This is a genomic window from Rhodospirillaceae bacterium (assembly GCA_018660465.1).
Taxonomy (GTDB): Bacteria; Pseudomonadota; Alphaproteobacteria; order Rhodospirillales; family JABJKH01; genus JABJKH01.
On record JABJKH010000018.1, the window covers coordinates 1 to 57,671 of the forward strand.

A 57,671-nucleotide genomic window follows, 5' to 3' on the forward strand; every position below is an offset into this window, starting at 1 on the left:
CCGGCGATAGAAAGATCGGTGTCGCCGCCCGCTGCCCGGTCCAGCTCTACCTCAAGCGCGAAGTCGATCTTTTCGCCTTTCAAGTCGACCTCGAGATCACCCTTCACCCCGATATCGATGACCCGTTGGTTGTCCGCATTCCGCTGACCCTTGATCGCCAGTTTGCCGTCCTTGAAAGTTCCAGCACCCGGCAGCCCAGGCAACGCCAAAGTCTGTAGCGGTACGTGTAGGTCCAGGTTGTCGAGAAGGACGTCGCGGATTTCCTGAGCGTTTCCGGTGGCATCGCGGAACACTACCGGGTTCAATGTGCCCCTAAGCGGCAGGTTCGAGGTATCGGTGCCAACTTGGCTCAGCAGAGTAGCAATGCTGCCCGAGGCCTCAAGGTTCATGCGGGCAAAAAGATTGAGACCTCCCTTGAAATCCAGTGTTTCCGCCGTCGCCTGCAACGCCGAAGCCACCTCCGTCTGTAGACCAGATGTCCGTACGCCGTTCCTCGCTTCACCCGTGGGAACCCAGACAAGCGCCGTGGACTTGAAGGTCGCGGCGTCGAACGCCGTTTGGCCCAGCTGCGGCAGGAAGGTCGAGAACTTAAACTCGGACGGCAGGGCAGCGAGGTGAATTTTTGACTGTGGCGTCGGCTTGAAGAGGATGACCTTGGCCTGCGTATCCTTGATTGTCGCCTGGGCCTCGACGAAGCCGTTGGTGATGGTGGCGCCGTCGAGCTGAATGTCGTCGACTCCCGGCACGTTCGCGGAACCGATAACCTCAGCCACCGTGACCTGAGTTTGAAGCGAGACGCTCGGCACGAACTTGCCCGCTGAATCCGGCACCAGGGCGACCGAGAGGTCGATATCCTTATTCCTGAACGTGGTCTTGGCCTTTAGCGACGTGGTCCATTTGCCGGCCACGCTAGTGGCAGCAATTGACATATTCGTCAATTGCACCGGGATGAAAGACGGCAGGTTGAGCCGGCCCGAAGTGGTGCCGGAAAGGGCGATGTTGGTCTGGGAGTTCTGGGGATTTTGGGAATTCTGGGAATTCTGGGAATTCTGACCGCCAGTGCGGGTGAAGTCGATCTCACCCTGGAAGTTGACCGTCTGATTGGCGAGCCTCAACGCCAACGCGGCCAAGATGTCGGTCTCGACGACGCGGGACCCGTCGTTACCCGCTGCGCTATGGAACCGAAGGGCTGCGCCCTCGGCGAACACGAGGTCAGCGGGTAAACCCTGAGGCTTCAGAGCCGGGAGCGGTATTCTGAGATTGAGCTTATTTAGGATCGTAGCCCTGAGCGCCGACGCATTGTCGTTGGTAGCCACTTGAAAGATGGCGGGATCGAGCGCTCCGCTGATCGGTAAGCTCGCGTCCTGGACGGCAACGAGCGAGAGCAGGGCAGCGGTCTGCGTGGCCTCGGAGCCGTCGATGCGGCCGAAAAGGGTAATGCCGCTGGTGACCGTGGGGTTCCTTGCGCCCGAGGCTGCGAGGGCGTCCCCAACTGCCTTTGGCAACGAGCGCGAGGACAGTTGCGCCGGATCGCTTCCGGCCGGGGCGACGATTAACACCGGTGAGGGAAGCGCGATTTCATCGAGAACCGTCCCGTCGATCCCCGGCACGAAGTCGGCGAAATTGAAGGCAGTCGGGAGGACCGCCGCGTAAGTCTGGTCGTTGAAGTTGAAACCGACGAGTTGGGCCGAAACGCCCTTCACCGTGACAGTCGCCGTGGTTACGTCCTTGATGGTCTGGACGCCGGTGACGGCAAGACCGCCGAGGCCCTGGATCGAACCGAGGACTTCGAACGTGGTTCCCGCCGTCGGCGGGCCGTCTTGCGGCGCCTGTGCCAGTTCGACGAAACCGGCACCAGCCGAATCCGCTGACCAAACTCCTAGGACAATCAGCCCCGCGACCACAAAAGTTGAAACTTTCACCGAGAAGGATCGCTTGAGCGCTCCGCACCCGGTCATTGTCACCGCCTCCCCTGTTACAAACACGTGTTATTCACGCATTATGCTATAACTATTGCGCATTTTGGGGTTTGCGTCCAAAGTTATTTAGAAAGCAAGAATCAGCAACTTGGGTAGTGGTATGCGCCTCAAAATTGGCCAGAAGATTTTCGGCATCGCCTTAGTGGTTCTGATATTTATGGTTACTGTCGCCGTCTATTCCATTCGGCTCACCGCCAATATTTCCGACGAATTGGACACTATTGCAGGGAAGCACATGCCCGTGACCGAGGCGGTGACCCGGGTCAACGTTCGTACGTTGGAGCAAGGTGTGTTGCTGCAACGTTTGTTCGTCCTGGTTGAAGACGACTCGCCGAATAAATCGGTAGCTCGCAACCGGAAACGTTTCGATAATTTGGGGGCTAAAATCGCCGGAGAATTCGAAAAGGCGCGGCAACTGCTTCGCGCCGATGCGCGGGTTGCCACGTTGAAAAAATCGTTGATCGCGATTGAGACCGCCCACAAGACTTTTACGGACCATGGCGAAAAGCTCGTGGCGGCGCGGGTGGCCGGTGACTTGCACTTGTTCGACACTTTGGCGCCTATTCTCAATTCGCATCAAGACGCGGTCAACGCCGAAATCGCCAAGCTGCGACGCCATATCGAGGGACTGACAAACGCCGCCGTACTGAGGGCCGACCGGGACGAGAAGACCCTGCTGACCACCAATATCATCCTGACCGCCTTTGCTGCCCTGCTTGGATTCGGTTTTGCCCTTATTGTCACACGGGTGATCGTCCGCGCCGTACGCAACCTAGTCGCCGGAACGGAAGCCGTCGAGGGCGGCGACCTCGATACTGAGGTGCCAGTTACGTCCCGCGACGAAATCGGCCGGCTGACCAGCTCGTTCAACCACATGGTTGGCGAGTTGCGCCTGAAAGAGCGCATCAAGGAAACCTTCGGTAAGTACATGGACCCGAGGATCGTCACCAATCTTCTGGACCACCCAGAATTCGCCGAACCCGGTGGAGAGCGCCGCGAGATGACGGTGATGTTCATCGACCTCAAGGGCTTCACCTCGATCTCGGAGGCGTTGGCGCCGGACGACCTGATCAAGATGATGAACCGTTTCTTCGGCCACATGACTGACGCCATCTCCGAGAACAATGGCGTCGTCGACAAGTTCATGGGTGACGCCGTCATGGCCTTTTGGGGGCCGCCGTTCACGGCGGCGGATGAACACGCTACGTTGGCTTGCCGGGCCGCCGTTCAGGCCCTCGAACATCTGGAAATGTTTCGAAACGACGTAAAGCGGGAGTTGGGTTCCAAGGCGGAGTCTCTCGACATCGATCTCAGGATCGGCGTTTCAACCGGTGAGATGATCGTCGGTACGGTCGGTTCCCGGGTATCAATGAGCTTCACCATCATGGGTGATCCGGTGAACCTAGGCGCCAGGCTTGAGGGCGCCAACAAGGCCTACGGCACACGCGCTATGGTTTCGGAGCGTACCCGTGATTTGGCCGGCGACGGTGTTGCTCTGCGAGAACTCGACCTGATCAAAGTCAAGGGCAAGAACGAGCCTACGCGGGTTTACGAACTGCTGGCGGAATTGAACGGGCAACCGGGGCTGGATAGCTTCCATGTCGGACTCGAAGCCTATCGGAAGCAGAATTGGGACGCCGCTGATACAGCCTTTAGGGCGTGCTTGGACTCAAATTCGGATGATTCCGCCGCCGCCGTCTATCTAGACCGCGTCGCTCACCTCCGCGCGGAGCCGCCGCCCGCCGGTTGGGACGGCGTTTGGGTATTCGAGACCAAGTGATGCTCGAGTGATTTTGGGGTCATTATGAGTACATGACCTGTTGATCAGCAAGGCGGGTTAACATGAAGAAAACCCCAGCCCGAGAACTTGTCCCATTTCTTTCTTCCATGTGCGGCAGTGTTTTTACGCAAATACGCACGCATTTGATCTAGATTTTTGATGCCTTTATATTTAATCGCCGCAGCGGCGAAGGCAGCAACGATAGGCGATGCGAAAGATGTTCCGGACATTAACCTACCGCCACCTGGAACTGCAGTATAGATTTTGACGCCGGGGGCCGAAAATTCAACGTAGTCCCCGGCCGATGAAAACTTGGCTGTTTTATCAAACCTGTTGGACGCGGCGATCGCAATGACATGCCGAAACGCCGCTGGATAGGATTTCTTTCGAGTGAGGGGTCCGTTATTTCCAGCCGACGCAATCAAAATGATGCCGCGCTTGTGGGCACGCTCAATGGCCCTTTTCACCAGTCGATTGGCCGAGCCACCAATAGAAAAGTTGATGACCTTTAAGCGTTGCTTAAGCAACCAATTGACTGCCAGAAAGATGCCTTTCGCGCTGGCCCTTGATCGCCCTTTCTTGTCTTTTTGGAAAACATTGGTAGCGCTCAAATGCGCGTTCGGCAACATGTTGCCCCATGTCGGGCCGCCGACCAGCACGGATGCCACCGCTGTTCCATGCGCGATGGAAGAAATTTTTTGGCCTTTACGATGGAATGAACGGTAGGTGACATTACGCCCCTTGAAGGCCGGGTGCTTTGTGTCTAGACCGCCATCAACGGTTCCCATCCTGATGCCTTGTCCACAACCCGATTTTGGCGTCCCCCAATTTGCCGCCCGCCGGCTGAAATAGTCCGTTAACTTTCTGTACCGAGCGTGCAATCCAAAATGGTGATTAACGTCGGCGATCACGTTCGGATGAAACTTGTCATGCAGATGGCGAACCTGAAAAGGATGATGGCCGCTGTCGATCTTTAAATGATATAGTGTTGACTGCATTGCGTCCAAACGTACAACATCAACGATCGAGAAACCCAAGCTAGGGATGCTTGTCAGGTAGCCGGGCGGTGGGTCCAGTACTAGAAATTCGTTCTCATGATGCTCGTGGTCGTCTTCGTGCTGCTTCAGATTTTGGACTGATGGTAGCTCGGACTTTTCATCCACTTGTGCCGTCTGAGCACAGCCCATGAGATAAAGACCGGATAGGACCAAGACGAAGGCTGAGAGGTGGCTATTTTGTCCGAGGGCGCGCAACTGAGATCTCCCATCCTCATCGAATTTTGATGTTTAAACGAACGCACTTCCTATGATCATTTAATCGCCTATGAATATCAATATTTTAAATTCATGCCATCTGGCGCTTTGAAATTCAGTTCAGAACCGCCAATTTACTTTTCTCTATCTTTAAGTAGAAAGCCCCAGGCCAAGTAATTCATCCCCCATACAGCCCTACGCCACGGTCAAAGATCGAGAAAAATGCCTTTACGCCGGAATGAACGACCATGTGGCCAAACCCATTGGTCCCAATAATCTGTTCGAGACGTTGACCAGGAGGACTACACCGAATCATTACGTCCGCTTTTAGGGGGTAATGCATGTGTTGCATCGACCGGTTGAGGCGGCAACCCAAAGCGGACATTTTAGGGGGTCGGTTAGGGTTACGTACCGCAGAGGTCAAGACTTGAATTGTGGTAAGTTCGGTAAGGCATGGAATTTGTCTGGATCTATGCTTCCGATACTAAGCCGGATGGCACAGGTTAAGATTCATACGGCCTTAGTGCCTCCACTACGATGTCACGTGTTTCAACAAGAATGGCGACCGCGGCGGCGGCTTCCTCAAGCGCACGAGCTGCCGCGTCCTCGGTTTTATCATGTATCGATTTTTCCAGCGCCATCGTCGCCTTGTGTAAGGCAGTCGCGCCGAGGTTTCCCACGATCCCCTTCAATGTATGGGTCAACACGCGCGCTTCTTCCCAATCTTGATTGCCGAGCGCGCGGCCGATGATGTCGGTATCCGTGATATGTTCTTCAAGAAATTGCTCAAATAATTTTTGATACAATTTCCGACGGCCTCCAATTCTCTCAATCGCCGCCGCTAAATCGAGCCCGGGAATTTCTGGCAACGCTTTTACGTCGGTTTTATCGGTATTGGCCAACAACGGAACATTTTGTTCGCCCTCACTGCCGCCCTGTCCATCTATCAATTCAATTTTCGTTGGTGGTTCTCCCGGCATCCATTTTCTCAGCACCGCGTGTAGCTTCGGCAATTCGACTGGCTTAGATAGAAAATCGTCCATACCAACCTCAAAACAGTGGTCTGCCTCGGCCTTGAGCGCACTTGCCGTTATCGCGATGATGGGAAGACGCTTGCCGGTATCAACTTCACCACGACGGACTGTCTCCGTCAGACCAAAGCCGTCCAAATTTGGCATATGGCAGTCAGATAGGAGTGTCGCATAAGATTTGTTGCCGAGCGCCACTAGAGCCTCTTTTCCATCATTCACAACATCGGCAGCATATCCGAGATAATTCAATTGCCGGAGGAGAACTTCCTGGTTCGTAAGATTATCTTCGGCCAGCAAGATCAATTGTCCGGCGGCTTCTGCTTGTTCTACGCTGGGACCTTCCCCGACGCCTTCAAGCGTATCCACGTTGTCGTAATTTACCTCCGGGCTGGCGCGCCCCGCAGCAACCGCAATGGCTCTAATGAAGGCTGGACGCTTATTTGGACTGGTCTCAATGTAAACTGTATTGTCCAAACTCGTCTGTATATTCTGCTTCCTGGTCGGGTTGCCAACGACGAATGCCGTGTTCGAAATTTTTGGCTGCGACTGAATGTCCTTGATGATGTCGAATGCTTCCTCCAACGGCACACGAGGGCCCATAAAAACAACATCAACCGGAACCCCATTTTTGACCGCCACATTCAAGGCATTCGGCATTTCGTTTGGGTCTTTGTAAGCCGTAACTTTTGCCCCCCAATGCTCAAGGTAGGTGATAACGAGTTCATTATTTAAGACGCATATAATATTTAGGTCGCTGAGGTCATAACCATCACTCTTAATATTATGTTGGCTGGCTATTGGCAGGGTCAGGGTTATGCTGAATACGGAGCCTTCGCCAAAGACGCTCTCGACCACGATCTCACTGCCCATCAATTCCGTCAACCGCTGGCAAATCGTCAGACCGAGTCCGGTTCCTCCATACCGACGTGTGGTTGAGCTTTCCGCCTGGGTGAACGCCTTGAATAGGTTCGACATCCCCTCTTCGTTGAGGCCGATACCGCTGTCGATGATCTGAATTCGGATCGTCGCTTCGGCCTGGGCGCTATTATCTAGAAGGTCAGCACGAACCAACACGCCGCCTTCCTCTGTAAACTTGACTGCATTCCCTGCCAGGTTAAACAAAATTTGCCGGATCCGGAGTTGATCGCCCATGACGGCGTCTGGAATTTTTGGATCAACGTAGGTGCGAAGAAAAATATTCTTGCCCCTGGCCGTCGCCGATAGGGTCTCGGCAACACTATCAATCGCGTCACAAATCGATATCGGAATGGATTCAAGTTCCAGCTTGCCGGATTCAATTTTGGAAAAATCAAGAATGTCATTAATGATCGTAAGCAACGAATAGGCAGACCTGCGGACTGTATCCACCATTTCACCTTGATCATTCGTCAGCTTGGTCTGTTGCAAGAGATCAATCATACCGATGACACCATTCATAGGTGTGCGGATTTCGTGGCTCATGGTGGCGAGAAATTCAGCTTTAGCTTGATTTGCATTTTCGGCAGTGATCTTGGCTTGAGCAAGCGACTCTTCAAATCGCTTACGATCTGTGACATCAATAACAACCGATACCGAGCCCCCTTCGGCAGATGGTGCCTGGCGCAACTCGATGACTCCTTTCGGTGTGTTCACCTCAAACGTTGTCGCCGTCTTTTGCCGAAGTACGCCCATCCTTTTTTCCACAATTTCATCAAATTCCACCGGACCATAATCTCCGCGCTTGGCGATATATTGAACGACGCTAAGGATAGGTCGACCGATTTGAATCAGATCATCAGGAACGTCAACAAGTTCCTTATACCGATCATTAATTAGGCTATAGTTGAGGTCTTCATCTAGCTGAAATATGCCATCTGTCATATTGTCCAAGGCATTACGAAGGTGACCTTCCGTGCGTTTACGCTCGGTGATGTCAGTCGTGGTGACGACAAAGCCCCCTGTCGGAACCGGATTGCTCAGTATGTTAATAGCGCGCCCGTTTTCTCGAACCATATCCCGTTCCCAGACTTCCGTCATGCGTTTCGGGTCCCTAATAGATTTGAGCACCTTGTTCAGATTGCCCTTTTCGTCTTTCCTCAGGGTTGCGCCGACAATATTGTCGAACAATTCTCCTTCCCTAAACAATTCATCGGGCAGATCAAATTGCTCCTTATATCGATTGTTGTAGGTCACCAATTTCCAATCGGCGCCATACATGGTTATTCCCTGGCCTACGCTTTCCAAGGTCAAGTTGAGGAGCCGCGTCTGCTCGGCGAGGGCATTTTCAGCGAAATTGCGCTCTATAACAGCCGTCCGTAACGTCTGTAACGCCATACCTATAGTTCTGAATTCGTCGTGCCCAGTGGCCGGAATATCCGTTTCCGTATCGCCGTGAGCAAGGCCTTCCATAGCAGACGCAAAGTTATGAAGTCTGGAAAATACGGACAGACGCAGAAGCAACCAACCAAGTAAAATACTTGCCAATACAACTACGGCAATGATTCCGATGCCTTGATTTCGAAGCGATGCAATTGACCCTTTAAATTGTGAAACGTCCTGGGTTATGGTCGCCACGGCCCAGAGTCCTCCCATCGTATCGGTGATCTCGACACGCAAAGTTTCCAAGTTAACGGTTGCTGGTTTGGCACTACGCTTAGGTTGAAGCAGATTTGTTTTCAATTCCTTTTCAGGTGTTTCTAAGCTCTCAAATAAAAGATTGTCCCTTTGGTCAAAAAGCCTGAACATTCCGCCGAAAGCATCGCCCATACCAATCAATTCGGGCGTTGGGTCGGTGACAAACTCTATGAAGCCGAAAACCTGAAATCCCCCAATTGGCGCGATAATGCTGTGAACAGGCTGGCCTTTGGGAGTCCTCCATAAAAATGTCGTCTTTTGCCGTTTCTGACTCAGATTGCGCTGTTTCAGCCGGTCAAAGATTTTGCGGTGCATGGCCAAATTTTCGCCAGATCCCTTCTCCGCCATTGCGAAAACTTCCATACCTTTGGTGTAAACTACAACATTGCGGAGGCGGACACGACCTTCGGCCACCTCTATCGTTTGCATCATACGACTGGCGGCAATTCGGGCGGTACCAGGAAGATTCTCCTTAACGGCTGCAATTAGTGTTGATAGGCGTGCCCATTCGTCGGTAAAGGGAACAATCTTTTTTTCATATTGCTGGACGATCCTTTGCTTCACCAGAAAGGTTGCCATCGTCTTTGTTGATCTGTTCTGGGTATCAATTGCGAAACGCTGATAGGTATCGGAAACCCACACCAAAGTGCCGACCATTGCAAATGAAGACACCACAACGATTAACATCAATACTCGGCGCAAGGTCCACACGACCGAGCTACTCCGAGTAGGATTATCGGAGCGATCCGCTAACTTCATTTGATCCATCGCGTGCAGTCAATCATTACTTATATATGCCCTGTTACCGAATTGGCATTGGATAGTGAAGACCGCCGTGCTTCCATAAGGAATTCACACTACGTGGTAACTTCAAAGGAGAATTGAGACCGACATATCGTTCATAACTCTCAGCGTAGTTGCCGACCTGTTTAATTATTCGGTAAGCCCATTCATCATCAATGCCAAGTTTTTTACCCATACCGCCTTCAAGACCGAGCAGGCGACGGATAGTCGGACTTTTAGATTGCCTCATTTGGTCAACATTTTTTGAGGTCACACCGTTCTCCTCAGCCTCGAGCGTGGCATATAATGCCCACTTAACCAAATCTAGCCATTGATCGTCTCCATGACGGACAACGGGGCCAAGAGGCTCCTTGGAAATCACATCGGGTAAGATCATATGATCATCCGGATTTTTCAAAATTAAACGACGCGAGGCCAAAGCGGACTGGTCGGTCGTGAAGGCATCGCATTTACCCTGATCATAAGCTTCGGCAGCGTCAGAGGAGCCATCATATTTCTTAGCCCTGTAGGTCATATTATTCTCTCTGAAATAATCGCTGAGATTGAGTTCAGTCGTGGTCCCAACTGCAAGGCATACCGTCGCACCACCCAACTCTTTAGCACTCTTTAGACCTAGAGCCTTGCGCACCATAAAGCCCTGACCATCATAATAATTAACCCCGGCAAAATTGAGGTTGAGCGCTGTATCACGCGCCAAGGTCCATGTTGTATTGCGTGACAAAATATCTACTTTTCCCGTTTGCAGTGCGGTAAATCGATCCTTTTCCGTCAATGCAAAATATTTTATTTTCGTCGCGTCTCCAAGCACAGCGGCGGCTAAAGCTCGGCAAACATCGACATCCAACCCAGCCCATTTGCCTCCCTTATCGATGCTTGAAAAGCCGATAAGATTTTGGCTTACTCCGCAATGGAGAATTCCTTTTTTCTTCACCTCTTCCAATGTAGTCGCGTTGGCAGAGGTCACGAATAAAGATGTCGCAATCAGCGCTACTGTCGCAACAGACTTGATTATATTGTTACCCATGATCTCAAATATCTCCGAAGTTCGAATCAAAATATGCTCTCATAAACTTTTTATAGCACGTCTATTCCTATTATAGATTTCTGCAATGTTTCTAAGTTGAAATAATTATTAGGGTCCATAAAAAATTGCGTTGTCTGAGTGATCCTCCCCCACTGAGTTGGTCCACCCTTATAGTTAGTAAAGGAGGACCAAATAATGGGTATCAAGAGACATCGTCCGGAAGAGATCATTACAAAATTACGGCAGGTTGAGGTGCTTGTCGGCCAAGGAATGGCGCGTGTGGATGCGATCAGGAAAATTCAGATCACAGAGCAGAGCTTCTACCGTTAGCGTAAGCAGTACGGTGGAATGGGGACCGCTCAACTTAAAGAACTGAAGCGTCTTCAAAAGGAGAATGAGCGGTTAAGACGAGCCGTTTCTGATCTGACTTTGGATAAGTTGATCCTGACCGAGGCCACAAGGGGAAACTTCAAAGCCCCGCGCATCGTCGAGTTTGCATTGATCATGTGCGAAGTAAATTGAACCTATCGGAGCGTCGTATTTGTCGCGTACTTGGCCAGCACCGTTCCACGCAACGACGACGACCACGGGGCCGCGCGGATGAAGAATGCCTTGTGGCGGACATGATCGAACTGGTGCGACAGTATGGTCGATATGGATACCGTAGGATCGCAGCTTTGCTGAGAGATGCCGGTTGGCAGGTCAATGACAAACGTATTGAACGCCTGTGGCGGCGTGAGGGGCTGAAAGTCCCAATGAAACAACCAAAGAAAGGCCATCTCTGGTTGAATGACGGGTCATGCGTGAGATTGAGGCCGGAATACCGCGACCACGTCTGGTCCTATGATTTTGTCCATCACAGAACCGACGATGGAAAGGTCCTCAGGACGTTAAATATTCTTGATGAGCACAGCCATGAATGTCTGGCAATCCGGGTAAACCGCAAGCTCAACTCAACAGATGTCATAGATGTGCTGACTGACCTGTTCATCTTGCGTGGGGTGCCAGCTTTTATCAGGTCGGACAACGGACCTGAGTTCGTTGCCGAGACCGTACAGAACTGGATCAAAGCTGTGGGTGCAAAAACGGCCTACATCAAGCCAGGATCACGCTGGGAAAACGGATACTGTGAAAGCTTCAATGCCCAATTCAGAGACGAACTGCTTAACGGCGAGGTCTTTTATTCCTTGAAAGAAGCACAAATTATCATCGAACAATGGAGGAAACATTACAACACGAAGAGGCCGCATAGTGCATTAGGCTATCGCCCGCCGGCTCCCGAAACCATCATCCCGATGGACCAGGAACCGGTCATGCACTAACATTCAAGGTGGACCAATCAAAGGGGGCTGATCATGAGGATACTATTTTATTGCCAAAAAGCGTCTCTCTCAGCGCAATCCGGTGAAATATCCATTCTGAAATTTCTAACTTTGCCCAGTATAAATTGGCTAGCGGCAATGAGGTAGGCTGGTTTTCGACGTCTGTCCGAGGCCACCGAGCCTGAGATAGACGGAACTAACCCTAGCCCACTCAATCTTAAAACGGCAGCCATCTGATGGCATCACGAACTTCCGCTTATGGCTCCCTCGGCTAATAGCAGAAGTAAATTCCAGCGTCTGATTATGTCTGCTTTTCTGCGATAAGCAGAAGTCGAATTTTGGGATTTGATGTCCGCCAATCCGATTTGGGTATTACAAACTAGTCGAGACAAACAGCGATATCTGCTATCCTTTTCGTATGGAAAATTCCTCGAATGATAACGCTTGGAATAACGTCCGTAAGATCTGGTCATGTTGCGATGTCAAACTGCCGGAGCAGATAGATAATGACCACGCCCATTATCTATTTGACCTTAAGATCATTGCGGCCTTGGTCGTCACTGCTGATGAGGTTAATCGCGTTGATCGATCCCGCAAAACGAAACCAAAAGACATTGCCAACCTTTGCCGAACTTTAACGGCGGCGCTAGCTCAACTTGATGTTCCGACTCTGGCTCGTATGGCCAGCGCATCGGCCATGGATTATAGACAAATCCTCAACGAAACTGTCGCAAACCTGTACTTTCTGGAAACAATATTCGATCGCACAAATGAACCTTCCCTTCCTTGGAAGACAAAACACGAGCTTAATGATATGGCAGTTATTCGACTTGCCGAGGTTTTTGAGGGTCGAACCAATTCCAGCCCAAGCGTTACCCGCCATTGGGAACGTGCCGACCGAACCGGACAGTTCGTAGACTTCGTCCTAAAGTTCTACGAACACATGCTTCCCGATTTCGCATCAACGGTCAGTGGGCGATCAATCCAAGCAAGCCTTGAGAAGCGTGCCCTCTGGTCCCAGGACTAATTTACCCATTTCTATTAGCCGGCAATTAAATCGAGGCCAATTTTTCTAGGTTTTCACCTCCAAAATTGGCCTGGGATTACTTATCGCTCTACGTGACAGAATTAGAGTATGAGCACTCGTGTCCAACCAAATTCTGATCAACCTACCACAAGCCTGGAGGCAATTGTGCGACTCCTCGCACGACAAGTGGCAAGGGAATGTATTTCTACGTCCCTGTCATCGGCAGCATCTGTGACATTACCTGATAGCACTACCCCAATCCCCCCACCCAACAACAAAGGAGACCATCATGAGTGATGATGAAGTTGTGATGCCCGAGCATTCCCTGCCCACTCTGTTCACGCTCGAACAAACTGCTAAACATCTCCAGGCATCAACCAAAACGATCCGTCGTTGGATTGATGCCGGTGATTTGGTGGCACACCGTATCGGGCGACAGTTGAGAATCAGCGAACCTGACCTCCAAGCATTCATTCGAACACGGCGGAACTCATGAGTATTCATGGTCACTATTGTCCAGTTATGTCAGTTCTTTATAAAGTAATAATGAATATATATGTAAGTAACAGGGGATCTTTTAGTCATAGTTACTTTAATTATATTTAGTATTTGTCCATTTATGCCTTTCATTACCCACTATTGTCCAAGTATACTCAACATTATGGAGTTAGAGATGACTGAATCCCTACCTATCAACGCATTCGCTGACCCGGATAGCTTGACCCTTGAGAACTTGATCGTCGCGGTTGAAGCTGACGAGCAGATTGGGATTCAGCGACGTAGGAACGTCGCATCTTCAATCCGATCTTTCTGCAAGACGGTCGGCAAGCAGCCGTGTCAAATTCCCGCCCACGCCTCATTCGTGCGCCCTTATCTCAAGCGCCTTCACCCGGCGCAAACCGGCCTGAAGAAGAGCCGCATCTCGAACATGAAGAGCGATCTCCTATTTGCCTTGAAGAGATATGGCCCCGGCAAGGGCAGATCCTACATGGCACCCCTCACCCCCGCATGGCAATGCCTCTGGGACACGAAGGTCGGGCCAGAGGCAGTCTACGACCGACGATCGGTGTCACGCCTTATGCACCTCTGTAGCGCGCAAGGAATTGATCCAGAAGACGTCGACGACACCGTCGCTCATTTATTGTTGCAGTCCCTGATCGACGAGAGCCTGGTGACAGATCCTCGCGGACGCTGGAAAAAGATCCTCTATGCATGGAATAAACTCATCGGCCGCGTTCCGGAATGGCCTCAACGCAAGCTAACCATCCCCAATGACAGTCGAGCGTTCACAATTCCCTTGGAGAAGTTCCCGCTGTCCTTCCAGGACGAGATTGCCATGGCCATGGATCAGTGGGTCGGAGCCGATATTCTTGATGACACCGGACCAGATAAACCGCTGGCACCGGCAACCATCAAGAAGCGTCTGATTCAAATCCGCGAACTTGCCTCTGCTCTGGTTCTCAGTGGCTGGGACATCAAGAATGTTGTCTCAGTTGCCCAGATCGTTGACGTGGCTTCAGCCAAAGTCATTCTACGGTTCTATCTGGACCGAGCCGATGACAAAACCACCTCCCGTGTTCATGGCCTGGCGGTCATGATAAAAATACTAGCCAAGTATGTTGTCGGTGTTGACGACGATCACTTGGAGACGCTGAAGGATCTCTGCAATCGGGTTGATCCGAAGGCCGTCGGCATGACCGATAAGAATCGCGACCGGCTTCGACCCTTCGATGACCCCAGGAACGTCCTCCTGCTGCTGGAACTTTCCCTTCGGACGGTCAAACAGGTTCTTCGGGAGGATCGCGGGTTAGAGCACGATGCTCGACTCGTCCAATGGGCCTTGGCGGTCGAGATCCTGCTTATGGCTCCGGTCCGACTAAAGAACTTGGCCGGTATTCACATCGAACGGCACATTCAACGATCCCGCGCGACTGGAGGAGAAGTTCATCTTGTTATACCGGGCGAAGAGGTAAAAAACGGCGAACCCCTTGACTATCCTCTTCCCAAAGACACTGTCTGGCTCCTGGAGTTGTACCTAAAAAACTTCCGGCCCCGTCTGTGTTCCCCCACGAACCCGTGGCTGTTCCCCGGACGGTCGGAAGATGCCCCAAAGTCCGGTCACACCCTCAGCATTCAGCTGAAGCGTTTTGTCTTCGAAGGAACCGGCCTCGAAGTTAATCCTCATCTATTTCGGCATATTGCCGCCAAGATCTATCTGGACCAAAACCCGGGCCAATACGAGAACGTCCGGCGCCATCTTGGACATCGCTCCATGGAGACGACAATAAAGGCCTATGCGGGCATGGAAACGGCAGCCGCCTCCCGGCACTTCGATGATACTATTCTTAAGCTGCGTGGCTCCACGATGATGGCGGAACTTTAAGATGTCGAGATACCCCAAACACACCCTGACATTGGAGCAATGGCCCACGCCTGATCGGGCGATGTGGGATGCCGTGTTTGCTGAAGGTGATATCCTTGATGGTCGAGGTCCAGGAGCCAACTGGGCACCGACGACGAGAGAGTCAACATTCCGCTCCTACGGCAAATGGCTCACCTGGTTAGCCATGAACACTATATTGGATAATTATGAGACCCCACTTGATCGCATCACTCCGGATCGTGTCCGCGCTTATATCAGTGACCTCAATACAGAGGCGGCATCGCAGACGGTCATGCATCACGTATTGAACCTTCTACTTCTTGCGCAAGCAGCGGCCCCCAAGAGAGACTGGCGTTGGCTGAGAGGTATTCAGAACCGTCTCAAGGTGCGAGCTAGACCGGTTCGTGACAAAGCACCAAAACTGCGTTCGGCCCAAGAGCTTTTTGATCTCGGCATTCGCTTGATGGAAACGGCCGATCATGCGAGCCGTCGTTATAGCCTCGAAGCCCCCCTCACCCAGTACCGTGATGGATTGATCATTGCCCTCCTTGCCGCCAGGCCGATCCGGCTCAAAAACCTAACCGCCGTTACGATAGGTCGACATCTGACGAAGGTCGGCGACACCTACTGGTTGCGGTTTGACGGCTCGGAGATCAAGAACGGCAAGCCAATTGACGTACCGCTGCCCAGAAGGCTGGCTCCGTATATAGACTCCTATTTGACCGAATGGAGGCCGACCCTCTTGGGCAACCATACATCGGACCGGATGTGTATCTCGACGCGTGGTAATGCCCTGTCCGCTAAGAGCCACTACTGGCGCATAACCAGACGGACCAAGGTGGCTTTCGGAATCGAGATTTCCCCCCACCTGTTTCGGGATTGTGCCGCCACGTCTGTTGCCATCGAAGACCCTGGACACGTTCACATCACGGCAAGCATTCTCGGCCATACCACACTCACAACGTCTCAAAAGTACTACAACCAGGCCCATATGCTTGAAGCTGGCCGTGCCGTTCAATTGTCTATAGTGACCTTGCGTAACAACCTCCGTGCCGAAGCACGGGGACCGTATAAAACTCTACCTCAGAGGAGTTAATCATGCGTGCAGCCATCTATGCTCGTTATTCCTCGGACCTGCAATCAGAGGCTTCCATTGACGATCAGGTCCGCCTGTGCCGAGAACGCGCTGAGCGCGATGGCATGACCGTGGCGGAGGTTTACACTGATTATGCCATTAGCGGCGGCAACCTGAGTAACCGCCCCGGCATGCTATCCCTGATGAATGCGGCAAAGCAGGGTGACTTCGACGTTGTCGTCGCTGAGGCTCTCGACCGCATCAGCCGGGACCAAGAAGACATTGCCGCCATCTATAAACGTTTAATCCACGCCGAGATCAAAGTTGTGACCTTGTCGGAAGGTGAGATCAACGAACTGCACGTCGGCCTCAAGGGCACGATGAATGCCTTGTTCCTCAAGGATCTGGCGATCAAAACGCGGCGAGGCCAACGGGGACGGGTCGAAGCCGGCAAAATCCCCGGCGGTAACAGCTATGGATATCAGATCATCCGAACCCTAAAAGATGATGGTACCGTCACAACGGGGGAACGGGAGATCGACCCCGAACAAGCCACCACTGTTCGGCGCGTCTTCCAAGAGTACGCCGACGGCATATCTCCACGACGCATTGCCGGTCATCTCAATGCCGAAGGCATCCCCAGCCCTCGTGGTGGCCAATGGAACGCGTCGACCATCAACGGCAGCCGTCAACGCCGCAACGGCATTCTCAACAATGAACTTTATCTCGGTCGCATCACCTATAACCGGCAAAGATTCATCAAGGACCCTGACACCGGCAAGCGGGTCTCTAGACCTAACCCTGAACATGAATGGGTCATCACAGAGGTCCCTGCTCTCCGAATCATTGACGATGAGACCTGGGAACAGGTTCAGGTAATAAAGGCGCGTTACACATCTCAATCAGGCAACAAACGCCAAACCAAAAAGCGGTTGTTAACCGGTCTTGTAAAGTGCGGCGCCTGCGGCGGCTCCATGACCATCATCAACCGGGAACGCTACTCCTGCTCCGCCAAGCGCGAACGTGGCACTTGCGACAGCCCAATTGGCATTAAGGCGATGGACCTGGAAGTTCGTATCCTGACCGGACTTAAAGATATTCTCCTCGGCAACGAAGATCTTCTGGACGTGTTCGTGCAAGAGTTCAAAGCGGAAGTTAGCCGACTTCAAAAGGAACGCGGCAGCCAAGATCGCCAACTGCAAAAAGAACTCAACATAGTGAGCACCGCCATCAATCGATGCATTGCCTTCATCACTGGTGGCGACGGCGATCCTGGACTCGTCCGCGACGAACTAAAAACTCTCGAGTTACGCAAGGTGGAACTAGAACGACACATTGCGTCATCCAACGATCTTGGCACAATTGAGGTCCACCCCAACATTGCCAAGCTCTATGCTAAGAAGGTTAGCAAACTACAGTCTTTGCTAACTGATGAAGGGACGCGAGCCCAAGCGATCGAGATCATCCGTTCCATGATTGACCGTATTGAGGTTCACGCAGACGATGACCACACTAATCCCAACGTTCTCCTGGTCGGCGCCCTGGCTCAGATCCTCACCTTCACACAACAAAACAAAACCGCCACCTCTTTGGGAGACGACGGTAGGGTCTTGATGGTTGCGGGGGTAGGATTTGAACCTACGACCTTCAGGTTATGAGCCTGACGAGCTACCAGCTCACACAACGCAGCGCTGAGTAACAACATAGAACAGACCTAGATTTGTCCTACTTTTGTTCATTAGCCCCTAAAATTTTACATAAATTTTTGAACCCCATTTCGTGAATTTGTGCGCAACGATTGAGCAGAACACAGTGTAGTAAGCAGCATATGGATGTTACTTACCGTGAAGTGGGGTGGGGTGTCTGGGTTCGAAAACTCGAGAGTAGGACCCTATTGCAACTTGCTAACGCACCTTGAGACGCACCTTGTAAAAGGTGTCTCGAAATGAGATTTTCAGCATAACCATTTGATTTTATTGAATAATAAATGGTGCCCAGGGGCGGATTTGAACCACCGACACGCGGATTTTCAGTCCGCTGCTCTACCAACTGAGCTACCTGGGCATATTTTGGAACGGCAGCTATTGAAGGGGCCGTGCCTGTTGGTGAGTGGCAGCTTATAAAAGATAAAATGGGGCCTGTCCAGCATTGGGCCCACGTTGAATGGTGCCTATTTCTAGATATCTTCAGGATAGTCTTCGTCCAGGTCTGGTTCATCGTCGGACGCGAATTTATATTCGCCGGTTAGCCAGTTTCCGAGGTCCTGATCAGCACACCGCTTGGAACAAAAGGGGCGGTAGCGGGCCAACGCGGATCGTGCGCAAATTGGGCATTTTAGCCCTTTGAGCGGGATATCTTCCGTACCGTCTGCCGCAGGTGCCATCTTTACTTTTCCCTCACCTTAGACCAAAGGCCTAACATGGAATTCTGAGGTGGCCAAGGTGGGATCAGCTTCCAGCACGAGGGGGCGACCAAGTTTTTCATCCGTAGCCGCTAGCGCCTGACTGGCATCGCCTCTTAACATATTAATTACCAAGGGTGCCGCCGTTAGGGCCAGGGCCCGACCGGGGTGGGCGTGAGATTCCCGACCCACCCGGCGTAGGGCATCGAAGGTGAGGCTCAAAGTCGACTTAGCTCGTTCATTCAAGAGGTCGCCACAAACAACCGTCGAAAGTGAAGGACGCCGACGTTCTCTGGTCATCTCTACCAAGCCGAGCTTGGTAAAGCCCACCACATGCATGGGCACCGGGTCACGGGCCACAGCTTCACGCAACCGAGCCAAGAATTTTGTCCTATTTTTTTCGGCCCGCAGAGGCACGGCATCAACAATCAAAAGACCACTCAGATTGCGCAATCGGATTTCTCGGGCAAGGACGTCGGCAGCTTCTAAGTTGGTCTGAAATGCGGTTTCTTCCGGCGAGCCAAAACGCGCGCCCCCAGTGTTCACGTCGATAGCTGTAAGTGCGCGAGTTTCATCAATGAGGATCGTTCCGCCTGACGGCAAGGCCACAGTTCCCGACAGGGCCGCATCCAATTGTTCTTCAACACCATGGGCTTCAAATAGTTCTTCGTCTCCGGTATGCAGTGTCAGGTTTTTTTCCAATCCTGATCCTGTGCCCGCCTCGCGCTTAATTTCGGCGAGGACCCCTGCATCGTCCACAACAATACGATCAGCACTTAAGCCGCCCAAATCCACCAGCACCCGATAAATTGATCCAGCTTGATCCAGCATTAACAGCGGTGGCCGCGCGGTCGTGCGTTGATCAGAAATCTGTTTCCATAAAGACTGAAGGTGGCTGAGGTCCTTTGCCAAGGCTTGATCAGAAGCCCCCTCTGCCGCAGTCCGTGCAATGACCCCATCAGCTTCGTCTGAGAGGTCCGATAAGACCCCTTGCAGGCGCTTACGTTCCCCCTCATCGCCCAACCGGCGCGAAACTTTCACTGTCGCTTGCCCTGGCGCAAAGACCATATAATGCCCCGGCAGCGAAATTTTAAGCGACAGCTTTGCGCCCTTGTCTTCAAATGCCTCGCGGGTAACTTGGACCGGCACCGCATCGCCTTCTTTCACGTAATCGGCAATTGAATCGTCTGCGTCGTTATTTTGCTTGGCAACCAAGCGCGCGTCAGCGAGTCCTAAAAATCCAGACCGCCCCAATCCAATATCGATAAACGCCGCCTGCAACCCGGTTAGAACTTTTTCCACACGGCCCAAATAAATATTGCCAACAATGCCTGCGGTTTTAGATCGCCGGATGATGATGTCAGTAAGACGAGCGTCTTCCAATACCGCGATGCGGCTTTCACCGAGCTGAGAATTGATCAGGATAACGTCGTCAGTCATTTGGGCCCTGCGCAATAGAATAGCCCGCCCCTTGTAACAGCCCTGTCGTCTCCAACAGGGACAGACCGACAACGTTGCTATAGGAGCCGATGATCTTTCGAATAAAAGCCCCTGCCAATCCCTGAATGGCGTAGGCACCTGCCTTGCCTTGCCATTCGCCACTTTCGATGTAGCCATTGATTTCTTGTTCACTGAGGACTTTTAAAACCACGGCAGTCGTCACCAAGCGGGTTCGCGGGGTTCCGTCACGATCCACCAGGGTAATGCCTCCATGCACCCGATGACGACGGCCTGAGAGTAGGTTGAGAAATTTCCGCGCTTCGGCTTCATCACTTGCCTTGCCCAATATGCGACGGCCACAGGCAACCACCGTGTCGGCACCCAGAACCAATGCGCCGGGAAATTTTTCAGCTATATCTAGCGCCTTCAACTTCGCCAGTCTTTTTGCAAGATGCGTCGGCAGTTCCCGGAGTTTCGGCGTTTCATCCACATCTGCGGGAACGACGTCGTCAGGCATTACGTTAATTTGTTTTAGCAGGTCCAGCCGACGTGGAGACGCTGACGCCAAGATTAGTTTGGGTTGAGTGCAGGCCACCATCTTATACCTTTTCTAAAAGGTCAGCGGCAGCATCGGTCGGGAAGCGGTTTATGATCTGCTGCATCAACTGATGGCGAATTCGACGATAGGCTGCGAGCCTGTTGTCCCGTGATCCTTCGACAATTGAAGGATCAAAGGTATGCCAGAATTCTACATCGCAATGCATTGTTCGGGTCAATTCCATGGCTTTATGCTGGGCTTCCGGTGACAGGGTAATGATGAGATCGTAGGAGGTATCATGCAGATCGTCGAAGGATTTCGGCTGGTGATTGCTAATATCAACATCGATTTCCTTCATCACAGCAATGGCGAAACCGTCCACATCCATTTTCTTTGCGCCGACGGAATCAACATAAACTTTATGGCCAAGCATTTTTTTTAACAGGCCTTCAGCCATGGGTGAGCGGACAGCATTCCAAGTACAAGAGAACAGAACAGCGGAGGGATTCTTATTCATGCCCTACGTCCGAATGTGAAGAACACAGATAAGGGTGAACAGACGGCGGGCCGTTTGCGTATCAACTTTGACTTTGTCGGCAAGGCGGCTGGCCAGCAGTTCGCTGCCTTCGTTGTGCAAGCCCCGCCGCCCCATATCGATGGCTTCGATCTTCGACGGGCTGCCCATTTTGATGGCTTCATTATAACTTTCACAGATCATGAAATAGTCGCGAACGACAGACCGAAACGTGGTAAGGGGAAGCGTAAATTTTACCAACGGCTCTTCTGATGAATCCTGAACATCAAAAATTAGCCGGTTATCTTCAACGCTCAGACGTAAATTGAACGGGCCTTCGAAGTCACCGACGACGTCGAAACAGTTTTCATCCAAGATGTCATAAATCGCAATTTTGCGATCATTTTCAACCTGCGCACTGCGCCGCACGACATTGCGCTCATCGAGAACCAAGCCAACGATGCGCGGGTCTTTTGTCACGACGCCCTACCCACCGGTCCGCCGATTGAGTCTGATGGAAACAGAAAGCCCGTGCGCGTCTAAGCCTTCGGCTTTTGCCAGCGTCTCAACAGATGGCCCAAGCGTCGCCAGGCTTTCGGGGGATGCGCCGATCAATGTGCTCCGCTTGAGAAAATCTAAAACACCGAGCCCAGATGAAAACCGCGCACTCCCGGCTGTCGGTAACACGTGATTAGGTCCCGCCATGTAGTCGCCTAATGCTTCTGGGGTGTGACGTCCCAGGAACACGGCGCCAGCGTTCCGAATATTGCTTAACATTCCCTCTGGATCGGCCACAGCCAATTCCAAATGCTCAGGTGCAATTCTGTCTACCAAGGGACATGCATCGGTCAGATTATTTACCACGACTACAGCCCCAAAAGTATCCCAGCTTTCACGTGCAATTTTGGCGCGGGGTAAGGTGGTCAGATGGGCCTCTACCGCCTGCTCCACCGCATCAGCGAACGACGCATCGTCAGTGATCAGAACAGACTGCGCCGCCGTATCATGTTCAGCCTGTGACAAAAGATCTGCTGCAATCCAAGCAGGATCATTTTCACCATCGGCCACCACCAGAATTTCCGAAGGGCCGGCGATCATGTCAATCCCGACTGTGCCGAATACCTGGCGCTTCGCTGCTGCCACGTAGGCATTGCCAGGTCCGACAATTTTATCGACCGGTGTAATCGTCTCGGTCCCATAGGCGAGCGCGCCCACGGCTTGGGCGCCGCCAATCTTATAGACCTCGTCAATTCCGGCAATGTGAGCCGCGGCCAATACCAATGGATTGATTACACCGCCCGGGGTCGGCACCACCATGACCACACGCCGAACGCCAGCGACTTTTGCGGGCACCGCGTTCATTAAAACAGATGATGGATACGACGCGGTGCCACCAGGCACATAAAGTCCAACAGCCTCCAGGGCCGTCCAACGATAGCCTAACTCCACACCAACATCATCCGTGTAGCGTAAATCTTCTGGAATTTGTTTTTCGTGAAATGCCATGATCCGCGCCGCGGCAAGCTTCAAGGCCTCGACCTCTTCGGCGTTACAATTTTCAACCGCGGATACGATCTCTTGAGATGTGAACCGCATGGTCTCAGCGGTCAGATCAAACTTATCCAATCGACGGGTGTGGTCGATCACGGCCGCATCGTCCCGCGCTTTTACGTCGGCAAGAATCTCGCTGACGGTCGATTGAACGTCTGGTTCATTTTCGCGCTTAACGGACAACAACCCCTGAAACTGGGCGTCAAAATCCGTATCGCGTGCATCAAGACGCTGCGCCATTGACGGCCTCACGGAATTGATTGATCCAATGCCCGACCTCATCCGGACGGGTTTTCCAGGCCGCGCGGTTGACCGCCAAGCGGGATGTGATGTCGGCAATACGTTCGACTTCGACCAGACCGTTTGCCTTCAGCGTTGAACCGGTTGAGACCAGATCGACAATGCGCCGACAAAGCCCGAGACCCGGTGCCAATTCAAGCGCGCCTGCAAGCTTAATGCATTCAGCCTGCACGCCCCGTGCGGCGAAGTATTTGCGGGTGATCTCCGGGTACTTTGTCGCGACCCTGACATGGCTCCAGGTCGACGGATCATCGGCACCAACCATGTCCTTAGGCTCCGCCACGGCGACATAGCAATGACCAATGTCTAAATCCAAGGGCGCATAGATCTCCGGATAGTCGAATTCCATCAACACGTCTGTTCCGACAACGCCCAAGTGTGCCGCGCCGAAGGCCACAAAGGTCGCAACATCAAAACTGCGGACACGAATAATCTCCACATTTTCACAGTTGGTCGCAAAGCGAAGCTGACGCGCACTATCATCGTCGAAGGCAGCTTCGGGTTCGATTCCAGCTTTACGTACCAAGGGCATAACCTCTTTAAGGATACGCCCCTTGGGCAGTGCCAATACTAATTTTTCGTTCGCAGACATGGGCAATTTCGCAGTCAATCTAAGAGAAGGCGGCATTAATAGAGAAGTAAATGTGTACAGTCAAAAGCTCAATTAACTATGAACAGCTCATTCTGTTAAATCTTGAGTAATTTGGAAGAATTCTAAATTTGCGGCTTTTAGTGAACATTTTTCACATTTTTTTTGAGAATCGTGGTATTGATTCAGCATTGAGGCTGAAAAAAAGAGACGAAGAAAATGACTACCGGTACTGTGAAGTGGTTCAACATGGCCAAGGGTTATGGCTTCATTGAACCAGAGTCAGGGGAAAAGGACGCTTTCGTGCATATCTCGGCCGTCCAACGGGCCGGGCTCGAAACCTTACGCGAAGGTCAAAAGGTTGAGTTTGAGCTCGTTCCAGGGGATAGAGGGAGAAGTTCGGCTGAAAACCTAGTGCTTAAAGATTAGCCTGGGGCACTTTTCTAACTGTTCGAAGAAAACCACAGGATTTTCTTAATCCTGAGGGCATGTGGCTTTGTATGTTCGGGGCTTAACTCCGAAGGGCGGTGTTATGTGCGTTCTCCTTTCTGGATTAACCAACTCCGATATTTCCTGTTTTCTCTCCCATAAGATCTCAACGCCGACTGATAGCGGTAGACCTTGCCTGCTCGTTTATTGAAGAGAGAGATTACCACTCCCTGCAAAAATGAAGCGGCCAAGAGGCTAAGCTCTATACAATAAGCAACGACAGAACTGGCAAGCAGAAACACCACGAAGCCAATTAGCACCCCAAAGAATGCGCCGCTTAAAAACGATCCGGTTTTTTCGTAAATCCCCCAGACAGACAAAGCGCCGATAACGGTAGCAGTCCCAACGCCAATTCGTGACACGGCGACACGGTCGATGCGCTCGGCCAACAGTTGGGGCACTTTACCAAGATCTCTCTCAGTCAGGCCAAATTCGGCCAATGTTGGTTTTTTAGGTTGGTCCATATTTTATAACCTACCGAATTACAAAGCATCTAGATATATGTGATACCCATCACTGACCCAATAACATAAATTGTGGGACTATCATTTAACGATAGAACATTTAAACCCAAATTTTGGAGGTTAAAATTCAAAACGTACAGTCATCGCCCCGCTCCGGAAACGGCACTTGCGGGCTGGTAAACAACCGAAACGTTATTCGAACGCCCCAGCGCGGAAATGTTACGCGCCCGAGTACCGGTATTAAGACCAGAGAAATCAAGAATAAACACCATATTTTCCGGGAAGAGGAATGGGGCGAACACGCCTTTATCATCGAATCCGGAACCGTGGAAATCGTCAAGAAGACCGCCAATGGTGAGAAAATTATTGCAACCATCGGCAAGGGTGAAATGTTCGGTGAGATGGCCTTGATTGACGACGCACCGCGCATGGCCTCTGCCCGCGCAGTTGGTGTCGTTGTGGTGAAGGCTATTCCGCGGGAATTCGTAGACAAAAAAATATCAGCGATTGACCCATTCGTCAGGGGGCTTCTCAGAATACTCTCGGATCACGTCCGCACGATGGCAACATCAGATAGCGGGAAGGCATCCTGAGCCACGACGCGCTCTAAAGCTTAAATTCAATTAAATTGAAAAGTTATTTATGCCGGAAAGTAATGCGGCCTTTGGATAGGTCGTAAGGAGTCATCTCGACATCGACCTTATCCCCGGCAAGCACACGGATGCGGAACTTGCGCATTTTCCCTGCAATTCGCGCGATAATCTCGTGGTCGTTTTCAAGACGGACCAAGAACATCGCGTTAGGCAATTTTTCAATCACCGTGCCGGTAAACTCTAGTAGTTCTTCCTTAGCCATTTTGCCTAGGTCTGTTGGTTCGGGTGGTAGGTTTAAAACACCTCGCTGGACCTCTGGTCAAGGGTTATTCACCTCTTACCCTTTAATCCGTTCGATATCCGCGCCACAGGCCGCCAGTTTTTCTTCCAAGCGTTCGTAGCCGCGGTCTAGGTGATAGACCCGGTTGATGATGGTTTCGCCTTCTGCCGCAAGGCCAGCGAGCGCCAGAGACACAGAGGCGCGTAGGTCCGTCGCCATGACCGGAGCACCAGATAAGCGCGGAACGCCTCGGACAATTGCCGAAGCCCCGTGAACGTTAATATCGGCCCCCATGCGGCAGAGTTCCGGCACATGCATGAAGCGGTTTTCGAAAATTGATTCGGTAATCATTGATGCCCCTTCGGCCGTGCTCATCAACACCATGAGTTGAGCCTGCATATCGGTTGGAAAACCGGGATAAGGTTCCGTCATAATATCCACGCCTTTAACCGAGCCGTTGGTCCGCGATACGCGAATGCCGTCTGCTTCTTCTTTAATGTCAACTCCTGCCTGGGTTAGCGCGTCGACGACCGTCTCAATCAGTTCTAGGCGGGTTCCCAGCAACTTCACGTCGCCACCGGTTAGCGCCACAGCGACCGCATAGCTGCCGGTCTCAATTCGATCCGGCAGCACTTCGTAGTTCGCTTCGTGAAGGCGATCTACGCCGGTAATCTTGAGCGTATCGGTTCCGATACCTTCAATTTTAGCACCCATTGCATTGAGGCAGTTGGAAAGATCAGCAACTTCTGGTTCGCGGGCGGCATTGGCCAACACGGTTTCACCCTCCGCCAGTGTCGCCGCCATTAACAGGTTTTCCGTTCCCCCGACGGTGACAGAGGGGAATACGACGTGTGCCCCTTTCAGGCCCTTTGGTGCGGCGGCAGAGATATAACCTTCCGCCAGTTCGATTTCTGCGCCCAATTGGGTGAGGGCCTTAAGGTGGAGGTCGACAGGCCGAGTGCCAATGGCACAGCCACCAGGAAGCGAAACCCGAGCCCGGCCACAGCGCGCCAGTAAAGGCCCAAGCACCAGTATCGAAGCGCGCATTTTTCGGACCAAGTCATAAGGTGCCGTGGTGTTCGAAATATCACTCACAACAATCTGGAAGGTGCGCCCGTCATAGCCCGCCCCTGGCGCTTCACCGTTCATATTGATCTCAGCACCCAGTTCAGACAATAGGTGCGCCATGGTCGATATATCGGCCAGATGAGGCAGGTTAGATAGTGTTAGTCCCTTATCTGTCAGCAAACTGGCCGCCATTAAAGGAAGTGCCGCATTCTTGGCACCACCGATACGAATATCGCCCTTAAGGACATTGCCGCCCCGAATTCGAATTTGATCCATTATTATTCCTTTTACGAAATTATTCTTCGGAGTCTGCCGAATTTTTTGGTGTGGGTACCTTTGGCGAAAGAGCCGGGCGACTGCGGGCTTGTTGTTTGCGCTTTTGTAAATTATTGCGCAAGGCATCAGCGAGACGCAAACGCCTTTCTTCTTTCGCCGCTTTTTTTATATTCGCCGGATCATGGTCCGTTTCAATCGTGTCCTTTTGCGCCACAAACGCCACCTTTCCATAAAAATTCAGGGCCATGTAGCGCCGCGCACGCTGGGCCGTCAAGGTATGCTTGCCTCGCCTGGAACCCTATGGCATGTTGCGCCCGCTTCCCACTCGTGCCGCCGTAGCTCAGGGGTAGAGCGCGTCATTGGTAATGACGAGGTCCACAGTTCAATTCTGTGCGGCGGCACCATTCTCCGTCATTATAGTTCAGACACCCGTTAGCTTGCCTTGCCATTTATTAGAACTCAAAAGTCATACTACGAGAATACAGTTATCTTATGGAATTACGGCTGAATTATGGAATTCAGCGCCGCCGAATCAAATCAAAATTTCCGTTTATTTTACAACGGTTATTTGCACTCCAAGATTTATTAGTCTATAACAAAAGGCATAATTTAGTTATACTAAGGTCTCTGCAGAAATTCAAAAATTCCATTATTTAGTGCATTAATGGTAATAAATTTTTATAACATTTGACGACCTTTTAAAAAACAATGCTAATGTCTGGCGAGGCTACAACTGAATTTGAATAAGTTCGCGTTTGTGGCGCATTGTTATGATAAATGGTCTACTTTATTAGGGTATACCCATGAAAATTCTACTTGCAGATGATCACACATTATTTCGTGAAGGCCTACGTCACGTAATGGATATGCTCGACGATGATGTTGATATCGTCGAGGCAGAAGATTTCACAACGGCCATCCAGTTGGTCCAAGACACGGACGATTTTGACCTCGCCCTCATTGACCTCAACATGCCGGGCATGGATAGCTTCCAAGGTCTTAAAACAGTCAAAGAATCAATTGGCAGCAAGCCGATTGTCGTCGTATCCGCATCCGACAGTCGGGAAGACGTTTTACGTGCCATGGATAGTGGTGCGGCTGGTTATATCCCAAAGACACTTTCAAGCAGTGTCCTTGTCGGTGCGTTAAAACTGGTGTTATCAGGAGGTGTCTATCTGCCACTTGCACTTTTGCAGGAGGCTGAAAATGCAGATGCTAATTCTTCTGCCCACTTGACACCGCGTCAACGTGAAGTTTTAGATCTGTTAGCCCACGGCCTCTCCAATAAGGAAATTGGAAGCCGCCTAACTTTGTCTGAGGGTACTGTTAAATTACATGTTACTGCACTGATGAAAGCCCTAGAAGTTAACAACCGGACGAAAGCTGTCATTAAGGCTACGGAACTGGGCATACTTAAGAAATAATACTCACTCTGATGTTAGAAGAGGCTTATGAAACGTGGCTGTCAGCCTCGTTAAAAGCGTCCTGAAGTATCTGTGCTAATTTTTCAGCTCTAACGGGTTTGTGTAGCACCGTAAACCCAGTGTTTTCAGTGATCTTAAGAAATTCTGGGGCCGTGTCCCCCGTCAATATATACCCAGGAACATTTTGGCGAGTTGCCGCCCTGACGGCGTGGATGGCATGTACGCCATCCAATCCATTTTCCAATCTCAAATCAGAAAGAATGAGATCAGGAATAACTTTTTCATCTTGAATAATTCTTTTTGCCTCGTCCGCCGACCTAGCAATTAAAGCGTTGTAGTTCCACGCATCCAGGCGAAGCTTCAGACCGCTTAACACATCCCGGTCATCGTCAATTACAATTATGGTTTTATTTTTACCATCAAGTGCTGGTGGTTCAATTGAATTGACGGACTTTGCCTGATGCTGTGCCGTGAATTTAACCAACGGAACTTCTATGACAAAGCGTGATCCTTTTTCTTTTGTAGAATTTATAGTGAGTTTAAGGTCCAAAATCTTGGCGGCCTTCTCAACATATGCGAGCCCAAGCCCCAAACCCTTTTTTCGATCCCGCTCTGCGTTATCTATTTGATAGAATTCTTCGAAAATAGACGTTAATTGATCCGCATCGATTCCGATCCCAGTATCATGTACTTCTAATAACAAATTTCCATGGCTGCGCCTGGCTCCAAAAAGAATTCGACCCTGGTCGGTAAAGCGAATTGCATTGGCAAGTAAGTTACGCAAAATTTGTTCGAGCAGTTTCTCGTCGGTCAACACCGATTGGTCCGCGTCAACAAAGCGGAAATCAAGCCCCTTCGCACGGGCCTGAGGCTTAAATTCAACTGCTAAGTGGTTCAGCAAGCTGGAAACGGAAAATTTCATTGGATCAGGACGAGTAAGTCCGGAATCAAGTTTAGAAATGTCAGACAACGCTTCGAACAAGTGTTCGAGTGCTTCGAGGGAACCTTGCATACGGGAAATGAGTTCACCTGCTTTTTCGTCGTCTATCTCGGTTTTGTTTTTCCTGTTGTCATCCAAAACCGACAAGAATAATCCTAACGCGTGGAGTGGTTGCCGCACATCATGACTGGCCGAAGCAAGGAACCGCGACTTGGCTTGGTGCGCTGATTCTTCTGCCGCGACGGCATCGCGCAGCTGCTTCTCCATCCTTTTCCTTTCGCGAATTTCCTTGCGCAGGTAAATTGTCCGGGCTTCGACCCTTTGCTCCAACTGGTCCCGCGACGTACGAAGCGCCTGTTCCGTTCTAGCTAACTTGGTAACGTCTGTTCGGATCACAGCCGTCCCGCCGCTGGCGGTTTTAAATTCATCAATCTGCATGACCCGACCATCAGGCTGCGGGGATGTCCATGGCTCGGTCGGGTTTTGATGGCGTTTAATACGTTCTTCAATCGGAATTGAAATTTCGCTATTCTTGTTTCTAATGCCTAATTTTGAAAGTTTCCGAATATGCTCTTCAAATGTCTCCCCAATACAAATAACTTTTTCGACTCCCGGTCGGTCTGAAATATATTTTCCATTATACAATGCCAATCGATCGTCCGAATCATAAAGAGCAAATCCGTTTGGGATACTTTCAACGGCGTCTTGCAACAAATATAGCGTCCGTTTTTGATTAGAAATATTGCGTGCCGTTCCACGGTATCCAATGAAGACACCGTCCGCGTCAAAAATAGGAATGCCACTCGTTTGAGTAATAAGGGTTCGGCCATTGGGGAGATGGGATTCGTATTCAAAATCCTTAAACGGTTTATGCTCTTGCAAATCTGCATGGTGGCGGGCCCATGTTCGACTTTCATCGAACAAATCCCGAGGATTTGAATACTTATCACGGAACGTCCCAATCCTTTCATCAGGCGTCAAACCCGTCGTTTCGTAGAATTTCTCAGAGAAGTAAATGAATTTAAAATCCGAATCCATTTCCCAGTACCAGTCCGAAGAGGCCGCCGTAAAGTCGCGGAATCGTTCTTCACTCGCCTGCAAGGCCCCCTCGACAGATTTCAATTCGGTTATATCTTGTACCGTCCCAGACAGGTTGATGGGAAAACCGTCCTTATTCACTTCGACGGCCCCACGTGTCTGAACTCGGCGCTCTTCACCATCTGTTCTAATCAACCGGTACTCGAGGAAATAAGGTTTCTTGGTTTCGACCGCGTTTGTGATGACTTGTTTCAATTTGAACAGATCTTCCGGATGAACAAAGGCTAGAAACGAGTCGAGAGATCCTGTAAATTCCCCGTTCTCGGCCCCGAAAATTCTATACATTTCATCGGACCACCAAATCTCTCCGGTGGATAGGTTCCGTTCCCAATTTCCCATCTGTGCGATCCGCTGAGCAATAGCCAGCCTATTGATGGTTTCTTGAAGCTGTTGAGATATCGGCGTGCTGACAAAGCGAAAAAGAAGAACGCCTAAAAGGATAAGAGCGGTCGCTCCAAAAATTGTAATTTGAATTGCCACAAAGAAAGATTCACGAATATCGGTATTGCTTAAATTGGTGCCTCTCGTGTGTTCTAAATTGGCATTATACATTACCCAAATTGCCAAGGCCGCTACGGATAAGGCTACGCCTGCCATAACACAGAGAAGAACGGAGAGTCTTAATCGATAGGACACCGCGATTTATTCCACCAATCAAAATCTAGTCTAAAAGTAAATCCGGGGCCTGCCACCACAGTCATTGTGTTTGCAGGCCCCGGGGTAACCCCGCCCGCAATATTACGCCGCGCGGACTTCGGCCAAGAATTTCTCCACTTCTTGGGCCAAGATTTCGCCTTGCTTAGCTAGATCACCTGCCGACTCGAGAACATTGGTCGCGGCGATCCCGGTTTCTTGTGAGGCTTGGCTAACGCCATTAATTGTGATGTTCACTTCTTGGGTGGAGGCACTTTGTTCTTCCACCGCAGATGAGATCGTTGTTTGAATTTCGCTGATCTCGTTGATGGTTTTACTGATCGTCTGAATGGCTGCCACCGATTCTCTTGTTGCCCCCTGGATCGATCCGATCTGGGCCGCGATTTCCTCGGTTGCCTTGGCGGTTTGATTGGCCAAGTTCTTAACTTCAGATGCAACCACCGCAAAGCCTTTACCCGCATCACCGGCGCGAGCTGCTTCAATGGTTGCATTCAAGGCCAGAAGGTTGGTCTGATCAGCGACGTCTTTAATTAGGTTCACCACTTGTCCAATCTTGTCAGCCGCATCGGCCAGACCTTGAACCATTTCGTTTGAACGTTCGGCTTCTTGAACTGCATTTGATGCTGCAGATGCTGAAACTGATACCTGCGAGGAGATCTCATTCACTGAGGCGCTCAGCTGTTCTGTAGCCGCTGCAACGGTGCTCGCCTGATTGGTGGTTTCCTCCGCCGTTGCCGCCATGGATTCTGAGGTTGCTTGCATTTCAGTCGCAGCGGCTGCCAGGGTTTCAACAACCGACTTAACATTGGCTTCAAAGTCGTCGGCCATTTTGACTTGGCCAGTAATGACGCTCCAGACCAACAGAATTCCTTCATAGCTGCCATCTGCACCTGTGATGGCTGAAACCCGAAGATCTAGAGTTTCATCGCCAAGAGTTATTTTAGCCGTATGCGGGAGGTTGGCCGGGTCTTTCAGCATTTGCCGCTGGTGCTGGGGATTTTTGTGGAAGATATCAATGCATTGCCCAATCAGGGTGTCCACCGTGCATGGCATGAGATGTTCAAGCGACCGTAGCGTCGTTTTGGTAAACTCATTAATATATGTAACTTTCAAGCTTTCTGGATCAGCCAACATCACTCCAACGGGAATTTGATCAATTACCTGAAGTTGCCGATTACTATCCTCGTCCGATTTAACTTTATCGGTAACTACGCTCCAGGTCAGCATTGCAGAGACATAGTTCCCAGAATTATCCCGCATCTCCGTCACAAGCAAGTCGAGGTATTCGTCGCCAAGCTGAATAACTGCATTGTGCGGCAAGTTATTGGGATCCTCTATCATTTTACGTTGGTGTGCAGGGTTTTTGTGGAAAATATCAACACATTGCCCTACCAATTCATCGAGCTTGCACGGCAACAGATGTTGGAGACCTCTTAAGGTATCTTCGCTGGTTTTGTTCATGTAAGTAATGCGGAAATCCCGGATATCCAACATCATGATGTTGACCGGCATGTTCTCTAGCATCTGCCCCTGCATTTTGGCATGGACTGGACTTTTTCTAAGCATGATACGTTCCCTACTAGTGATTAATGATGACGTTTCCCATTGTTAGTTAATTCATTCACAATTTTACAGATACTTATCATCGTCTTTTATTTTTGAAATAACTAGCTGTCCAGAAGGGCATTAATACTATGTAAGAAGGCGTACGAATTGCGCTAAAGCCATGGTTGGCATAACAAAAGGCATATAAAGAAAGGGAGTAATATAACCCCAAATTTTCAGGCAATGTCGTAGGGAAAACGCCATGTATCAGGGGTTAAGTAAGGACTGGAGACGCGCGGCAGGATCACGGAGGATTCCATGGCCTATGCAACAAGTCTAGGTTTACTCAGATCACTCAAAAACCCTCGAAAGACTTACCGAGCCGTTTCCAGCTCGGTAAGTTCAACAGGGAGGCTTTCGAGTCTTTAACTTATGTGGCCATCCAGCCTTGGGGGGGGGGGAGGGGGGATGGCCCGAGCTTTCTAGCATTGCACTTTCAAGCTCAATCGGGATTTTAGGATAAACCTGTATCTCCCGATCTCTGAGAACCAATCTACCCGGTCCATGTTTCAGAAATATGTCCAAATTGTTTTTATTTGTTACAATATATTTTCTGATTGGATCAGCCTCAATGGCGTGTAAATTAGGCTTAATACTATAATCTCCAAAATTTGAAGGTATTCTGTGGTTTGATGATGCTAGAAAACCAGTTCAGTAAGAGAGCGCGCCTTGCAATTGTTCTCCTATTCTCCGTTCTATCGTTTGCTATTGATATGGAGCGGGCGTTTGGGGACTACTCAAGTTTGGTTTATATAAGCATCCTGTTTGCTGGTGTTTGGATCAAACATCGACACATTTATCTCATTTTAGCGTCGCTTGGATCCATATTGATTTTCCTCGGAATGCTTTCGCTCCAGGCTCCCCCGATTATATCCGAAAGATTGATCGCAGTTTTCTTATTATGGTCCGCTGCATTCCTATTATCATTGGAAGTGCAGCGAGTGGAGGCTCTTGAGAAAATCGAAAAAGGTTTAAAACAACAGATAAGAGATGAAGCAGAAAAATATAGAAAGGGAATTAACGATCACGCACAAACAGAGTTAGAAGCAAAAATTGCGAGAGAGGAGGCCCGTAGTTTAAAGCGGGCAAACGAGCGGTTGATTGCCCGTATGGGCCATGAACTACGAACACCGCTTAATAATATTATAGGTTTTTCCGAGCTTATTTTATCAGGAAATATTGGCGAGACTAATCCCGAAAAGCTAAACGAATACATTACGGATATTCACGATTCCGGAAATATGTTGCTGGAATTTGTGGATAACATGATCGATTTATCTCGGCTTCAGGCGGCCATACAACGCCAGGACGACGAATATCATAGCCTTGTTGAATTGGCACCCGATCTAATATGTGAATGTGAAAACGAGATCATAAAAAAAATAAATTCTGCCGGTATTTCCATCTTGGGCATTGAAAATTCGGACGGGATCATTGGGCAGCCTTTTTCAAACCTAATCCACCCCGACTTTCTAAGAGATTCGGAACATGATTTGCGCGAAGTTCTCGCAGGTCACGGTCGTACGATCGTACAATTTCTTCATTCCAATGGGCGAAAGTTGGATATGGATATTTCGGCGACCTCAACGGGGAAGCACGAAGCCTCCCATGTTATAATTGTTGCCCGTGACGTGACGAGCCGGCTCCAAGCAGAAGCCGAGCACAAGCAAATGGAAGTAAAAATCCGGCATTCTCAGAAAATGGAGACCATTGGCACTTTGGCCGGCGGTATTGCCCATGACTTCAATAATATCCTGACGCCAATTTTTGGTTACTTACACATGGCCTTGGATGACGTAGGTAAAGATAGCCAAACATATGAAGATTTGAACCACGTTTTAAAAGCAGCGCAGCGCTGTAAAAATCTTGTGGAACAAATACTGACGTTCAGCCGGCTGGACGAACAAGAATTAAAGCCGATTAAACTTCCAATCATTGTTCATGAGGTTTTGAATCTACTGAGAGGCTCCTTGTCTCCTAATATTCAAATTAAATACGATATTAATCCGACATGCCCAGCTACCCTTGCCGACCCATCTCAAATCCACCAGGTGCTCATGAACCTTTGCACCAATTCAGCCATTGCTATGGAACCGGATGGGGGAATTCTTGAGGTCAATCTGGATGTAATTAACGTTGGCTCTGAAAAGGCGAACAAAAACCTACTTTTGGCACCAGGCGAGCACATTCGCCTGAGTGTTAAGGACACCGGATGCGGAATGGATAACGCAATTATACAACGTGCCTTCGAGCCGTTCTTCACGACCCGCAGTGGAAAGGGTACAGGCATGGGGCTTTCCGTGGCCCATGGCATCATCATCAATCACAAAGGTCAAATCACTGTAGAAAGTGAATTGGGCAAAGGTACCAAATTCGAAATATTTCTACCCACGGCCGAATTAGCCATTGAACCAGAATCCTCTGGCGATGAAATTGCCAAAGTCGGCAAGGGGCGAGTTCTGTTTGTCGACGACGAAGAAGAAATCTGCCTTATGGCAAAACAAATGCTCGAAAGGCTCGGGTATGAGGTCACGCTTTGGTTAAACAGCCGCGACGCATTGGAAGATTTTCAATCAGATCCAATAGCATACGATATCGCGATTACAGATTTCACCATGCCCAACCTAGACGGAATCCAATTAGCAAATGAAATTGCCACCATACGTCCTGGTATGCCGGTTATATTAATTAGTGGATTCAGTGAAGTCATAAGCGAACAAGATATGCTGGAGGCGGGTATTCGTGAGTCGATTATGAAACCTATGCGCCCTCGTGATTTGAGCGCGGCAATTTGGCGCGTACTTGGACAGAATTAAACAAGAGCAATTATCTCAACCTAATAATTAGGAATTATTAGCACTTATTTAGGTCTATTTTCCTAAATTTACAGATACATGAATAAATTGAAACATCTTGAAATTTCCCCGACATTTTTCTCAAACATACCTCATATATACTTCCTCTCAGACATTGGGAAACTCGCATCAGTTAAGTCATGACTAAAATATTGATCATTGAAGATGACGATGAAGTTCGTAATTTGGTTAAGCGCGTCTTAATCAAAGAAGGGCACGAGATATTTGAAGCAGCGGACGGCATCTTAGGTGTCTCTGCGTTTCGAAAGACAGACCCCGACATCGTAATCAGTGACATCGTTATGCCCAATCAGGATGGTTTTGAAACGATTGAAGAGATACTTACGATTGAGCCTAATACTAAAATCATTGTGATTTCGGGCGGTGGATCGAGACCACCCGATAGACATTTCAAGCATGCGAAGAATATTGGGGCGTTAAAAACGCTGGCAAAACCGTTTACCCCTCCTGATTTGGTAAAAGTAGTTGAAGAGGTGCTTTAATCTTCGGGGAGGGTATAATAGTTTCAGTTTTTAAATTACCGAAATTTATTAATTTCTTCGGTGGGAAAAAGGTGGTAGCAATTTAGCGGAGTGACTACCATATGTCTCAGGGGCATTTTTATCCCACTAGAAACTGAGTGAGTAGCGCGTGAGTTATAATTGTAAAGTAGCTTGCGTAATAATTTTAGGTACGGCCATTTAATACAGGAGGTTACGCCGTGGCAGTTAATATGGATATGAATATCCTCGTGGTGGATGATTATGCCACCATGTTGCGGATATTAACGAACTTATTGAAGCAGCTTGGGTTCAATAATGTTGATACCGCACTGGATGGGTCTGAAGCACTTCAAAAGCTTAAAGACGGAAGTTTTGACTTCGTGATTTCTGACTGGAATATGGAGCCCATGACAGGCATCGAACTCTTACGTCAAGTTAGAGACGATGATGGATTAAAACACCTACCGTTCATTATGGTAACGGCCGAGAGTAAATCTGAAAACGTTATCGCCGCAAAGGAAGCGGGGGTATCTAACTACATTGTGAAGCCGTTTAATGCGGAAACCCTTAAAAGTAAGATGGAATCTGTTTTAGGTGCTTTCTAATGGCAAATTCGGTCAAAAAGTTTGCCGCTGAACGGAAATTAGCGAAGCAACGAAACGAGAATGGGCCGGAAATTTCCAATTCAGAAATTTTCTCTGCTCTCAGATCTGTAAACGCAACAATTAACGCTGGCTTTAAAGAAGCCTACGCGCGAATTGACGCGTTGAGTGAACAGGCCGTTGCGCCGGATGATATTGAAGAATTCTCCGTTACGGATCTTCGTGAAGAACTTCAGGGCATAATGACCCATATCTCGACGACTAAATCCGAAATTGCAGCTTTAAAACCGAAAAACGAAACCGAGACAGATCAAATTACCGCAGCGACTGGAGAATTAGATGCTGTGGTGGATGCGACGGCGGCAGCGACATCTGATATTCTAAAAGCAGCTGAAGACTTGCAGACGGCGGTCGATGCTATTCGCGCAGAACACGCCATAGAATCCGTTGAGAACTTGGATAAAAATCTCGATGCTATTGAGATGGAGGGCATGAACATTTTGATGGCCTGTGGGTTCCAAGACTTAACGGGACAACGGATCAACAAAGTCGTAAATACGCTTCGCTATATCGAAGATCATATTGATGCTTTGATTAAGGTCTGGGGTATCACAGAGGGAACGGCCGATGGTGCGCTGATTGCCAACGCTCCAGATGACGCCCGGCCGGACCAAGATCTCTTGCATGGTCCTTCCACAGATGGCTCCGGTGTTAGTCAGGATGACATCGACGCCCTGTTTGATTAACAGAACCTTCAGATATCATTTAATTGAGAAAACGTGCTCTTACGAGAGTATTGAACCGTCCCGGCGGGGGATGAGCTTTGCCCAGAATCGTATTCAGACTCAAATTCTGGCGCTTCACTGGCACGGGTTATCAAATATAGGGCCACGGGAACCATAATACCGGCCATAATACTGGGCAGCATCCAGTCTTCCGCAACGAAAAACAAAATAAATAGAAAGCTTGCCGACATTGTACCGACAGCGAGTGCCTTGGCGCGCCTGGATATAACCCGGTGCCGGTGCCAACCTTGAATAGGGGCGCCAAAGCGGGGATGGTTCCACAACCACTTTTGAAATCGTTCAGAGCTTTTTGAAAATGCCCACAAAGCGATCAACATAAAGACCGTTGTCGGTAGCCCAGGAATGAAGACTCCAATGAGTCCCAAACCAATATTCAACCAACCAAAACCAAGCAAAAACCAGCGAACAAAACATTGGCCCAGACGCTTAGATTTCTCGGCTTGAACATCGGGCATCGGTGTACCCTTTCAATTGATCGCCCAAATTAGGAATTCAGCTTCACGATCTTTTCGACATCGCAAATAACCATCAGGTTTTCGTCAAGACGATGGACACCTTGGGCAAAATCACGCCAGTTCTCATTCAAATTCGTCGGATTGCTTTCATATGTCTTCTGCGACATGCTCAAAACGTCACCAACTTTATCGACAAGCAGGCTATATAGCTCGCCATCCACGTCAACAACGACATTCATTAATTTCTCAGGGTCCTTTGCCACAGGCATTCCTAACCGTAGTCGCACATCAACTGCTGTCACAATTCGACCCCGCAAATTGATCGAACCTGCAACCTCCACTGGAGCTAATGGGACTTTGGCAATTCCCCTAGGGCTTAAAATGTCCTGAACCGTCATGGCTTCGATGCCAAACATTTGTCCGTCAATTTGAACCGTCAAGTAGTCTTGTACTTCATCCAAAATTTGCTGGGCCGCCGATCCTGTTTCGCTGACGACTAAGTCTGCATTGCTCATTATGCTTCCCCTATTGCACTTAGGGCGCTTTCGAGCGTTTGGATTAACTCGTCACGGTCAGATTTAGTGACATAATCGTCGAAACCAACCTCACGTCCTCGTTCAAGATCTTTCTCAACCACGTGGGACGACAGGGCAACCATTGGTGTATCTTTCCACCTGGCGTCACCCCGCACTGCTTGTGCAAATTCAAACCCATTCATACCGGGCATTTCGATATCACTTATAATCACATCGAATTTATTGCCTGATTCGCGAAGTTCAAGAGCATCATCCGCACTTTCCACTGATGTAACGGTATAACCCGCAACTGATAGCATCGGCGTTAATAAATTACGGAAGAACGGGCTGTCATCAACCAAAAGGACCGAAACGTTGCTCGATTGATCCTCCTCAAATCCTTTTTGGCCGGCACCTTCGAACCAGTCCGGATAGGCCTTGGTTAGGAAATGGCCCGCGTTAATGACGTCAGTCGCCTTGCCATCGATAACAGCACTCCCGATCAATTCATCCATATCCGTAGAAATCTCAATATTCAATCGGTCTTCGACAATATCTACGATTTCGTCAACCGCGAGCCCCATCGAGCGTTCTTGGTCGGTAAACACCAGAATTGGCTGACGATCACCCTCTTTCCATTCATGGGCCCCGTTATATGGAATTAGTGGCATTAACGAGCCACGATACTGAACCATCCGTTGCTGTTGTGACTGCTCAACGGTTTCCATATCGATTTCTTCAAGTCGGGCGACAAGCGCCAAAGGAACGGCTTTTAGCTCATCACCACCCGCCCGGAATATCAGCATCGATGTGGTCTCATCGTTCGCATCGACAGCCGCTTGAGCTTCAGCACCTTCCGTAGCGGCCGCGTTTGCGGCATCACCCGCTATGCCATTCGGATCAATGATCATGATGACGCTGCCGTCACCGAGAATGGTATTCCCAGAATAGTAGGGAATATCTCGAAGGATTGGTGTCACCGGCTTGACGACGATTTCCTCAGTGTCAAATACCCGGTCAACAATGATGCCGAAGCTATAATTACCAACTTGGCTGACAACAATAAACACTTCGTCGTCGAGTTCTTCCAGCTCCTGTTCCGCATCTGCTTCCAGCGCTACGTCTTCGCCATCGCTATCGTCCGTTGGGACAGGGTTGGCGTCGGCATCTAGTTCGTCTACTGACAAGTTCAATAAATCACGCAACGAAACCAAAGGCAGCAACCTGTCCCGCAACCTCAGAACAGGTGAATCGTTAATCATTTCGATGGCAGTTTCTGTCCGCGAAGCCGCACGCACCAATTCAAGTACGCTAATCTGCGGAATTGCAAACCGCTGTTTCGCGCATTCCACAACCAACGCAGAAACAATCGCCAACGTCAGCGGAATCTTAATCGTAAACGAAGATCCTTTGCCATCCTCCGACTTCAATTCAACGGTTCCGCCAATTTTCTCAATATTGGAGCGAACCACATCCATACCGACACCACGTCCCGAAACACTGGTAATTTTTTCAGCGGTAGAGAACCCGGCTTTCATAACAAACTGGTGAATCTGTGCATCGGCCATACTTTCAATTTCGGCCTCCGTCGCCATTTCGTTTTCGATCGCCTTCTGCCTAATCCGTTCCGTATTCAATCCTCGACCATCGTCGGAAATCGAAATTACAATATGCCCGCCTTCATGATAGGCGTTTAGCGTAATCGTCCCCAATTCGGACTTTCCAGCTGCGATACGACCTTCCGGTTCTTCCAGCCCATGGTCAGCCGAATTACGCACCATGTGAGTCAGCGGGTCCTTAATCATCTCAAGCACCTGACGATCAAGTTCGGTATCGGCGCCCAACATCTGAAGATCGATTTTCTTACCTGAATCAACGGATAGATCTCGCACGATCCGCGGCAATTTCGCCCAGGCATTCCCAATCGGCTGCATGCGAGTCTTCATCACCCCTTCTTGCAACTCGGTCGTAATCATACTCAAGCGCTGTAAGGGTGCAGAAAATTCACTGTCATCTCTACCACGAACCATTTGAAGCAATTGGTTGCGGGTCAAAACCATTTCGCTGACCAAGGTCATCAAGTTTTCAAGCAAGTCCACGTTGACACGAATGGATTGCGCCGCAATTGAAGGACCCTTCTCACCAGCGTCTTTCTTCTTCGCGGGCTCCGCTTTCTTTTCAACAGCCGTGGACGCGGCTGCAACAGGTGCGGGCACAGAAGCCTCCGCCTTCGCTTTTTCTGCCGCCTCTGCGTTATCTTCTTCTTCTAAATCTGCTAAAATTTCTGCATCCGATGCGGCCTTTGCTCCACTGGATTCCGCCTGCGCAACCTCTTCCAGGAGTTCTGCTGCCACGGGCGCACCAAATTCATTGGTGGCGGATTGATCACCACCAACCGCAGCAGTGGCAGCCTCAAACTCGGCCATAAACTCGGCAGCTACTGGAGCGCCAAATTCATTTGATTCAGGCGAGTCATCTGCGGCTGCTTCATCTGCGACCGCAGCCTCTACAATCGGCTCAATAGATGGTGGCGGTGCAGATTCGCCATCAGCCATCGCTCTCAAAAGCGCAATTAATTCACTGTCCTCACCATCCGGTTCTTCACCGGTGTCTTCCAATTCACCCAAAAGGTCACGAATACGGTCGAGACATTGCAAGATGAGCGTCACCGCTTCCGGCGTGACGTCCAACTTCCCATCCCGAATGTTTCCCAATACGTCTTCACCCGCATGGGCCACCTTTTCCAGGCGAGGCAAACCAAGGAAACCACACGTTCCCTTAATGGTATGTACCAAACGGAAAATATTACTCAGGATATCCTTATCCGAAGGGTCCTGTTCAAACTTAACCAACTCGACGTCCAAAACCGCTAAGTTTTCACCGGTTTCAGTCAGAAATTCTGTTAATAAGTCATCCATGACGAGTCACTCCAAACGTTAAGTCGTTTTTTCCATTTAGCCTACGCTACATGCCCATTTGGCATGCCAAAATCAATATTCAACAGCCAAATGAAATTTATTTCAATTTTACCCAACTTCCCAAATGCTTTGGCTAAGCTTCTCACTGAAACTCAGAACCCACGGCACAAACCAAGATCTCGGTCGCCAACAACCAAAACAAGTTTACATAAATAAATGTGGCACCCCCCTAAAAGACATGCAAATTGAATCTTTTAGTGAAGAACTGAAGATTGATAATAGAATACGATTATTTCTGTAATGTTACGCAGGCATGGGAATCTTGTTTCAGTATGTTTCTGCATGTTTCACGATGTTACAATGTTTGTGCATCATTTAATAATGCGGTAAAGGCAGGAAAGACTTTCGAGTGTCGGCAAGAAATTATAGTATCAGAATGTGGGATTTTCCTTGGGGGGTAGGTCTTACCATAAAATTGTAATCTTTGTGGTCGTCAAATTAGGGGCATCGTTATACGAATTCTATTTGACTAACAGTTGGTCTAACGGTTGATAGATGGGCGAGAATACAAAAATTTTAGTTGTCGACGATGACGAAGCTGTCCGCGATCTTGTGGAGCGGTGCTTGGTTGATTCTGGCTATGATGTGACAAAAGTCGATAGGGGCGAAGGTGTTCCGGAGATTGTTAAGGAACAGAATATCGACCTGGTCGTTTTAGACCTTATTCTCCCCGATACCGACGGCTTATCTCTCACGCGCAAACTGAAAGAACATAGTGATGTTGGCGTTGTTATCCTGAGCGGTCGTGGTGAGACCACAGAAAAAGTGATTGGCCTGGAAATAGGTGCTGACGACTATTTGGCCAAGCCGTTCGAGCCGAGAGAGCTGCTTGCTCGCCTGAGAAGCGTGTTACGCCGAATGGAGCCAAAGGCACCAAAAACTGTAGGAGACTTTTCTGGCCTGGAATTTGAAGGTTGGAAACTCGACACCTCGGCGCAAAAACTTGAATCTCCGGACGGAGAGCCTGTAGAAATTTCAAGTGGCGAATTTATGTTGCTGCAAGTGCTTGTCGAACATCCAAATCGGGTTTTAAGCCGCGAACAGTTGCTAGAGTTCACACATCGGAACTACACTCCCGCGTTTGACCGTAGCGTAGATGTCCAAATTATGCGTCTCAGGAAGAAAATTGAAGATAATCCGCAAACTCCGTTGTTAATTAAAACGGTTCGAAATGCCGGATATATCTTTACCCCCAAGGTTAATCAGCTTTAAAACCTTTGCGCTAACGCCCATATTCCTCTTAAAACAATCCACGAAATGGTATTTTAGAAATTCATGAACAACACAGTTTTGGATACTACTGGTATGATAGATAATTGCCTGACGGATGCAGAATTTACACAGCTCCCAAACTTTTACCGGGGCAAGGTGCGCGATGCCTACGACTTGCCCAATGGTCAGCGGGTTATGGTCGCGACAGATCGTCAATCGGCTTTTGATATCGTCTTGGCGGCGGTTCCATTTAAGGGGCAAGTCCTGAATGAAACCGCTCGTTTCTGGTTTGAGAAGACAGAGGATATTTGCCCCAATCATGTTATCAGCTACCCAGACCCCAATGTAATCATCAGCCGCAAGCTCGACATGCTGCCTGTTGAAATGGTGGTCCGCAGCTATATGACTGGGTCCACCAACACCAGCATTTGGCCGATGTATGATCGTGGCGAGCGGCTTCTCTACGGTCATCAATTCCCAGATGGCTTGGTCAAAAATCAAAAGTTGCCGGAAACCATCCTCACGCCGACGACGAAAGCTGACCAAGGCGAACATGACGCGCCAATTACGGCGGAAGAAATCGTCGAGCAAAATCTTTTAACCGCCGAGCAATGGGATAAGCTTGCAGCCTTAAGCCTAGCCCTATTTGCACGGGGCCAAGAGATGGTGGCGAAAAATGGACTGATTCTGGTCGATACGAAATATGAATTTGGCCTCGATGAACACGGCACGATCACACTCGCCGACGAAATTCACACACCGGATTCCAGCCGCTATTGGCTTGCCGACTCATATGAAGAGCGCTTATCTCAAGGCAAAGACCCCGAAAGCCTGGATAAAGAGTTCCTGCGTCTTTGGATTGCCGCACACTGCGATCCCTATAAGGACCCCATTCCCGATATTCCAGATGAAACATTGGCCGAATTTAGTGCCAAATATATTCGTCTTTATGAGCAAGTAACCGGACTAGATTTTCAAAAGCCTAAAGCAGGCGAACCGATCCGAGGCCGGGTTGAAGCAAGCCTGACAAAAGCCCTGCCCGAGTATTTTTCCAAATGAACCACGACAGCTATTCCGACGATTACATCAAATCGTTACTGACCGACGCCAAGGTCATTGCCCTGGTTGGTGCCAGTTGGAAGCCACACCGGGACAGCAATCGGATCATGAAATTCCTGCTCGATGTGGGGTACAAAGTTATTCCGGTTAATCCTGGGCTCGTCGGCAAAAAACTCCATGGCCAACCCGTTTATGCCTCGCTACGCGATATTCCCGAGCCTGTGGATATGGTCGATATTTTTCGCAATTCCAAGGATGCAGGCCCGGTAGTAGATGAAGCCATTGCCATTGGCGCAAACATCGCCTGGATGCAGATTGGTGTGCGCGACGACGACGCGGCGGAACGCGCAGAAGCCGCAGGTCTACGCATCATCATGAACCGCTGCCCAAAGCCGGAATATACTCGGCTGATTGGGAACTAGGCGTCTCGACCCCTCATAAATGGCGTTAGCAAGTCCCGCATTTTATCCGGCATATTCAATGACTTTCCCTTTGCGGTATCCGTATAAACCCAAATTGTTTCCCCGGTACCAATACAAACCCCATCACAGAAAATACCTTGACCAATGGTGCACGAACTGTTTCCCAGTTTAAGAACGCGTGTACCTATTTCCACATTGCCTGGATAGTACCCTTGCCGCAGATAGGTGAGGGTAACCTTTACAACAACGAAATCAGTTTTTTCCCCCGGCTTAGAACGCTCCGTCAAGGATTCACGAAACTCAACGCGCCCGGTCTCGCAATACACACCAAACGAAATATTATTAACGTGGCCGTTTAGATCCAAATCTGCAAAGCGTATTCGATCGTGACTCCAAAATGGAAAGTTATCGGCATTCGTAAGATCAACGATCGCATCAGAATTCTCGTTCATCGTCGATTTAGTCCTTATCCGTCGGATTCAAAACAATAGATGCCGAATTAACGCAATAACGCAATCCGGTGGGTTGCGGGCCATCGTCAAAGACATGCCCCAAATGCGAGTCACAGCGGCTACAGAGGATTTCAGATCGGACAACGCCGAGACTAGAATCAACCTCTGTCTCTACACACTCTTTATTCACGGCATCAAAGAAACTTGGCCACCCCGTCCCTGAATCAAACTTAGCTTCAGACGAGAACAGTTCCTGACCACAACAAACACAGAGATAACTCCCTTGTTGCTTAGTTTGATTGTACTTGCCAGTAAATGGCAGCTCCGTCCCCTTTAGGCGACAAATCTGAAATTGCTCTCGGCTGAGTTGATTCATCCATTCTTCCGGGGTTTTATTTATTTTATTGACCATGTTTCTTCCTAACAATTTTCCTAGACGCGGTTTGAACCAGCCTTTATGCACTTTAGGTCTGTTTGTATTATAAATATGTTATCGGGAATTTATAACGATGTCGGCTAGTATTGCCATCATTCATGCGGTTCGGGCAGCAGTTTCGCCCATCGAGAAGACCTTCGAGCGTCTGTGGCCAGATGCCGATTTGGTAAATGTTCTCGACGAAACCCTTTCGAGAGACATGGCAAAGGCGGGCGAATTGACGCCTGAACTGATGGCGCGCATTGATCGTTTGGGAAAGTTTGGCCGGGACGGAGGTGCCGATGCCATTCTTTATTCGTGCTCTGCCTTTGGTGAGGCCATTGAAGCAACCCGGGAAGGCATAGACCTACCCGTCCTCAAACCCAACGAAGCCATGCTGGAAGAAGCGCTGAACATTGGCAAAAGAATTCTACTCGCCGCCACATTCAAGCCTTCGATTGCTCCGGTGCTGAATGAACTAAAAGAAATGGCGGAGAAAATGGGTAAGAAAGTCGATGCACGGTCCTGTTTTGCCTCGGGCGCTTTTGACGCCCTAAACCAGGGGAATTTGGACCGCCACGACACCCTGATTGCTGAAGCGGTTGAAGATTCTGAGCCGTGTGACGTTGTTTTATTGGCCCAATTCTCCATGGCGCGCGCGCTTCCTGCTGTCTCCAAAGTCGTAAGCTGTAAAGTTCTCAGCAGCCCGGACAGTGCAGTTGCCCAACTTAAACAACGGTTGAACAGATGACCTTCGACGAAACATATGATGTCGTCGTCGTTGGCTATGGGTTTGCTGGCGGTGCCGCAGCAATTGAGGCCGCCGATCAAGGGGCCTCGGTTCTCTTAATCGAGAAAATGCCTGATCCCGGCGGCATTTCCATTTGCGCAGGCGGAGGTGTTCGCTTGGCAAAAGACGCTGACGACGCTTTTGCCTACCTAAACGCAACCAATGCTGGGCGCACAGACGAAGATGTCTTGCGGACGTTTGCCGACGAAGTGACCAATCTTGAAGGTTATTTGCGCGACCTCGCCTCAATCAATGATGCCAAAGTCGTTGTCCGCGACCGGCCCGGCAACTATCCCTTCCCGGGACTTGATACCTGGGGGTTTTTTGAAGTTGCTGAAATCCCTGGGTTTGACCCCTTGGAAGAATACCCCCATGTCCGTGGACGATTGGGCGGCCCGCTTGTCTTCAAAGTCGTAGACGATAACGTCAGAAAGCGCGCGATAGATGTTCGAATGAACTGCCCTGCCGTCCGACTGATCAAAGGTGACGATGGCGGTCTCACGGGGCTAACCGTCGAACAAGACGGCGAACGTCGGAACATCAAGGCACGGCGCGGCGTTATACTCGCCAGTGGCGGATTTGAGGCAGATCCGAGGATGCAGAGTCAGTACTGGCAAATGGCGCCGGTGACTTCCGCCGTCAGCCAAGGCAATACCGGCGATGGCATTCGCATGGCGCAGGAATTTGGTGCCGACCTATGGCACATGTGGCATTTCCATGGCTCCTATGGATTCCGACACACAGACCCCCGCTTCCCCACCGCACTCCGCATGAAGCGTTTGCCTGACTGGACGCCGGGCGGCGATGTCCCTGATGTCGAAATGGCCTGGATCGTCGTTGATCAAGGTGGCAAGCGCTACATGAATGAATACCCGCCCTACGGCCAAGACACCGGCCACAGGGACATGGATATTTTCGACACGTCTTCTCAGACCTTCAAACGTATCCCGTCGTTCGTCATCGTCGATGAAGAAGGCCGAAAGATGTATCCCTTGGGCCAAGCCGTGTTTAACGACCGAAATACACCAGAGTACGTATGGAGCGATGATAACCTTCAAGAGATCGATAACGGCATCCTGAGCAAAGCTGACACAATGGCCGAACTCTCCGATATCGTGGGGGTTAAAGAAAGCGTCCTACAGGCGACACTCGACCGGTGGAATGGGTTCTGCGATGCCGGCGAAGATGGGGATTACGACAGACCCCCGGGCACGATGGTGCCAATAAACAAACCACCCTACTACGTCGGTCAGGTCTGGCCTGTGGTTTCCAATACCCAGGGTGGCCCTCGCCATGACAGCAAACAAAGCATCGTCAATCCCTACGGCGAACCCATTCCCCGCCTTTATGAAGCTGGCGAACTCGGTAGCATTTGGGGTTATCTTTACCTCGTTGGCGGCAATCTTGCAGAATGCTTTATCAGTGGTCGAATTGCCGGGCGGGAAGCGGCAAACCTCGATCCCTGGGACGCCAAATAAAGGAGCCAACACATGTCCACAGCCTTGCTGAATTCAGAAATCTACCGCGATCTAGTGGGCACTGGCGAAATGCGGGAATTGTTTTCGGACAAGGGGACTCTCACACGCTGGCTGAATGTTGAGGCCGCACTGGCAATCGCGTGCGCTGGCGCCGGCGTCATTCCACAATCCGCCGCAGACGAAATTGCCGCCAAGGCCAAGCCCGAAAAGATCAACATGGAAAAGTTGAAAGAGCGCGCCGATATCGTCGGTCGCGCCATCGCCCCTATGGCAACGCAACTGGCTGAGGCTTGTGAAGGCGATGCCGGGTCCTATGTTCATTGGGGTGCGACCACTCAAGATATCATGGATACCGGCGTGGTCCTGCAGATGCGCGACGGTTTTGATATTGTCGAACGGGATCTGAAGAAGCTCACTCAAGTTCTGTGCGCGCTCGCTGACACCCACCGCAAAACCCTGATGGCGGGACGTACCGCTGGCCAACAAGCCATGCCGACATCTTTTGGCCTCAAGGCATCAGGCTGGGCGATGGAACTTCATCGTCATACTGAACGTTTAAATGAAGCTAGGGCGCGTGTTCTAACGGGTCAGTTCGGCGGGGCCGTGGGAACCTTGGCGTGGCTTGGTGACAAAGGGCTCGACGTTCAGGCACGGATGATGGAGGAATTGAACCTAGCCGTGCCGGTGCTGACTTGGCACACGTCCCGGGACACAATTGCTGAGGCCGGATTGCTCTTGATCGCAATCACTCAAACCCTCGGCAAACTGGCCGACGAGATTCATAACCTCGCGCGTTCTGAAATCTCGGAAGTCAGCGAGGCCTTCAAACCGGGTCGTGGTTCTTCCAGCACCATGGCGCAAAAAAGAAATCCGCGGTTTGCCGAATTTGTCGTCGCTATTTCCAGAATGACCCGCGCCCATGCGACGACCCTAATGGATGCCATGGTTCAGGAACACGAACGCGCTGGGGGTCCGTGGATTCCAGAATGGGAAGCCATCCCTGATATCTTTATTCTGACCGGTGGAGCCTTGGATCAGAGCATTTCAATGATGGATGGCCTTCACGTGGATAAGGCCCGCATGCGCAAGAATTTGGATTTAACTCAGGGCCTGCTGATGGCGGAGGCGGTGACGGTGGCGCTGGCCCGTCAAGTTGGCAAACAGAAAGCCCACAGCCTCGTCACGGATGCCTGTGGCGAAGCCCGCGACGGCGATGAAGACTTGTTGGACGTTCTGACCCGGACTCGAGCCATAACGGATGCTGTCCCGCCGACTGAGTTAAAAGAACTTTTGGACCCCGCCAACTACCTAGGCGAAACCCAAAAAATTATCGATCATGTGTTGAATAAAATTGGCGCGTCGTAATCGCTCGTAATCCGGGTTATTAATTCGGGTAAACTAGATGAGGCGTAAAGGTTCCTATGCCAATACACGGGCAAAATTTTCAGCTATGTTCGTCTTCGAATTCCTCACAGCTAAATCCGAACTGATCCAAGGCGTCTTCCAGGTAGACAGCCAGCAAAGGCATGCCTAGCAGATAATCCGAGGTTTGCTTAGTCCAGCGCTCTTCCGCCAGTTCCAAAAGCCCGTCCCAATCCGCTTTAAAGCTGTCCCCTCGCCCGAGCCACGCCAGTGCGATGAGATCGTGCTGCGCCTCAATGGGAAGCGAACTAATAAAGCCCGCAACTTCCAGATACGTCGGGTCGTTTTCATGTTCTTGGTGGACAGTCTCGTCCGCAATGACAGTATCAATCACGTCACCGGCATATGCATCGTCGCCGTGATCGTCCTCAAGAACGGTTTCAATGTTTCGAAGCTGCCGTGCTTGAAACACAACATGACAGACATTCTCTGGTTTGATGTTTTTCATAACTTGATCATGACGAAGCGGCCCAACTCCGACATTGACCAGGGTCAAGTGGTTGAATGGGGTGAAACTTATTTGTAATACCCATAGATTTCGTGTATACGAATGTTTACACTATAAAGGGCGCAAGCATGTTAAATCTTAAGGTTCGTAAGGTCGGGAATTCACTGAGCGTCACGCTTCCTAAGGAAGCCGCATCACACCTCAAGGTCAGCGAGGGAGATTCTCTTTATCTGACCGAGGGTCCTGAAGGGGGCTATCTCGTTACCCCCTATGAGCCCGGCTTTGAGCAAAAAATGGAAAAGGCGGAAGAGATCATGGGCCGCTACCGCAACACGTTGCGCACTCTATCTAAATGACAGAATGGATTTGGATTAATCTACCCGAAGTCCTGGCCATTCACGCACGCCAGCTTGCCGACCATGGCGGGGCATCGGGGGTTCGAGACCAAGGGCTATTGGAATCAGCCCTCGCCCGCCCGCAACAGAAATTCGCCTACGACACCCCTAACTTAGCTGACTTGTCGACTGCCTATACATCGGGAATTGTCCGCAATCATCCATTTGTTGATGGCAATAAACGAACCGGCTTCGTCGTCGGCATCCTCTTTCTGGAAATTAACGGCGCGACATTCGGCGCGACAGAAACTGATGCAGCCCAGACTGTTATCGATTTCGCAGCAGGAAATTGTGACGACGAATTTTATGCTCGTTGGTTAGAAGGTAATATCACCCTAAGAGACCAGTGATGACCGCTTTCGTTAGTCGTTATTCATGGTTTAAATGGAGATCTTGCTCCAACTTCCGTCCACAGAAAACGTCTTTTATCCCCAGGCACCAGACTTTTTCTAACGCCGTGTTTGACGGTATTCTCTGGAACCTCAGGAGAGCTTGGGGCCTTTTAAAATTCTTTACGAATGGAGCACGGCATGGCGGATGTTGGAGGTATTGCAGGGGAGCGGTTACGCGCCTTTGTTGAGCGGGTTGAACGGCTGGAAGAAGAAAAGGCCGCCCTGATGGCCGACATCAAGGAAGTCTATGCCGAAGCAAAAGGCGTCGGGTTCGATGTCAAAATTCTGCGCAAAATTATCGGCCTTCGAAAGCTGGATAAATCGGACCGCCAGGAACAGGAAGAGGTATTGTCGATCTATATGCGTGCGCTGGATATGGAGTAAGCGCTAAAGCTTACTTTATAAGGTCACGAACGTAATCGCTGTAAACCTGTGAGAGCGCTATATTCGCGGCCTTAACACCGTCAGCAACGGTCGTCCCCTCCGCTGCAACTTTCTTCGCATAGGTTCCCCAATAGACAAGATTATCGGTGCCGGCCTGGCGCAATCCCAGTTCCATTTCTAGAACCACATGAGGGGCTGCATCGCGAACTTGTTCGAAGCGTTTGATTTTTCCTGAAATGATAAAGTCTGGTGCCACCCGCATTTCGGCTGTCACGACTGTTTTAGCGATCCCCGCCGCCCGCAGATACTCAATCAACTGATCGCGCAATAGCACCGTCGGCGGTTCTGTCCAGAAATGGTAATGATAGTCCATCAATTGATTGGGCTTGTCGCTGGCGCTGTAAACGATGGGGCGGCCCGCAACCAATCCATCCGCTGAAAAACGATCAATTTCAACGATGCCATCTAATTTGGGCTGGGCCTGAACTTTTGCAGGTGATGGGAGGCGGAGGCGATAATAATGATCCTGTGGGACAACTTGCGGTTGGGCGCAGCCAACCAGCAGAATCCCCGCCATTAAAATCATTGCCACATTAAATTTGCTCACGGGTCGCCCTCTGTTCAATCTGATCATCTACTTAGCGCTTTCCTCAGGGCGCGCACCGCTTAACAGCAATCCAGGGTTTTGGCGGATTTGGCGACTGAATTCCTTCATATTACGGGCGGCTTCTTCCATATTCTGATTTACCGAATCAATATGACGGGCAAGGGAATCCATAACATAGCGCATATCGATAATGGTCTTTTCAATATCCAGCTTGTTGTCGCGGACTGTGGTATTGATATCGCCGACCAAGGAATTCACATTACCGACCGTTCCGCTCATATTGGAGAGCAGTCCGTCCAGCTTAGCCTGCGATTTGTCCAAGGTATTTGATAAGTCCACAAAATTTCCTGCGGCCGTGTCCATTTTTGCAACAACGCCCTCAAATTTTAACTTATTCACCCGGCCGATCATGCCGTTCAATTGGTCACTCATATTTTTCATACGAACTGTAAAGTCTTCAACGTTATCGACAATTTGTGGAGTGCGTTCGGACAAATCCCGCGCCAGAGTCCCAATATCCCGGATCAAGACCTTGCCGTCTTTTTCCAGCAACGTGCCCATGGTGCCAACAGCCTTGTTCACAGTGCCCAGCAACGGCTTCAGACTTGTTTCACTAAGTTCCCGCATATCCTCCGCCACCGACGAAATGGCTGCAAAGATATTGCCTTGTTCCTTACCCTTAAGCTGGGTGCCGGGTTTAAGCGAGGTTGGACTATCGCCAGCAGTGATGGAGAGGCTGGCGGCCGCTAGAAGACCTGAGATCGAAATCTGCATGACGCTGTTTTCAGGAATTTTCCAGCCCTCGCGAACGCTGAAATCAACCCGGAACTGCATTCGACCTTGCTTAGGCTTCGGCTCAATAGTTTCCACCTGGCCAACGTGAAACCCTTCATAGAGCACCCGTGTCCCCACCTTAATGCCGGTGACGTTGTTGTAGATAGAGTAGTACGTTTCCGTGCCGCCGGTTCGTCCGGTCAGGGTGGCAATTCCGACCACGAACCCGATCAAGGCCACCAACACAAAGCTGCCGACAACTAAGTAATTGATGTGGTTGCTCTTCATAAGTTTAAGTCTTTCACGCTGCCGTCACCGGTTAACCGGCGTAAATACTCTTCTGGATGAATTTCGCCATCCTCGGCGCTTCTATTCAACAAATTCTGAATATAAGTGCTTTTGTGCTTTTTAACCTCAGAGACCGTACCGATAAAGACTATTTCCCCATCATCCACGACGGCAATACGGTCCGCTATTTTAAAAGCACTTTCAACTTCGTGGGTAATCACGACAACGCTCATACCCAGCACATCGCGAAGCTTAATAATAAGATCATCCAGCGCCGACGCTGTCATGGGGTCCAGACCTGACGACGGTTCATCGCAGAACAGAATCTTTGGATCCATAACAATGGCGCGAGCCAGGGCCGCTCGTTTCAACATACCACCCGAAAGCTCCGATGGCATTAGGTGGCCGAATTTCGACAACCCCACGACTTCCAACTTCATCCGCGTCATGATTTCCATGGTTTGCCGATCCAACTTCGAATGCTCGGTCAGTGGCAACATGATATTCTGTTCAACCGTCAGTGAACTCAACAACGCGCCCCCTTGAAACGCCACGCCAATATCCCGTCTGAGATCAAATAGGGCCTCGGCTCCAATAGCACTCACATCGCTGTTCAGTAACGTTACTGACCCTGATGTAGGAAGTTCAAGGGCAAGCATATGGCGAAGCAGTGTACTTTTGCCCGATCCACTGCGTCCCATAACGACCATAATTTCGCCTTCGTGAACCGAAACGTTAACCCCGTTCAACACCATGCGTGGTCCGTAGTGGGCGACGACATCGGTCACTTCAATGACTTTGGCGCGATCTTCCTTGATCTTCTTTTTGGTCATTCGTTTCGTCATATTTGAGTTACCACGAGGGCAAAAACCATATCCGTGATAACAATGGCGGCAATGGATTGCACGACGGCATGGGTTGTGACCTTACCAACACCTTCAGCCCCTCCCTTTACCGATGCACCGTTCACCACACCAATAACCGCAATCAACACGGCAAAAATTATGCTTTTCCCGAGACCGTGTAATAAATCATCAATCGTAAGAATATTGATGACGTCCTTACTGAAGGCCATCATGCTCATTCCCAATTCCCACTGCACATAAAGACCGGCTGAATACAGCCCCACGTAAATACTAAGTAACGTCAATGCGGGCACCATAACAACCATGGCAAGCAGGGCCGGAACCACGAGAAAGCGAACCGGGTTAATCCCCATGACGTTTAGGGCATCAAGTTCTTCATTAATCTTCATGGTGCCAATTCGCGCGGCCAGCCCTGAGCCAGAACGGGCTGCCACCATGATTGCGGTAATCAGCGGTCCGAATTCACGCACGGTTGAAAGAGCAATGCCAATAACAACCCTTGATTCTGCTCCGAACAATCGAAGGGCGTAGATCCCCTGGATCGCCAACATGACACCGATGGTAGCCCCCATGATCGCCATGATGAAAATAGCGTGGATGCCAATTTCGACCATTTGCGTGATGACGTGATTTAAGCGAACGGGCTGGCGAAGTCTTGGACCTACAAACAACCAATAAAAGCTTTGGCCCAGCAGAACACCACAAGTGCCGGCTTCCTCAATTCCCGCAATTACCGTGCGACCGGTTCTTTCGGCGGCGCGGTATAAAAAATTATTGGAATGACCGGACTCCATTTGGGACTATCAGTCTAAGCTCTTTAGACCGGCCTCACGGCTCTCGTGAATAGCGAAGACGGAATCCAGTCTCGCCAAGCTTAAAACTCGCATCGCAGCGTCACTAACGCCGGCTAGCGCAAACTCGTGGCCTGACTTGCGCGCACTCTGCAATGCCTCGACCATACACGCGATCCCTGAGCTATCGATGTAGGTCACGCCGGACAAATCGGCCAGGACCGGCATGTTCTTAGCAACGCTTTCCAAAAGCACCTTCCTGCAGTCCGGCGAACTGTCCAAATCCACATCCCCTTCAAAGGTGATGATAATCGCGCCATTTTCTTCGCTGGTTGTATGATCCATCTTATTGCCTCAAGAAATTCGTTTTACCATTCGCAACAAATTACCTCCGTCCGAAGGCGGCGGCATAAATTCGACCCTGTCCATTACTTCGGCGATGAAATGAGTGCCGAGACCGCCTGGACGCAAATCATTCAGGTCCCTTGGCTTCACCATTTCAACGTCGATCGATTCTGCAAAATCGCGCAGCATGACAACAAGTTCACGATCTTCCTGAAATATATTAAGGGTAATTTCCCCTTCTTGATCCTCACCATAGGCGTGGCGAATGATATTTTGGCAGGCCTCATCAACGGCAAGCACCAAGTCTTGGACGACCTCTGTTCCACAGCCTAACTTTTGAGCCATCATTGTTACGTCTTTGCGTACAGCCTTCAATTCATTGGCGCGCGATTGGAACGTTCGGGTAAGAACTGGGCTCGGACCCGCCGGCATGTCCTTCATGATCATCTGTTCCATCCGCCCGATAAGCCCTTTAATTCTATTGATTTGTGGTTCATGGCCGCACTATGCCCTTAAATAGATGCCTGAGCAATCAGGGACAAGCATTCCTAACCTCCACGTTGACGGCAGAAGAGAAGCAGTCGATACTTTGCTGCACGTATTTAACAAAGAGGAGAAGTCATGGTTGTAGAAAACAGACGTGATAAACGATACTCCCTCAGTTCGATCGAAGTGTCCGTAAACGGTGCGGTTGGGAAAATCGTCGATGTGTCCGCCCGCGGTGTATTGGTCTCAGACATCAAAGGTGACTTTGGTTTGGATGACCCGTGCAAAGTGATCTTTCAAGTTCCGCTGCACGGCCACATAACAGAATATACTGTTGATGGGACGGTGGTGCGGCGAATTGTCGAAGTCATGGGAATTAGTTTTCCGGCACCCACAAGCGCTTGGCCAGCTGTTCTCGCTCTTTTGGAGATCATTGAAACAGAAGGCGAGTGATGCCTGTTTCTAACCATATATCATGTTACAGAACGTTGACGGAAAGAACCTATTACTCGATAATTTAATTCAACCTTTGATTAGAAGTTTAAAATCATGTCAGACGCAGGTAATTCAGACGAAGTCGCTCCCTCAGATGCTGGTCAACGGTCGGCAAGCGAGGCGAACAGCAAGGTTGAACTCCGGGTCATTAATCCCAATCACCACGTCTTTCGCGAAGGTGAAGTTGGTGACATTGCATTTATTGTCCGAACTGGGACTATTGAAGTCTACAAAATGACGGACACTGGCGAGCTCATACTCGGAACGGTCGGTAAGGGTGGCATGTTCGGTGAAATGGCGTTGATCGACAATCAACCGCGCATGGCGTCGGCTCGGGCCAAGGATGAAGATGTCGAACTCATGGTCATCACACGTCAAATGCTAGAAAAAAAATTGGCCGGCATGGACCCGTTCATAAAGGCGCTGGTAAACATCATGACCAGCCATATTCGGACACTGGCCAAGTCGCTTAGCGACTCGAACGTAAGCGCTTCTTAAATTTTCTGTACCTGCTCGACCACTTCCTAATTATCAAACAACGCATCGATCAAGGGGCACTGGGGGGTCGTTCCCGTTCGGCATTCTTTGACCATCCCGTCCAGGACCTCCTCCATTAAAACAAGATCAGCCATTTTATTGCGCACCTGAGTTAGACGGTCCGTTGCCATCCTTTCAACGTGCTCGCAGGTCTCGCCTTCTCCGTCAGATAATTCCAATAACCTTCTGACGTCTTCAAGAGAAAAACCTAAACGGCGCGCACGAAGGACAAAATTCAATCGTTTAAAATGAGACTCGTTGTAGACACGGTGTCCCCCTTCGGTCCTAGCAGGCGGTGGTAGAATTTCAATTCGTTCGTAATAACGAATTGTTTCGATCTTACATCCCGTTTGCCGAGATAACGCGCCAATAGATTGCTTAAGTTTTGAGTTCGATTTCATTTAAGGAATTTATCACATGCGCCGAAAATATCTATAGTTTCTATAGATATTTTAGAGATTACCCAAATCGGTCGAAACACGGGCCCGAGGGTTCGCACGCATCAATAATATCAAAGAAGGCAAAAAAAAATCCGCGGTCGCATTTAGAACAGCGACCGCGGAAATCTATTTTCAGTTGCCCGACCAACGAGCGGGTTGGCGCATTGGGCATATTGGACGCGTATGCGTCTTAGCCGAAGTTATAACCGGCACTACCCCACCAGTAGACCCAGCAGAACAGGAATAGCCAGACGACATCAACAAAGTGCCAGTACCAAGCTGCTGCCTCAAAGCCGATGTGCTGTTCAGGCGTAAAGTGACCTTTCGAAGCGCGAATCGTGCAGACCAAAAGGAAGCACGCACCAACAAGCACATGGAAGCCGTGGAAACCTGTTGCGAGATAGAAGGTCGAAGGATAGATGCCATCGGTAATCTTAAACGCTGCGTGGCCATATTCGTAGGCTTGCGTTCCCAAGAACAAGAAGCCCAGAACCACTGTCGCAATAAGCCAACGGACCAGCTTTGGCCGGTCGCCCGCCCGCAAAGCGTGGTGGGCAATCGTGACTGTTGCACCCGATGTTAAAAGAATCATCGTATTTAAAAACGGTAAGTGCCATGTATCCAGCGGTACAATCCCTTCGGGCGGCCATTGAGTTTGTGCAGCAAAACTCAGAAACGGGACACTGCTGTTGAAATAGGCCCAGAAGAAAGCGAAGAAAAACATGACCTCGGAGGTGATAAAAAAGACCATGCCCATTCGCAAACCGGTTTGAACAACTGGGGTATGATCGATGCCGCCTTCAGCTTCTTTAACCACATCACGCCACCACCCATACATGCAATAAAGAACGATAGCTAAGCCCGCCAGAAAGCCCCACAAAGGCCCTTCCTGCATATACCAAATCCCACCAATCGCCATGCAAAAAGCACCGATGGTCCCGACCATAGGCCAAGGACTTGGCTCTACCATATGCCAGGGGTGTGTTTTTGTTTCACTCGCCATTAATTTTACTCCGCTCGAATTTTCTTAAACTTACGATACCTAACCATTATTGGTTGGCTTTGATTTTTCCTTCGTCATTAAAGACTTAACCGTCTTTTTCGATATTGCTTCTTTCTGCACGTCTTCTGGAGCCCGATAAAAAGTATAGGACAATGTGATTGTCTTTACTTCCTTGGTGGTCGGGTTATCAAATATTTCCGGATCAACGTAGAATGAAACCGGCATCGGCACCTCTTCGCCGGGCTGAAGCAATTGCTCTGAAAAACAAAAGCAATCAACCTTATTAAAATAAGGTCCCGTCTTGAAAGGCGTTACATTGAACGTAGCATTACCGACCACGGCCTCTGTTCCCATATTCTTCGCCGTATAATGGGCTAATACTTCTTCCCCAACCCGGACCTTCATTTCCTGCTGCACCGGCTTAAACCGCCACGGCAGGGCTGAATTCACATTGGCATCGAACCGGACAGTAATGATCCGGCCCTGACTGCTTCCAATCGTTTTTACTGGAGCAGCCGCCACGCGGGTGGTCCCGCCGTAACCCGTTACTTGGCAAAACAATTGATAAAGCGGCACCGAGGCATAGGCGAGCCCAACCATTCCTCCAACGATGGAGAACAACACAATCGCCATGCGGCGGTTTTTGTTGCTGGCCTTGCTCATGCCTGTTTACCCAAAATGCCTGTTCCTAACCTTTACTCGGCTGGTTTGCCTTCCATGTTGGGAATCACTTCATGGGTATGGAACGGTGCAGGTGATGCCACAGTCCATTCCAAGGTCGTCGCACCTTCACCCCACTGATTACCTTCCACAGCTTCCTTCGACGTAAAGGTCCGGTATGCCACATAAAAGAAGAAAACAGTACCCAAAGCGGTTAGTAACGCGCCAAGACTACTCACATAGTTCCAGCCTGCAAACGCATCCGGATAGTCAGGAATCCG

At 50.1% G+C, this 57,671-nt stretch carries 57 protein-coding genes, 2 tRNA genes and 1 pseudogene (1 of these 60 running past the window's edge); 26 read left to right on the forward strand and 34 right to left on the reverse strand.

The window, feature by feature from the left end:
- A partial coding sequence (locus HOM51_03475; protein ID MBT5033559.1) for a hypothetical protein occupies positions 1–1,958 on the reverse strand: 1,958 nt, incomplete at its 3' end.
- Positions 1,959–2,067: 109 nt separating this feature from the next.
- Between HOM51_03475 and HOM51_03480 the strand changes: the two genes are divergently transcribed.
- The gene (locus HOM51_03480) at positions 2,068–3,759 is read left to right on the forward strand and encodes a HAMP domain-containing protein (GenBank protein MBT5033560.1); all 1,692 of its coding nucleotides are present in this window, start codon (positions 2,068–2,070) and stop codon (positions 3,757–3,759) included.
- A 44-nt stretch (positions 3,760–3,803) separates the two neighbouring features.
- On the opposite strand, the gene HOM51_03485 is transcribed toward HOM51_03480, so the two are convergent.
- The 3 genes from HOM51_03485 to HOM51_03495 all read right to left on the reverse strand — a co-directional run bounded on the left by HOM51_03485 (position 3,804) and on the right by HOM51_03495 (position 10,484).
- Complete coding sequence (locus HOM51_03485; GenBank protein ID MBT5033561.1) at positions 3,804–5,012, reverse strand: S8 family serine peptidase; 1,209 nt, start codon at positions 5,010–5,012, stop codon at positions 3,804–3,806.
- Between the two features lie 503 nt (positions 5,013–5,515).
- Positions 5,516–9,415, reverse strand: a complete 3,900-nt coding sequence (locus HOM51_03490; GenBank protein ID MBT5033562.1) for a response regulator — start codon at positions 9,413–9,415, stop codon at positions 5,516–5,518.
- A 43-nt stretch (positions 9,416–9,458) separates the two neighbouring features.
- Positions 9,459–10,484: an amino acid ABC transporter substrate-binding protein gene (locus HOM51_03495; protein ID MBT5033563.1), complete on the reverse strand. Its 1,026-nt coding sequence runs from the start codon at positions 10,482–10,484 to the stop codon at positions 9,459–9,461.
- Positions 10,485–10,679: 195 nt separating this feature from the next.
- Here HOM51_03495 and HOM51_03500 point away from each other — a divergent pair.
- The 6 genes and pseudogenes from HOM51_03500 (at position 10,680) to HOM51_03525 (ending at position 17,949) form a co-directional block, all read left to right on the forward strand.
- Positions 10,680–11,806, forward strand: a pseudogene (locus HOM51_03500) (IS3 family transposase).
- Positions 11,807–12,224: 418 nt separating this feature from the next.
- Positions 12,225–12,833: a hypothetical protein gene (locus HOM51_03505; GenBank protein ID MBT5033564.1), complete on the forward strand. Its 609-nt coding sequence runs from the start codon at positions 12,225–12,227 to the stop codon at positions 12,831–12,833.
- 289 nt (positions 12,834–13,122) lie between these two features.
- Positions 13,123–13,329, forward strand: a complete 207-nt coding sequence (locus HOM51_03510) for a helix-turn-helix domain-containing protein (protein ID MBT5033565.1) — start codon at positions 13,123–13,125, stop codon at positions 13,327–13,329.
- Between the two features lie 177 nt (positions 13,330–13,506).
- The gene (locus tag HOM51_03515) at positions 13,507–15,216 is read left to right on the forward strand and encodes a site-specific integrase (protein MBT5033566.1); all 1,710 of its coding nucleotides are present in this window, start codon (positions 13,507–13,509) and stop codon (positions 15,214–15,216) included.
- Between the two features lies 1 nt (position 15,217).
- Positions 15,218–16,312 carry a site-specific integrase gene (locus HOM51_03520; GenBank protein MBT5033567.1) on the forward strand — a complete coding sequence of 365 codons (1,095 nt, stop codon included), beginning with the start codon at positions 15,218–15,220 and terminating at the stop codon, positions 16,310–16,312.
- Positions 16,313–16,314: 2 nt separating this feature from the next.
- The gene (locus HOM51_03525) at positions 16,315–17,949 is read left to right on the forward strand and encodes a recombinase family protein (protein MBT5033568.1); all 1,635 of its coding nucleotides are present in this window, start codon (positions 16,315–16,317) and stop codon (positions 17,947–17,949) included.
- A 330-nt stretch (positions 17,950–18,279) separates the two neighbouring features.
- On the opposite strand, the gene HOM51_03530 is transcribed toward HOM51_03525, so the two are convergent.
- The 8 genes from HOM51_03530 to HOM51_03565 all read right to left on the reverse strand — a co-directional run bounded on the left by HOM51_03530 (position 18,280) and on the right by HOM51_03565 (position 23,627).
- A tRNA-Phe gene (locus HOM51_03530) sits at positions 18,280–18,355 on the reverse strand.
- 112 nt (positions 18,356–18,467) lie between these two features.
- Positions 18,468–18,674 carry a DNA gyrase inhibitor YacG gene (gene yacG / locus HOM51_03535; GenBank protein ID MBT5033569.1) on the reverse strand — a complete coding sequence of 69 codons (207 nt, stop codon included), beginning with the start codon at positions 18,672–18,674 and terminating at the stop codon, positions 18,468–18,470.
- A gap of 18 nt (positions 18,675–18,692) precedes the next feature.
- Positions 18,693–20,132 carry an Rne/Rng family ribonuclease gene (locus HOM51_03540; protein ID MBT5033570.1) on the reverse strand — a complete coding sequence of 480 codons (1,440 nt, stop codon included), beginning with the start codon at positions 20,130–20,132 and terminating at the stop codon, positions 18,693–18,695.
- Complete coding sequence (gene maf, locus HOM51_03545; protein ID MBT5033571.1) at positions 20,125–20,730, reverse strand: septum formation protein Maf; 606 nt, start codon at positions 20,728–20,730, stop codon at positions 20,125–20,127. Before maf ends, HOM51_03540 begins: the two co-directional genes overlap by 8 nt.
- 1 nt (position 20,731) lies before the next feature.
- On the reverse strand, positions 20,732–21,187 hold the full coding sequence (locus HOM51_03550) for an arsenate reductase ArsC (protein ID MBT5033572.1): 456 nt from the start codon (positions 21,185–21,187) through the stop codon (positions 20,732–20,734).
- Between the two features lie 3 nt (positions 21,188–21,190).
- Complete coding sequence (locus tag HOM51_03555) at positions 21,191–21,664, reverse strand: UPF0262 family protein (protein MBT5033573.1); 474 nt, start codon at positions 21,662–21,664, stop codon at positions 21,191–21,193.
- A 6-nt stretch (positions 21,665–21,670) separates the two neighbouring features.
- The gene (gene hisD, locus HOM51_03560) at positions 21,671–22,975 is read right to left on the reverse strand and encodes a histidinol dehydrogenase (protein MBT5033574.1); all 1,305 of its coding nucleotides are present in this window, start codon (positions 22,973–22,975) and stop codon (positions 21,671–21,673) included.
- Positions 22,959–23,627, reverse strand: a complete 669-nt coding sequence (locus HOM51_03565; protein MBT5033575.1) for an ATP phosphoribosyltransferase — start codon at positions 23,625–23,627, stop codon at positions 22,959–22,961. The genes hisD and HOM51_03565 overlap by 17 nt, the downstream gene beginning before the upstream one ends.
- Positions 23,628–23,843: 216 nt before the next feature.
- Between HOM51_03565 and HOM51_03570 the strand changes: the two genes are divergently transcribed.
- Positions 23,844–24,053 (forward strand): cold-shock protein, encoded by a 210-nt coding sequence (locus tag HOM51_03570; protein ID MBT5033576.1) that lies wholly within the window; start codon positions 23,844–23,846, stop codon positions 24,051–24,053.
- A gap of 101 nt (positions 24,054–24,154) precedes the next feature.
- Here the strand turns inward: HOM51_03570 and HOM51_03575 are convergent, their stop codons facing one another.
- Positions 24,155–24,577, reverse strand: coding sequence for a hypothetical protein (locus HOM51_03575; GenBank protein ID MBT5033577.1), 423 nt, complete (start codon positions 24,575–24,577; stop codon positions 24,155–24,157).
- Positions 24,578–24,816: 239 nt separating this feature from the next.
- On the opposite strand from HOM51_03575, the gene HOM51_03580 reads away from it, so the two are divergent.
- Positions 24,817–25,170 carry a cyclic nucleotide-binding domain-containing protein gene (locus HOM51_03580; protein ID MBT5033578.1) on the forward strand — a complete coding sequence of 118 codons (354 nt, stop codon included), beginning with the start codon at positions 24,817–24,819 and terminating at the stop codon, positions 25,168–25,170.
- A 43-nt stretch (positions 25,171–25,213) separates the two neighbouring features.
- Here the strand turns inward: HOM51_03580 and infA are convergent, their stop codons facing one another.
- From infA to HOM51_03595, 3 genes are all read right to left on the reverse strand, one after another.
- Positions 25,214–25,432 carry a translation initiation factor IF-1 gene (gene infA, locus HOM51_03585; GenBank protein ID MBT5033579.1) on the reverse strand — a complete coding sequence of 73 codons (219 nt, stop codon included), beginning with the start codon at positions 25,430–25,432 and terminating at the stop codon, positions 25,214–25,216.
- 75 nt (positions 25,433–25,507) lie between these two features.
- A complete protein-coding gene (gene murA, locus HOM51_03590; protein ID MBT5033580.1) occupies positions 25,508–26,794 on the reverse strand; it encodes a UDP-N-acetylglucosamine 1-carboxyvinyltransferase in 1,287 nt (428 codons plus the stop codon).
- A gap of 19 nt (positions 26,795–26,813) precedes the next feature.
- Positions 26,814–27,068: a hypothetical protein gene (locus HOM51_03595; protein ID MBT5033581.1), complete on the reverse strand. Its 255-nt coding sequence runs from the start codon at positions 27,066–27,068 to the stop codon at positions 26,814–26,816.
- Positions 27,069–27,123: 55 nt separating this feature from the next.
- Between HOM51_03595 and HOM51_03600 the strand changes: the two genes are divergently transcribed.
- Positions 27,124–27,198: transfer RNA gene (locus HOM51_03600), tRNA-Thr, on the forward strand.
- 399 nt (positions 27,199–27,597) lie between these two features.
- Positions 27,598–28,218 (forward strand): response regulator transcription factor, encoded by a 621-nt coding sequence (locus HOM51_03605; protein MBT5033582.1) that lies wholly within the window; start codon positions 27,598–27,600, stop codon positions 28,216–28,218.
- A gap of 25 nt (positions 28,219–28,243) precedes the next feature.
- On the opposite strand, the gene HOM51_03610 is transcribed toward HOM51_03605, so the two are convergent.
- Both HOM51_03610 and HOM51_03615 read right to left on the reverse strand, forming a co-directional pair.
- Positions 28,244–30,808, reverse strand: a complete 2,565-nt coding sequence (locus HOM51_03610; protein ID MBT5033583.1) for a PAS domain-containing protein — start codon at positions 30,806–30,808, stop codon at positions 28,244–28,246.
- A gap of 186 nt (positions 30,809–30,994) precedes the next feature.
- Entirely contained in the window at positions 30,995–32,476 is a 1,482-nt protein-coding gene (locus HOM51_03615) for a PAS domain-containing protein (protein MBT5033584.1), read from the reverse strand.
- Between the two features lie 668 nt (positions 32,477–33,144).
- Between HOM51_03615 and HOM51_03620 the strand changes: the two genes are divergently transcribed.
- The 4 genes from HOM51_03620 (at position 33,145) to HOM51_03635 (ending at position 37,221) form a co-directional block, all read left to right on the forward strand.
- The gene (locus tag HOM51_03620) at positions 33,145–35,331 is read left to right on the forward strand and encodes a response regulator (GenBank protein ID MBT5033585.1); all 2,187 of its coding nucleotides are present in this window, start codon (positions 33,145–33,147) and stop codon (positions 35,329–35,331) included.
- Positions 35,332–35,522: 191 nt separating this feature from the next.
- Positions 35,523–35,873 (forward strand): response regulator, encoded by a 351-nt coding sequence (locus HOM51_03625; GenBank protein ID MBT5033586.1) that lies wholly within the window; start codon positions 35,523–35,525, stop codon positions 35,871–35,873.
- A 218-nt stretch (positions 35,874–36,091) separates the two neighbouring features.
- Positions 36,092–36,478: a response regulator gene (locus HOM51_03630; protein MBT5033587.1), complete on the forward strand. Its 387-nt coding sequence runs from the start codon at positions 36,092–36,094 to the stop codon at positions 36,476–36,478.
- Positions 36,478–37,221 carry a hypothetical protein gene (locus HOM51_03635; protein MBT5033588.1) on the forward strand — a complete coding sequence of 248 codons (744 nt, stop codon included), beginning with the start codon at positions 36,478–36,480 and terminating at the stop codon, positions 37,219–37,221. The genes HOM51_03630 and HOM51_03635 overlap by 1 nt, the downstream gene beginning before the upstream one ends.
- Before the next feature lie 8 nt (positions 37,222–37,229).
- On the opposite strand, the gene HOM51_03640 is transcribed toward HOM51_03635, so the two are convergent.
- From HOM51_03640 to HOM51_03650, 3 genes are read right to left on the reverse strand one after another with little or no spacing between them, the layout of a single operon-like run.
- Entirely contained in the window at positions 37,230–37,736 is a 507-nt protein-coding gene (locus HOM51_03640; GenBank protein MBT5033589.1) for a YbaN family protein, read from the reverse strand.
- A gap of 29 nt (positions 37,737–37,765) precedes the next feature.
- Positions 37,766–38,251 (reverse strand): chemotaxis protein CheW, encoded by a 486-nt coding sequence (locus HOM51_03645; GenBank protein MBT5033590.1) that lies wholly within the window; start codon positions 38,249–38,251, stop codon positions 37,766–37,768.
- The gene (locus tag HOM51_03650; GenBank protein ID MBT5033591.1) at positions 38,251–41,169 is read right to left on the reverse strand and encodes a response regulator; all 2,919 of its coding nucleotides are present in this window, start codon (positions 41,167–41,169) and stop codon (positions 38,251–38,253) included. Before HOM51_03650 ends, HOM51_03645 begins: the two co-directional genes overlap by 1 nt.
- Before the next feature lie 555 nt (positions 41,170–41,724).
- Here HOM51_03650 and HOM51_03655 point away from each other — a divergent pair.
- The 3 genes from HOM51_03655 (at position 41,725) to HOM51_03665 (ending at position 43,922) form a co-directional block, all read left to right on the forward strand.
- Positions 41,725–42,441: a response regulator gene (locus tag HOM51_03655; protein ID MBT5033592.1), complete on the forward strand. Its 717-nt coding sequence runs from the start codon at positions 41,725–41,727 to the stop codon at positions 42,439–42,441.
- Positions 42,442–42,534: 93 nt separating this feature from the next.
- Positions 42,535–43,500, forward strand: coding sequence for a phosphoribosylaminoimidazolesuccinocarboxamide synthase (locus HOM51_03660; GenBank protein MBT5033593.1), 966 nt, complete (start codon positions 42,535–42,537; stop codon positions 43,498–43,500).
- Entirely contained in the window at positions 43,497–43,922 is a 426-nt protein-coding gene (locus HOM51_03665) for a CoA-binding protein (GenBank protein ID MBT5033594.1), read from the forward strand. Before HOM51_03660 ends, HOM51_03665 begins: the two co-directional genes overlap by 4 nt.
- On the opposite strand, the gene HOM51_03670 is transcribed toward HOM51_03665, so the two are convergent.
- Both HOM51_03670 and msrB read right to left on the reverse strand, forming a co-directional pair.
- Positions 43,919–44,374, reverse strand: a complete 456-nt coding sequence (locus HOM51_03670; GenBank protein MBT5033595.1) for an acyl-CoA thioesterase — start codon at positions 44,372–44,374, stop codon at positions 43,919–43,921. The genes HOM51_03665 and HOM51_03670 overlap by 4 nt on opposite strands.
- A gap of 7 nt (positions 44,375–44,381) precedes the next feature.
- Positions 44,382–44,786, reverse strand: coding sequence for a peptide-methionine (R)-S-oxide reductase MsrB (gene msrB, locus HOM51_03675; GenBank protein MBT5033596.1), 405 nt, complete (start codon positions 44,784–44,786; stop codon positions 44,382–44,384).
- Between the two features lie 97 nt (positions 44,787–44,883).
- Between msrB and HOM51_03680 the strand changes: the two genes are divergently transcribed.
- The 3 genes from HOM51_03680 to HOM51_03690 are packed head-to-tail and all read left to right on the forward strand — an operon-like array spanning position 44,884 to position 48,422.
- Positions 44,884–45,540, forward strand: a complete 657-nt coding sequence (locus HOM51_03680) for an arylsulfatase (protein MBT5033597.1) — start codon at positions 44,884–44,886, stop codon at positions 45,538–45,540.
- On the forward strand, positions 45,537–47,057 hold the full coding sequence (locus HOM51_03685; GenBank protein ID MBT5033598.1) for an FAD-binding protein: 1,521 nt from the start codon (positions 45,537–45,539) through the stop codon (positions 47,055–47,057). Before HOM51_03680 ends, HOM51_03685 begins: the two co-directional genes overlap by 4 nt.
- A 12-nt stretch (positions 47,058–47,069) precedes the next feature.
- Entirely contained in the window at positions 47,070–48,422 is a 1,353-nt protein-coding gene (locus HOM51_03690; protein MBT5033599.1) for an adenylosuccinate lyase family protein, read from the forward strand.
- Between the two features lie 79 nt (positions 48,423–48,501).
- On the opposite strand, the gene HOM51_03695 is transcribed toward HOM51_03690, so the two are convergent.
- Positions 48,502–48,927: a DUF3775 domain-containing protein gene (locus HOM51_03695; protein ID MBT5033600.1), complete on the reverse strand. Its 426-nt coding sequence runs from the start codon at positions 48,925–48,927 to the stop codon at positions 48,502–48,504.
- 128 nt (positions 48,928–49,055) lie between these two features.
- On the opposite strand from HOM51_03695, the gene HOM51_03700 reads away from it, so the two are divergent.
- The 3 genes from HOM51_03700 (at position 49,056) to HOM51_03710 (ending at position 50,098) form a co-directional block, all read left to right on the forward strand.
- Complete coding sequence (locus HOM51_03700) at positions 49,056–49,283, forward strand: AbrB/MazE/SpoVT family DNA-binding domain-containing protein (GenBank protein ID MBT5033601.1); 228 nt, start codon at positions 49,056–49,058, stop codon at positions 49,281–49,283.
- Positions 49,280–49,672 (forward strand): type II toxin-antitoxin system death-on-curing family toxin, encoded by a 393-nt coding sequence (locus HOM51_03705; protein MBT5033602.1) that lies wholly within the window; start codon positions 49,280–49,282, stop codon positions 49,670–49,672. Before HOM51_03700 ends, HOM51_03705 begins: the two co-directional genes overlap by 4 nt.
- A gap of 180 nt (positions 49,673–49,852) precedes the next feature.
- Positions 49,853–50,098, forward strand: a complete 246-nt coding sequence (locus tag HOM51_03710) for a DUF2312 domain-containing protein (GenBank protein MBT5033603.1) — start codon at positions 49,853–49,855, stop codon at positions 50,096–50,098.
- Positions 50,099–50,108: 10 nt separating this feature from the next.
- On the opposite strand, the gene HOM51_03715 is transcribed toward HOM51_03710, so the two are convergent.
- Genes HOM51_03715 through HOM51_03740 form a run of 6 tightly spaced genes read right to left on the reverse strand, consistent with a single transcriptional unit; the run spans position 50,109 to position 54,210 of the window.
- Complete coding sequence (locus tag HOM51_03715) at positions 50,109–50,705, reverse strand: hypothetical protein (GenBank protein ID MBT5033604.1); 597 nt, start codon at positions 50,703–50,705, stop codon at positions 50,109–50,111.
- A 27-nt stretch (positions 50,706–50,732) separates the two neighbouring features.
- Positions 50,733–51,767, reverse strand: a complete 1,035-nt coding sequence (locus HOM51_03720; GenBank protein MBT5033605.1) for an MCE family protein — start codon at positions 51,765–51,767, stop codon at positions 50,733–50,735.
- On the reverse strand, positions 51,764–52,600 hold the full coding sequence (locus HOM51_03725) for an ATP-binding cassette domain-containing protein (GenBank protein ID MBT5033606.1): 837 nt from the start codon (positions 52,598–52,600) through the stop codon (positions 51,764–51,766). Before HOM51_03725 ends, HOM51_03720 begins: the two co-directional genes overlap by 4 nt.
- Before the next feature lie 8 nt (positions 52,601–52,608).
- Positions 52,609–53,427 (reverse strand): ABC transporter permease, encoded by an 819-nt coding sequence (locus HOM51_03730; protein ID MBT5033607.1) that lies wholly within the window; start codon positions 53,425–53,427, stop codon positions 52,609–52,611.
- A gap of 9 nt (positions 53,428–53,436) precedes the next feature.
- Entirely contained in the window at positions 53,437–53,769 is a 333-nt protein-coding gene (locus HOM51_03735) for an STAS domain-containing protein (protein ID MBT5033608.1), read from the reverse strand.
- A gap of 9 nt (positions 53,770–53,778) precedes the next feature.
- On the reverse strand, positions 53,779–54,210 hold the full coding sequence (locus tag HOM51_03740) for an ATP-binding protein (GenBank protein MBT5033609.1): 432 nt from the start codon (positions 54,208–54,210) through the stop codon (positions 53,779–53,781).
- Positions 54,211–54,390: 180 nt separating this feature from the next.
- Between HOM51_03740 and HOM51_03745 the strand changes: the two genes are divergently transcribed.
- Positions 54,391–54,708, forward strand: coding sequence for a PilZ domain-containing protein (locus HOM51_03745; GenBank protein ID MBT5033610.1), 318 nt, complete (start codon positions 54,391–54,393; stop codon positions 54,706–54,708).
- Between the two features lie 96 nt (positions 54,709–54,804).
- Positions 54,805–55,248 (forward strand): cyclic nucleotide-binding domain-containing protein, encoded by a 444-nt coding sequence (locus HOM51_03750; protein MBT5033611.1) that lies wholly within the window; start codon positions 54,805–54,807, stop codon positions 55,246–55,248.
- 26 nt (positions 55,249–55,274) lie between these two features.
- Here HOM51_03750 and HOM51_03755 read toward each other — a convergent pair whose 3' ends face one another.
- The 4 genes from HOM51_03755 to ctaD all read right to left on the reverse strand — a co-directional run.
- Positions 55,275–55,688, reverse strand: coding sequence for a helix-turn-helix domain-containing protein (locus HOM51_03755; protein MBT5033612.1), 414 nt, complete (start codon positions 55,686–55,688; stop codon positions 55,275–55,277).
- 229 nt (positions 55,689–55,917) lie between these two features.
- Complete coding sequence (locus HOM51_03760; GenBank protein MBT5033613.1) at positions 55,918–56,730, reverse strand: cytochrome c oxidase subunit 3; 813 nt, start codon at positions 56,728–56,730, stop codon at positions 55,918–55,920.
- Between the two features lie 39 nt (positions 56,731–56,769).
- On the reverse strand, positions 56,770–57,393 hold the full coding sequence (locus HOM51_03765) for a cytochrome c oxidase assembly protein (protein MBT5033614.1): 624 nt from the start codon (positions 57,391–57,393) through the stop codon (positions 56,770–56,772).
- 32 nt (positions 57,394–57,425) lie between these two features.
- Positions 57,426–57,671, reverse strand: partial view of a cytochrome c oxidase subunit I gene (gene ctaD, locus HOM51_03770; GenBank protein MBT5033615.1) — the final stretch only. 1,365 nt of this gene lie beyond the right edge of the window; the window shows 246 of its 1,611 coding nt (coding positions 1,366–1,611); its start codon lies beyond the right edge, outside the window — the gene reads right to left on this strand; its stop codon occupies positions 57,426–57,428.

Coding starts and splice junctions, on each gene's coding strand:
- HOM51_03575 (MBT5033577.1), bottom strand. CDS start 24,577: ATGGACCAACCTAAAAAACCAACATTGGCCGAATTTGGCCTGACTGAG.
- HOM51_03760 (MBT5033613.1), bottom strand. CDS start 56,730: ATGGCGAGTGAAACAAAAACACACCCCTGGCATATGGTAGAGCCAAGT.
- HOM51_03730 (MBT5033607.1), bottom strand. CDS start 53,427: ATGGAGTCCGGTCATTCCAATAATTTTTTATACCGCGCCGCCGAAAGA.
- HOM51_03765 (MBT5033614.1), bottom strand. CDS start 57,393: ATGAGCAAGGCCAGCAACAAAAACCGCCGCATGGCGATTGTGTTGTTC.
- HOM51_03550 (MBT5033572.1), bottom strand. CDS start 21,187: ATGAATAAGAATCCCTCCGCTGTTCTGTTCTCTTGTACTTGGAATGCT.
- HOM51_03645 (MBT5033590.1), bottom strand. CDS start 38,251: ATGAGCAATGCAGACTTAGTCGTCAGCGAAACAGGATCGGCGGCCCAG.
- HOM51_03565 (MBT5033575.1), bottom strand. CDS start 23,627: ATGTCTGCGAACGAAAAATTAGTATTGGCACTGCCCAAGGGGCGTATC.
- HOM51_03705 (MBT5033602.1), top strand. CDS start 49,280: ATGACAGAATGGATTTGGATTAATCTACCCGAAGTCCTGGCCATTCAC.
- HOM51_03615 (MBT5033584.1), bottom strand. CDS start 32,476: ATGCTTAGAAAAAGTCCAGTCCATGCCAAAATGCAGGGGCAGATGCTA.
- HOM51_03490 (MBT5033562.1), bottom strand. CDS start 9,415: ATGAAGTTAGCGGATCGCTCCGATAATCCTACTCGGAGTAGCTCGGTC.
- HOM51_03755 (MBT5033612.1), bottom strand. CDS start 55,688: ATGAAATCGAACTCAAAACTTAAGCAATCTATTGGCGCGTTATCTCGG.
- HOM51_03640 (MBT5033589.1), bottom strand. CDS start 37,736: ATGCCCGATGTTCAAGCCGAGAAATCTAAGCGTCTGGGCCAATGTTTT.
- HOM51_03685 (MBT5033598.1), top strand. CDS start 45,537: ATGACCTTCGACGAAACATATGATGTCGTCGTCGTTGGCTATGGGTTT.
- HOM51_03725 (MBT5033606.1), bottom strand. CDS start 52,600: ATGACCAAAAAGAAGATCAAGGAAGATCGCGCCAAAGTCATTGAAGTG.
- HOM51_03695 (MBT5033600.1), bottom strand. CDS start 48,927: ATGAAAAACATCAAACCAGAGAATGTCTGTCATGTTGTGTTTCAAGCA.
- HOM51_03510 (MBT5033565.1), top strand. CDS start 13,123: ATGAGTGATGATGAAGTTGTGATGCCCGAGCATTCCCTGCCCACTCTG.
- HOM51_03570 (MBT5033576.1), top strand. CDS start 23,844: ATGACTACCGGTACTGTGAAGTGGTTCAACATGGCCAAGGGTTATGGC.
- HOM51_03720 (MBT5033605.1), bottom strand. CDS start 51,767: ATGAAGAGCAACCACATCAATTACTTAGTTGTCGGCAGCTTTGTGTTG.
- HOM51_03690 (MBT5033599.1), top strand. CDS start 47,070: ATGTCCACAGCCTTGCTGAATTCAGAAATCTACCGCGATCTAGTGGGC.
- HOM51_03700 (MBT5033601.1), top strand. CDS start 49,056: ATGTTAAATCTTAAGGTTCGTAAGGTCGGGAATTCACTGAGCGTCACG.
- HOM51_03680 (MBT5033597.1), top strand. CDS start 44,884: ATGTCGGCTAGTATTGCCATCATTCATGCGGTTCGGGCAGCAGTTTCG.
- HOM51_03505 (MBT5033564.1), top strand. CDS start 12,225: ATGGAAAATTCCTCGAATGATAACGCTTGGAATAACGTCCGTAAGATC.
- HOM51_03515 (MBT5033566.1), top strand. CDS start 13,507: ATGACTGAATCCCTACCTATCAACGCATTCGCTGACCCGGATAGCTTG.
- HOM51_03525 (MBT5033568.1), top strand. CDS start 16,315: ATGCGTGCAGCCATCTATGCTCGTTATTCCTCGGACCTGCAATCAGAG.
- HOM51_03750 (MBT5033611.1), top strand. CDS start 54,805: ATGTCAGACGCAGGTAATTCAGACGAAGTCGCTCCCTCAGATGCTGGT.
- HOM51_03735 (MBT5033608.1), bottom strand. CDS start 53,769: ATGGATCATACAACCAGCGAAGAAAATGGCGCGATTATCATCACCTTT.
- infA (MBT5033579.1), bottom strand. CDS start 25,432: ATGGCTAAGGAAGAACTACTAGAGTTTACCGGCACGGTGATTGAAAAA.
- HOM51_03745 (MBT5033610.1), top strand. CDS start 54,391: ATGGTTGTAGAAAACAGACGTGATAAACGATACTCCCTCAGTTCGATC.
- HOM51_03610 (MBT5033583.1), bottom strand. CDS start 30,808: ATGTATAATGCCAATTTAGAACACACGAGAGGCACCAATTTAAGCAAT.
- HOM51_03710 (MBT5033603.1), top strand. CDS start 49,853: ATGGCGGATGTTGGAGGTATTGCAGGGGAGCGGTTACGCGCCTTTGTT.
- msrB (MBT5033596.1), bottom strand. CDS start 44,786: ATGGTCAATAAAATAAATAAAACCCCGGAAGAATGGATGAATCAACTC.
- HOM51_03495 (MBT5033563.1), bottom strand. CDS start 10,484: ATGGGTAACAATATAATCAAGTCTGTTGCGACAGTAGCGCTGATTGCG.
- HOM51_03665 (MBT5033594.1), top strand. CDS start 43,497: ATGAACCACGACAGCTATTCCGACGATTACATCAAATCGTTACTGACC.
- HOM51_03520 (MBT5033567.1), top strand. CDS start 15,218: ATGTCGAGATACCCCAAACACACCCTGACATTGGAGCAATGGCCCACG.
- HOM51_03655 (MBT5033592.1), top strand. CDS start 41,725: ATGGGCGAGAATACAAAAATTTTAGTTGTCGACGATGACGAAGCTGTC.
- HOM51_03660 (MBT5033593.1), top strand. CDS start 42,535: ATGATAGATAATTGCCTGACGGATGCAGAATTTACACAGCTCCCAAAC.
- HOM51_03650 (MBT5033591.1), bottom strand. CDS start 41,169: ATGGATGACTTATTAACAGAATTTCTGACTGAAACCGGTGAAAACTTA.
- HOM51_03740 (MBT5033609.1), bottom strand. CDS start 54,210: ATGAAGGACATGCCGGCGGGTCCGAGCCCAGTTCTTACCCGAACGTTC.
- HOM51_03635 (MBT5033588.1), top strand. CDS start 36,478: ATGGCAAATTCGGTCAAAAAGTTTGCCGCTGAACGGAAATTAGCGAAG.
- maf (MBT5033571.1), bottom strand. CDS start 20,730: ATGGTGGCCTGCACTCAACCCAAACTAATCTTGGCGTCAGCGTCTCCA.
- murA (MBT5033580.1), bottom strand. CDS start 26,794: ATGGATCAAATTCGAATTCGGGGCGGCAATGTCCTTAAGGGCGATATT.
- HOM51_03540 (MBT5033570.1), bottom strand. CDS start 20,132: ATGACTGACGACGTTATCCTGATCAATTCTCAGCTCGGTGAAAGCCGC.
- yacG (MBT5033569.1), bottom strand. CDS start 18,674: ATGGCACCTGCGGCAGACGGTACGGAAGATATCCCGCTCAAAGGGCTA.
- hisD (MBT5033574.1), bottom strand. CDS start 22,975: ATGGCGCAGCGTCTTGATGCACGCGATACGGATTTTGACGCCCAGTTT.
- HOM51_03605 (MBT5033582.1), top strand. CDS start 27,598: ATGAAAATTCTACTTGCAGATGATCACACATTATTTCGTGAAGGCCTA.
- HOM51_03670 (MBT5033595.1), bottom strand. CDS start 44,374: ATGAACGAGAATTCTGATGCGATCGTTGATCTTACGAATGCCGATAAC.